The 57671-nt window shown below is 75.1% G+C and carries 53 protein-coding genes (2 of these 53 running past the window's edge); 25 read left to right on the forward strand and 28 right to left on the reverse strand.

The annotated features are described in order from the left end of the window. The 3 genes from HL189_RS16020 to HL189_RS16030 form a co-directional block, all read left to right on the forward strand. On the forward strand, positions 1–822 hold the 3' portion of the coding sequence (locus HL189_RS16020) for a GlxA family transcriptional regulator (RefSeq protein WP_369134709.1). It extends 156 nt beyond the left edge of the window; 822 of the gene's 978 nt are visible here — the last part of the coding sequence; its start codon lies off the left edge, out of view; it ends in the stop codon at positions 820–822. A gap of 219 nt (positions 823–1041) precedes the next feature. Continuing rightward, positions 1042–2769, forward strand: coding sequence for a DEAD/DEAH box helicase (locus tag HL189_RS16025; protein ID WP_369134710.1), 1728 nt, complete (start codon positions 1042–1044; stop codon positions 2767–2769). Positions 2770–2915: 146 nt separating this feature from the next. After that, positions 2916–3542 (forward strand): hypothetical protein, encoded by a 627-nt coding sequence (locus tag HL189_RS16030; RefSeq protein ID WP_369134711.1) that lies wholly within the window; start codon positions 2916–2918, stop codon positions 3540–3542. A 3-nt stretch (positions 3543–3545) separates the two neighbouring features. Here HL189_RS16030 and HL189_RS16035 read toward each other — a convergent pair whose 3' ends face one another. Further along, positions 3546–4217 (reverse strand): alpha/beta fold hydrolase, encoded by a 672-nt coding sequence (locus HL189_RS16035; RefSeq protein WP_369134712.1) that lies wholly within the window; start codon positions 4215–4217, stop codon positions 3546–3548. 108 nt (positions 4218–4325) lie between these two features. On the opposite strand from HL189_RS16035, the gene HL189_RS16040 reads away from it, so the two are divergent. Continuing rightward, positions 4326–5726, forward strand: coding sequence for an NAD(P)/FAD-dependent oxidoreductase (locus HL189_RS16040; RefSeq protein ID WP_369134713.1), 1401 nt, complete (start codon positions 4326–4328; stop codon positions 5724–5726). A 68-nt stretch (positions 5727–5794) separates the two neighbouring features. Here the strand turns inward: HL189_RS16040 and HL189_RS16045 are convergent, their stop codons facing one another. After that, positions 5795–7255, reverse strand: coding sequence for a benzaldehyde dehydrogenase (locus tag HL189_RS16045; RefSeq protein WP_369134714.1), 1461 nt, complete (start codon positions 7253–7255; stop codon positions 5795–5797). Between the two features lie 173 nt (positions 7256–7428). On the opposite strand from HL189_RS16045, the gene HL189_RS16050 reads away from it, so the two are divergent. Beyond that, a complete protein-coding gene (locus HL189_RS16050; RefSeq protein ID WP_369134715.1) occupies positions 7429–8709 on the forward strand; it encodes an MFS transporter in 1281 nt (426 codons plus the stop codon). An 83-nt stretch (positions 8710–8792) separates the two neighbouring features. Further along, positions 8793–9743 (forward strand): GGDEF domain-containing protein, encoded by a 951-nt coding sequence (locus HL189_RS16055; protein ID WP_369134716.1) that lies wholly within the window; start codon positions 8793–8795, stop codon positions 9741–9743. A gap of 3 nt (positions 9744–9746) precedes the next feature. Here HL189_RS16055 and HL189_RS16060 read toward each other — a convergent pair whose 3' ends face one another. Next, positions 9747–10676 carry a hypothetical protein gene (locus HL189_RS16060; protein WP_369134717.1) on the reverse strand — a complete coding sequence of 310 codons (930 nt, stop codon included), beginning with the start codon at positions 10674–10676 and terminating at the stop codon, positions 9747–9749. A gap of 44 nt (positions 10677–10720) precedes the next feature. Between HL189_RS16060 and HL189_RS16065 the strand changes: the two genes are divergently transcribed. After that, positions 10721–11575 (forward strand): arginase family protein, encoded by an 855-nt coding sequence (locus HL189_RS16065; protein ID WP_369134718.1) that lies wholly within the window; start codon positions 10721–10723, stop codon positions 11573–11575. Between the two features lie 3 nt (positions 11576–11578). Here the strand turns inward: HL189_RS16065 and HL189_RS16070 are convergent, their stop codons facing one another. After that, entirely contained in the window at positions 11579–12388 is an 810-nt protein-coding gene (locus HL189_RS16070; protein ID WP_369134719.1) for an SDR family oxidoreductase, read from the reverse strand. Continuing rightward, positions 12385–13371 carry a helix-turn-helix transcriptional regulator gene (locus tag HL189_RS16075; protein WP_369134720.1) on the reverse strand — a complete coding sequence of 329 codons (987 nt, stop codon included), beginning with the start codon at positions 13369–13371 and terminating at the stop codon, positions 12385–12387. Before HL189_RS16075 ends, HL189_RS16070 begins: the two co-directional genes overlap by 4 nt. Before the next feature lie 91 nt (positions 13372–13462). Here HL189_RS16075 and HL189_RS16080 point away from each other — a divergent pair, with 91 nt between their 5' ends. Next, entirely contained in the window at positions 13463–13987 is a 525-nt protein-coding gene (locus HL189_RS16080) for a DinB family protein (protein WP_369134721.1), read from the forward strand. A gap of 99 nt (positions 13988–14086) precedes the next feature. Further along, positions 14087–15037: a S1C family serine protease gene (locus HL189_RS16085; RefSeq protein WP_369134722.1), complete on the forward strand. Its 951-nt coding sequence runs from the start codon at positions 14087–14089 to the stop codon at positions 15035–15037. Between the two features lie 15 nt (positions 15038–15052). Here HL189_RS16085 and HL189_RS16090 read toward each other — a convergent pair whose 3' ends face one another. Next, on the reverse strand, positions 15053–17170 hold the full coding sequence (locus HL189_RS16090; protein ID WP_369134723.1) for a diguanylate cyclase: 2118 nt from the start codon (positions 17168–17170) through the stop codon (positions 15053–15055). Further along, positions 17167–18096, reverse strand: coding sequence for a lysophospholipase (locus HL189_RS16095; RefSeq protein WP_369134724.1), 930 nt, complete (start codon positions 18094–18096; stop codon positions 17167–17169). Before HL189_RS16095 ends, HL189_RS16090 begins: the two co-directional genes overlap by 4 nt. A 160-nt stretch (positions 18097–18256) precedes the next feature. On the opposite strand from HL189_RS16095, the gene HL189_RS16100 reads away from it, so the two are divergent. Together HL189_RS16100 and HL189_RS16105 are read left to right on the forward strand one after the other, a co-directional pair. Continuing rightward, entirely contained in the window at positions 18257–18856 is a 600-nt protein-coding gene (locus HL189_RS16100; RefSeq protein ID WP_369134725.1) for a TetR/AcrR family transcriptional regulator, read from the forward strand. A gap of 5 nt (positions 18857–18861) precedes the next feature. Then, positions 18862–21060 (forward strand): MMPL family transporter, encoded by a 2199-nt coding sequence (locus tag HL189_RS16105; protein WP_369134726.1) that lies wholly within the window; start codon positions 18862–18864, stop codon positions 21058–21060. On the opposite strand, the gene HL189_RS16110 is transcribed toward HL189_RS16105, so the two are convergent. Continuing rightward, positions 20996–22510, reverse strand: a complete 1515-nt coding sequence (locus HL189_RS16110; RefSeq protein ID WP_369134727.1) for a flavin-containing monooxygenase — start codon at positions 22508–22510, stop codon at positions 20996–20998. The two genes, HL189_RS16105 and HL189_RS16110, sit on opposite strands and share 65 nt — an antisense overlap. A 1-nt stretch (position 22511) precedes the next feature. Then, on the reverse strand, positions 22512–24830 hold the full coding sequence (locus tag HL189_RS16115; RefSeq protein WP_369134728.1) for a helix-turn-helix domain-containing protein: 2319 nt from the start codon (positions 24828–24830) through the stop codon (positions 22512–22514). 147 nt (positions 24831–24977) lie between these two features. Here HL189_RS16115 and HL189_RS16120 point away from each other — a divergent pair, with 147 nt between their 5' ends. After that, positions 24978–25484 carry a cupin domain-containing protein gene (locus HL189_RS16120; RefSeq protein WP_369134729.1) on the forward strand — a complete coding sequence of 169 codons (507 nt, stop codon included), beginning with the start codon at positions 24978–24980 and terminating at the stop codon, positions 25482–25484. A gap of 108 nt (positions 25485–25592) precedes the next feature. Here HL189_RS16120 and crcB read toward each other — a convergent pair whose 3' ends face one another. Both crcB and HL189_RS16130 read right to left on the reverse strand, forming a co-directional pair. Next, positions 25593–25958, reverse strand: coding sequence for a fluoride efflux transporter CrcB (crcB, locus tag HL189_RS16125; RefSeq protein ID WP_369134730.1), 366 nt, complete (start codon positions 25956–25958; stop codon positions 25593–25595). Beyond that, positions 25955–26404 (reverse strand): CrcB family protein, encoded by a 450-nt coding sequence (locus tag HL189_RS16130; protein ID WP_369134731.1) that lies wholly within the window; start codon positions 26402–26404, stop codon positions 25955–25957. Before HL189_RS16130 ends, crcB begins: the two co-directional genes overlap by 4 nt. A gap of 171 nt (positions 26405–26575) precedes the next feature. Between HL189_RS16130 and HL189_RS16135 the strand changes: the two genes are divergently transcribed. Further along, entirely contained in the window at positions 26576–27079 is a 504-nt protein-coding gene (locus HL189_RS16135; protein WP_369134732.1) for a VOC family protein, read from the forward strand. A gap of 14 nt (positions 27080–27093) precedes the next feature. Here the strand turns inward: HL189_RS16135 and HL189_RS16140 are convergent, their stop codons facing one another. Next, positions 27094–28170, reverse strand: a complete 1077-nt coding sequence (locus HL189_RS16140; RefSeq protein WP_369134733.1) for a DUF3616 domain-containing protein — start codon at positions 28168–28170, stop codon at positions 27094–27096. 178 nt (positions 28171–28348) lie between these two features. On the opposite strand from HL189_RS16140, the gene HL189_RS16145 reads away from it, so the two are divergent. Next, positions 28349–30037, forward strand: a complete 1689-nt coding sequence (locus HL189_RS16145; protein ID WP_369134734.1) for an alpha/beta hydrolase — start codon at positions 28349–28351, stop codon at positions 30035–30037. Between the two features lie 207 nt (positions 30038–30244). Here the strand turns inward: HL189_RS16145 and HL189_RS16150 are convergent, their stop codons facing one another. After that, entirely contained in the window at positions 30245–31456 is a 1212-nt protein-coding gene (locus HL189_RS16150) for an MFS transporter (protein ID WP_369134735.1), read from the reverse strand. 53 nt (positions 31457–31509) lie between these two features. Here HL189_RS16150 and HL189_RS16155 point away from each other — a divergent pair, with 53 nt between their 5' ends. Then, a complete protein-coding gene (locus HL189_RS16155) occupies positions 31510–32253 on the forward strand; it encodes a helix-turn-helix transcriptional regulator (protein ID WP_369134736.1) in 744 nt (247 codons plus the stop codon). Between the two features lie 238 nt (positions 32254–32491). Here the strand turns inward: HL189_RS16155 and HL189_RS16160 are convergent, their stop codons facing one another. The 3 genes from HL189_RS16160 to HL189_RS16170 all read right to left on the reverse strand — a co-directional run bounded on the left by HL189_RS16160 (position 32492) and on the right by HL189_RS16170 (position 36597). Beyond that, positions 32492–35362, reverse strand: a complete 2871-nt coding sequence (locus tag HL189_RS16160) for a vitamin B12-dependent ribonucleotide reductase (protein WP_369134737.1) — start codon at positions 35360–35362, stop codon at positions 32492–32494. Between the two features lie 92 nt (positions 35363–35454). Continuing rightward, positions 35455–36012 carry a transcriptional regulator NrdR gene (gene nrdR, locus HL189_RS16165; protein ID WP_369134738.1) on the reverse strand — a complete coding sequence of 186 codons (558 nt, stop codon included), beginning with the start codon at positions 36010–36012 and terminating at the stop codon, positions 35455–35457. Positions 36013–36375: 363 nt separating this feature from the next. Continuing rightward, on the reverse strand, positions 36376–36597 hold the full coding sequence (locus HL189_RS16170; protein ID WP_369134739.1) for a LysM peptidoglycan-binding domain-containing protein: 222 nt from the start codon (positions 36595–36597) through the stop codon (positions 36376–36378). 532 nt (positions 36598–37129) lie between these two features. Here HL189_RS16170 and lexA point away from each other — a divergent pair. Continuing rightward, positions 37130–37939, forward strand: a complete 810-nt coding sequence (gene lexA / locus HL189_RS16175) for a transcriptional repressor LexA (RefSeq protein ID WP_369134740.1) — start codon at positions 37130–37132, stop codon at positions 37937–37939. Between the two features lie 27 nt (positions 37940–37966). Here lexA and HL189_RS16180 read toward each other — a convergent pair whose 3' ends face one another. From HL189_RS16180 to HL189_RS16195, 4 genes are all read right to left on the reverse strand, one after another. Further along, positions 37967–39028, reverse strand: coding sequence for a hypothetical protein (locus HL189_RS16180; protein ID WP_369134741.1), 1062 nt, complete (start codon positions 39026–39028; stop codon positions 37967–37969). Continuing rightward, positions 39000–39740 (reverse strand): phosphatase PAP2 family protein, encoded by a 741-nt coding sequence (locus HL189_RS16185; protein ID WP_369134742.1) that lies wholly within the window; start codon positions 39738–39740, stop codon positions 39000–39002. The genes HL189_RS16180 and HL189_RS16185 overlap by 29 nt, the downstream gene beginning before the upstream one ends. An 80-nt stretch (positions 39741–39820) precedes the next feature. After that, positions 39821–41260, reverse strand: a complete 1440-nt coding sequence (gene hflX, locus HL189_RS16190) for a GTPase HflX (protein ID WP_369134743.1) — start codon at positions 41258–41260, stop codon at positions 39821–39823. Between the two features lie 82 nt (positions 41261–41342). After that, positions 41343–41870, reverse strand: a complete 528-nt coding sequence (locus tag HL189_RS16195; RefSeq protein WP_369134744.1) for an ArsR/SmtB family transcription factor — start codon at positions 41868–41870, stop codon at positions 41343–41345. 59 nt (positions 41871–41929) lie between these two features. Between HL189_RS16195 and HL189_RS16200 the strand changes: the two genes are divergently transcribed. Next, positions 41930–43207 (forward strand): MFS transporter, encoded by a 1278-nt coding sequence (locus HL189_RS16200; protein ID WP_369134745.1) that lies wholly within the window; start codon positions 41930–41932, stop codon positions 43205–43207. Between the two features lie 37 nt (positions 43208–43244). Further along, entirely contained in the window at positions 43245–43433 is a 189-nt protein-coding gene (locus HL189_RS16205; RefSeq protein WP_369134746.1) for a hypothetical protein, read from the forward strand. Positions 43434–43438: 5 nt separating this feature from the next. On the opposite strand, the gene dapF is transcribed toward HL189_RS16205, so the two are convergent. From dapF to HL189_RS16220, 3 genes are read right to left on the reverse strand one after another with little or no spacing between them, the layout of a single operon-like run. Then, the gene (dapF, locus tag HL189_RS16210; RefSeq protein ID WP_369134747.1) at positions 43439–44338 is read right to left on the reverse strand and encodes a diaminopimelate epimerase; all 900 of its coding nucleotides are present in this window, start codon (positions 44336–44338) and stop codon (positions 43439–43441) included. Beyond that, the gene (gene miaA, locus HL189_RS16215) at positions 44335–45261 is read right to left on the reverse strand and encodes a tRNA (adenosine(37)-N6)-dimethylallyltransferase MiaA (protein WP_369134748.1); all 927 of its coding nucleotides are present in this window, start codon (positions 45259–45261) and stop codon (positions 44335–44337) included. Before miaA ends, dapF begins: the two co-directional genes overlap by 4 nt. Then, positions 45258–45950, reverse strand: coding sequence for a hypothetical protein (locus HL189_RS16220; protein WP_369134749.1), 693 nt, complete (start codon positions 45948–45950; stop codon positions 45258–45260). Before HL189_RS16220 ends, miaA begins: the two co-directional genes overlap by 4 nt. 41 nt (positions 45951–45991) lie before the next feature. Between HL189_RS16220 and HL189_RS16225 the strand changes: the two genes are divergently transcribed. Continuing rightward, positions 45992–47920: a DUF349 domain-containing protein gene (locus HL189_RS16225; RefSeq protein WP_369134750.1), complete on the forward strand. Its 1929-nt coding sequence runs from the start codon at positions 45992–45994 to the stop codon at positions 47918–47920. 67 nt (positions 47921–47987) lie between these two features. Here HL189_RS16225 and miaB read toward each other — a convergent pair whose 3' ends face one another. Then, on the reverse strand, positions 47988–49454 hold the full coding sequence (gene miaB, locus HL189_RS16230; protein WP_369134751.1) for a tRNA (N6-isopentenyl adenosine(37)-C2)-methylthiotransferase MiaB: 1467 nt from the start codon (positions 49452–49454) through the stop codon (positions 47988–47990). 193 nt (positions 49455–49647) lie between these two features. Between miaB and HL189_RS16235 the strand changes: the two genes are divergently transcribed. The 5 genes from HL189_RS16235 to HL189_RS16255 all read left to right on the forward strand — a co-directional run bounded on the left by HL189_RS16235 (position 49648) and on the right by HL189_RS16255 (position 53541). After that, positions 49648–50367: an amino acid ABC transporter ATP-binding protein gene (locus tag HL189_RS16235; protein WP_369134794.1), complete on the forward strand. Its 720-nt coding sequence runs from the start codon at positions 49648–49650 to the stop codon at positions 50365–50367. Between the two features lie 27 nt (positions 50368–50394). Next, entirely contained in the window at positions 50395–51282 is an 888-nt protein-coding gene (locus tag HL189_RS16240) for a glutamate ABC transporter substrate-binding protein (RefSeq protein WP_369134752.1), read from the forward strand. Between the two features lie 74 nt (positions 51283–51356). Further along, complete coding sequence (locus HL189_RS16245; protein ID WP_369134753.1) at positions 51357–52007, forward strand: amino acid ABC transporter permease; 651 nt, start codon at positions 51357–51359, stop codon at positions 52005–52007. Positions 52008–52035: 28 nt separating this feature from the next. Further along, positions 52036–52929, forward strand: a complete 894-nt coding sequence (locus tag HL189_RS16250; protein ID WP_369134754.1) for an amino acid ABC transporter permease — start codon at positions 52036–52038, stop codon at positions 52927–52929. A gap of 183 nt (positions 52930–53112) precedes the next feature. Further along, on the forward strand, positions 53113–53541 hold the full coding sequence (locus HL189_RS16255) for a hypothetical protein (RefSeq protein ID WP_369134755.1): 429 nt from the start codon (positions 53113–53115) through the stop codon (positions 53539–53541). Positions 53542–53699: 158 nt separating this feature from the next. On the opposite strand, the gene HL189_RS16260 is transcribed toward HL189_RS16255, so the two are convergent. The 4 genes from HL189_RS16260 to HL189_RS16275 all read right to left on the reverse strand — a co-directional run bounded on the left by HL189_RS16260 (position 53700) and on the right by HL189_RS16275 (position 57355). Continuing rightward, positions 53700–54389, reverse strand: a complete 690-nt coding sequence (locus tag HL189_RS16260; protein WP_369134756.1) for a regulatory protein RecX — start codon at positions 54387–54389, stop codon at positions 53700–53702. Positions 54390–54604: 215 nt separating this feature from the next. Continuing rightward, positions 54605–55639: a recombinase RecA gene (recA, locus tag HL189_RS16265; RefSeq protein ID WP_222267939.1), complete on the reverse strand. Its 1035-nt coding sequence runs from the start codon at positions 55637–55639 to the stop codon at positions 54605–54607. 208 nt (positions 55640–55847) lie between these two features. Then, the gene (locus HL189_RS16270; RefSeq protein WP_369134757.1) at positions 55848–56042 is read right to left on the reverse strand and encodes a DUF3046 domain-containing protein; all 195 of its coding nucleotides are present in this window, start codon (positions 56040–56042) and stop codon (positions 55848–55850) included. Positions 56043–56083: 41 nt separating this feature from the next. Continuing rightward, a complete protein-coding gene (locus tag HL189_RS16275; protein ID WP_369134758.1) occupies positions 56084–57355 on the reverse strand; it encodes an MFS transporter in 1272 nt (423 codons plus the stop codon). A gap of 52 nt (positions 57356–57407) precedes the next feature. Between HL189_RS16275 and HL189_RS16280 the strand changes: the two genes are divergently transcribed. Beyond that, on the forward strand, positions 57408–57671 hold the start of the coding sequence (locus HL189_RS16280; RefSeq protein WP_369134759.1) for a glycoside hydrolase family 3 N-terminal domain-containing protein. 903 nt of this gene lie beyond the right edge of the window; the window shows 264 of its 1167 coding nt (coding positions 1–264); it begins with the start codon at positions 57408–57410; its stop codon lies off the right edge, out of view.

The following is a 57671-nucleotide window of genomic DNA, read 5'->3' on the forward strand; positions in this document are numbered from 1 at the left end:
TCGGCGGGCTTCGCGGTCCAGCCCGACCACGGCCTGGAACTGCTGGAGACGGCCGGCACCGTCGTCGTCCCCGGGGTGTACGGCGGGCCGCAGATGGACGACGGCACGCTCCACCCCGGCCTCGCGCAGGCCCTGACCCGGGCCACCGGGCACGCCCGGATGGTCTCCATCTGCACCGGGGCGTTCGTGCTCGCCGCGGCGGGGCTGCTCGACGGGCGCCCGGCGACGACCCACTGGCTGCACGCCCCGGCGTTCACCGCCCTGTTCCCCCGGGTGCGCCTCGACCCCGGAGTGCTCTTCGTCGACGACGGCGACGTGCTCACCTCGGCCGGCAACGCGGCCGGCATCGACCTGCTGCTGCACCTCGTGCGCCGGGACCACGGCAGCGAGGTGGCGACGGCGATCGCCCGCCGCCGGGTCGTCGCCCCGTGGCGGGACGGTGGCCAGTCGCAGTTCATCGAGCGCCCCCTCCCCCAGTCGGGCGACTCCGGGACGGCGGCCACCCGCGCCTGGGCACTGGCCCGGCTCGCCGAGCCGCTGACCCTCGAGGACCTGGCCGGCCACGCGGCGATGAGCGTGCGCACCTTCACCCGCCGGTTCCGCCAGGAGACCGGGGTGAGCCCGGCCCGCTGGCTGGCGCAGCAGCGGGTGTCCCGGGCCCGGGAGCTGCTGGAGTCGACCGACGCACCGGTCGAGCGGGTCGCCGCCGAGGCGGGGTTCGGGACGACGGCGTCCCTCCGGCAGCACCTGCACGACGCGATCGGAGTGGCGCCGCTGGCCTACCGGCGCACCTTCCGGGGAGCCCGACCCACCCCCATGTGATCAGGGACTCCACCCGGTGACGGGATGCATCTGGCAGAGTGAGGGCACCGGCGCCGCCCCCTGCTCATCCGAGAGCGGGTGGACTCGACGTCGGCGCGAGGCAGCGCCACCCTGGCGCGCCGGCGACCCGACGTCCGACCCGGATGCGCGCAGCGGCCCCGACAGGTGGCCCCGCCCCGGTGGATGAACGGTGGCCACCGGAGTGTTGAGGACTTCCAGATGACTTCTCCCAGCTCGTCCACCCCTGCCCACGGCGACGGCGCCGACCGTCCGCGCCGCCGCGCCACCCGCCCGGCCGCCGCCCCCAACGGCGCGGCGTCCGCCCCCGCCTTCCGCTCCGCGCCCTCCGCGCGGCCTGCCGCCCCGGCTCCGGCCGGGCACCAGTCGGCGCCGACCGCACCGGCCGGTGAGGTCGGCGAGGCCCGCAGCCGTCGCCGCCGCGGCGGCCGGGGCCGCGGAGCCGGCCTGCAGGACGACGTGACCCAGCCGGCCGCCGTCGAGGTGACCATGCCCGTCGTGAGCGCGCCCGTCGTCCCGGCCGGTGACCTGGCCACCGTGGTGCCCACCGACACCACCTTCGCCGAGCTCGGCGTGCCCGCCCCGCTGGTCGAGGTGCTCACCGCCAGCGGCATCACCGCGCCCTTCCCGATCCAGGTCGCGACGCTGCCGGACACCCTGGCCGGCCGGGACGTGCTCGGCCGCGGTCGCACCGGCTCGGGCAAGACCATCGCCTTCAGCCTCCCGCTGGTGGCCCGGCTCGCCTCCTCGACGACCAAGCGGCTGCCCAAGCGGCCGCGCTCGCTGATCCTGGTGCCGACCCGTGAGCTGGCCAACCAGGTGTCCGCCGTCGTCGACCCGCTCGCCCGCGCGCTCGGCCTGAAGACCACCGTCGTCTTCGGCGGGGTCGGCCAGAACCCGCAGGTCACGGCGCTCGCCGGCGGCATCGACGTGCTCATCGCCTGCCCCGGCCGGCTCGAGGACCTCATCGGCCAGGGCCACGCCGACCTCGGCGCGGTCGAGGTGACCATCCTCGACGAGGCCGACCACATGGCCGACCTCGGCTTCCTGCCGGGCGTCAAGCGCCTGCTGGACCGCACCCCCAAGGGCGGCCAGCGCCTGCTGTTCTCGGCGACCCTGGACAACGGCGTCGACGTGCTGGTGAAGCGGTACCTGTCGAACCCGGTCACCCACTCGGTCGACCCGGCCGTCGCCCCGGTCTCGACGATGAGCCACCACGTGTTCCGCGTGGACACCCTCGACAAGGCTGCCGTGGTCAAGGAGCTCGCCTCCGGCCTGGGCCGCAGCGTCCTGTTCACCCGCACCAAGCACCAGGCGAAGAAGCTGGCCAAGCAGCTCAGCGCGGCCGGCGTCCCGGCCGTGGACCTGCAGGGCAACCTCAGCCAGAACGCCCGCGAGCGGAACCTCGAGGCGTTCAGCAACGGCTCGATCCGGGTGCTGTGCGCGACCGACATCGCCGCCCGCGGCATCCACGTGGACGACGTCTCCATCGTCGTGCACGTCGACCCGCCGACGGAGCACAAGGCGTACCTGCACCGCTCCGGCCGCACCGCCCGCGCCGGGGCCGGGGGCACGGTCGTCACCATCGCCACCCCCGACCAGACCGGTGAGGTCCGCACGCTGACCCGCCAGGCCGGCATCACCCCGACGGTCGCAGCGGTCCGCCCGGGTGCGGCGGAGATCACCGCGCTCACCGGCCCGGCCGCGCCGTTCGTGGAGCCCGCTCCGGCACCCGAGCCGCAGCCGCAGGGCGCCGGGGGCGGTCGCCGTCGGCGCGGCGGGGCAGCTCCGGCGTCCTCGTCGTCGGCCGGCGGGTCGAACGGCCGCGGGCAGCGCTCCGGGCCGGCGCGCACCCGCGCGGAGCTCGCCGCGCGGGCCGGTCAGGCGCCCGCCGGCGCCGGTCGCGGCCGCGGTCGCTCCGGCCGCTGAGCAGCTGATCCCCTCACGGGGACCTCATGATCACCTCGCGCTGGTGGTTGCTCCCTCGGACGGGAGGCAACCACCGGCGCGAGGTGACCTGCATGTCGGGGGCCGGCGCGCGGTCGCGGGAGCACGCCGGGCCGACCAGGATGAGGTTGAGCACTGGAGCACCCCGCGAGCAGAAGAAGGTCCTCATGCGCCTGCCCATCACCCTCAGCGAGATCGCTCCCCGCGTCGCGACCGGCGCGTTCATCCTCAACTCCGGCCTCGGGAAGCGGGACGTCGACGAGGCGACCGCCGCCGGGCTGCACGGCTTCGCCAGCGGCACGTACCCGTTCCTGGCCAAGGTGCCGCCGGCGACGTTCGCGAAGGCCCTCTCGACCGCGGAGATCGCCGTCGGCGCCGCGCTGCTGACACCGCTCGTCCCGACCGCCGTCGCCGGCGCCGCGCTGACCGCGTTCTCCGCCGGGCTGGTCGGTCTCTACCTGCGCACTCCGGGCATGACCAAGCCGGGCGCCAGCGTCGCCCCCACCCAGGAGGGGCTCACGGTCTCCAAGGACGTGTGGCTGCTCGGCATCGGCATCGGCCTGCTGACCCGGGGACTGGTCGACCGGCCGGACCGGACGGCGACCCGCCCGGCCGGCCGCACGGCCCACAGGGTCTCGGCGAAGGGGGCGCGGAAGGTGGCGGCCGCCGACCGGAAGGCGCACAAGGCCTCGGCGAAGGCGGGCCTCGCGGCCGGCGCGGTCACCGCCCGGGCCCGCGAGCGCTCGCACCGCTGAACGTCAGCCGGCGAGCTCGGCGGCCAGCTCCCGCACGATCCGCGCGACGTCGTCCGGCCGGGTGTGCACCACCATGTGCGCGGCACCCGGCAGCTCCACCAGCCGGCCGTCCGGCGCGCAGCCGGCCAGGCGGAGGGCCCAGTCCCGCGGGACGAGCGCGTCGCGCTCCCCCCGGACGACGACCACCGGGACCCCGACCCGCCGCAGGACCTCGTCCAGCCGCTCCCGCACCGTCTGCCGCCACAGGGCGGCCATGGCCCGCGGGCCGGTGTGCAGCCACTGCCGGAGCACCAGCGGCACCTGCCACCACGGCTCGTGCGCGGCCGTGCGCACCCACCGCGCGGCCAGGACGGCGAACCGGCGCAGCCGCGGGTCGGGGGTGGGGCCGAGCAGCAGCAGACCCACCACCCGCGGGTCCCCGACCGCCGCGGCGGCGACGAGCAGGCAACTCTGCGAGTGACCGACCAGTACCACCGGAGCCACGCCCGGCCGGTCGCGCAGCCGCTGCACCAGCCCCGGGAACGCCGGGACCTGCGTCCGCAGGCCCATCCCCGGCAGGCTGAGCACGCGACCGCCGACGCGCGACCGCACCCGCGCCGACGAGCGTTCGTCCAGGCCCATCCCGGGCACCCACAGGAAATCGGGAACACCGTTCGCCTCGACGCTGCTGATCACGATGCCGACTCTCCCCGGGACGACGGCACCCCGTGTCGCAGGGGTGGCCGCGAGGACCGAGGCACGAGTGGGAGGATGGCAAACATCATGACGACATCAGGAGGCACCGTGACCACCCCAGCCCGCACCAACGGCCAGCGACCGCGGGTCGTCATCGTGGGGTCCGGGTTCGGTGGCCTGTTCGCCGCCCGGCGGCTCGCCAAGGCCCCCGTCGACATCACGCTGGTCGCCAAGACCAGCCACCACCTCTTCCAGCCGCTGCTCTACCAGGTGGCCACCGGCATCCTCTCCGAGGGCGAGATCGCCCCGGCCACCCGCGAGATCCTGCGCAGCCAGGCGAACGCCCGGGTGGTGCTCGGGGAGGTCACGCACATCGACCTCGCCGCGCGCACGGTCACCTCCACCGTGCTCGGCCGCACCACGGTGCACCCCTACGACGAGCTGATCGTCGCCGCCGGTGCCGGCCAGTCGTACTTCGGCAACGACCACTTCGCCGAGTTCGCCCCCGGCATGAAGAGCATCGACGACGCTCTCGAGCTGCGCGGCCGCATCTTCGGCGCCTTCGAGCTCGCCGAGCTCGCCACCGACCCGCACGAGATCGACCGGCTGCTGACCTTCGTCGTCGTCGGCGCCGGCCCCACCGGGGTCGAGATGGCCGGCCAGATCGCCGAGCTCGCCCGGCGCACCCTGCGCCGGGACTTCCGCAGCATCGACCCCACCAGCGCCCGGGTGATCCTGCTCGACGCCGCTCCGCAGGTGCTGCCGCCCTTCGGCGAGCTGGGCAAGAAGGCGCACAAGCGGCTCAACGAGATGGGCGTCGAGGTCCAGCTCGGCGCGATGGTCACCGGCGTCGACGCCGACGGCCTGACCGTCAAGGACGGCGACGGGCACGAGCGGCGCATCCACTCGGCCACCAAGATCTGGGCCGCCGGCGTGCAGGCCAGCGAGCTGGGCAAGCTCCTCGGCGAGCAGTCCGGTGCCGCGGTCGACCGGGCCGGCCGCATCGCGGTCGAGAAGGACCTCACGCTGCCCGGGCACCCCGAGGTGCACGTGGTCGGCGACATGATCTCGCTGGACAAGCTCCCCGGGGTCGCGCAGGTGGCGATCCAGGGTGGCCGCTTCGCCGCCGACGCCATCAAGGCCCGGCTCGCCGGCCGGCCGGTCGCTCCGGAGTTCCACTACCACGACAAGGGCAGCATGGCGACGATCTCGCGGTTCTCCGCGGTCGCCGACATCGGCAAGCTGAAGCTCACCGGCTTCATCGCCTGGGTGCTGTGGCTCGTCGTCCACATCATGTACGTGGTGGGCTTCAAGAGCCGGTTCACCACGGTCTTCCACTGGGCCATCAGCTTCATGGGCCGGGGCCGCTCGCAGCGCGTCGCCACCCAGCAGCAGGTCTACGGCCGGCTGGCCCTGGAGGAGCTGGGCTCGGGCTTCGAGGTCTCCAAGACCGGCGGTCGCCAGCACGTCACCACGCCCGTCGACGTGACCGGCCGCGACTCGGCCTGACCCCCGCACGACACACCGGCCCGGGTCCCGCTGCTGCGGGACCCGGGCCGGTGTCGCGAGCAAGCCGGTCAGAACGGGTAGGCGGGCAGGTCGCCGCGCAGCGTGACCCACTGCGTCTCGGTGAACGCCTCGATGTTCGCCTGCGGACCGCCGTGCCGGGAGCCGGTGCCCGAGGCGCCGACCCCGCCGAACGGGGCGACGGCCTCGTCGTTGACCGTCTGGTCGTTGACGTGCACCAGGCCGGCCGGGATCCGCTCGGCCAGCTGCAGGCCGGCGTACACGTCGCGGGTCAGGATGCCCAGGGACAGGCCGTACTCCGTGCCCGCGGCCAGCGCCGCCACCTCGTCGACCGAGGAGAACGGCGTCACCGGCGCGACCGGGCCGAAGATCTCCTCCTGGTAGGCCGGCGCATCCACCGGGACGTCGCCGAGCACGGTCGGCCGGTAGAACAGCCCCTCGAAGGTGCCCCCGGTGCGCACCGTGGCGCCGGCCTCCACGCTCGCGGTGACCAGCCCGTGCACCCGGTCCCGCTGCCCGGCGTCGATGACCGGGCCGAGCGCGACCTGCTCGCGGAACGGGTCGCCGACCGGCAGGTGCTCGACCTTGCCCGCCAGGATCGACGTGTACTCCTCGGCGATCGACTCGTGCACCAGGTGCCGGCTGGTCGCCATGCAGATCTGCCCGGAGTGGGAGAACGTGCCCCAGGCGCCGACCGACGCCGCGGCGGTCACGTCGACGTCGGGCATCACGATGAGCGCGGAGTTGCCGCCCAGCTCCAGGTGGGCGCGCTTGAGGTGCCGGCCGGCCAGGGCGCCGACCGCGCGGCCGGCCCTCGTCGACCCGGTGAAGGCGATGACCCGCACGGCCGGGTCGACGACGAGCGCCTCCCCGACGTCGGCGCCGCCGGGCAGCACCTGGAACACCCCGGCCGGGACGCCCGCCTCCTCGAAGACGCGGGCGAACACGGCGCCCCCGGAGATCGCGGTGCGCGGGTCGGGCTTGAGGACCACCGCGTTGCCGAGCGCGAGCGCCGGGGCGATCGCCCGGACGGCCAGGATGGTCGGCACGTTGAACGGCGCGATGACGCCGACGACGCCGACCGGCACCCGGCGGGCGAAGGACAGCCGCGGCGCGCCGGTGCGCAGCAGCTCCCCGTACGGGTGGCTGGGCAGGGCGGAGGCCTCGTAGCACTCCTGCGCGCTGGTGTGCACCTGGAAGTCGCCGAACGGCTGGATCGCACCGGACTCCCGGGCCAGCCAGCCCTTGATCTCCGCGGCGTGCTCGGTGAGCAGGTCCCCGGCCCGGCGCAGCACGGCGGCGCGCTGCTCGAACGGCAGGGCCGCCCATGCCCGCTGCGCCTCGGTCGCGCGGGCGCCGGCCTTCTCCACGTCGTCGGGGGTGGCCCGGCCGACCTCACCGAGCTCCGCGCCGGTGGCCGGCTCGACGGCGGGGTAGGTCCCCCCGCTCCCGTCGGTCCAGGACCCGGTCCAGACCTTGCCGTGCCAGGCGCCGTCCTCGAGCAGTGGCATGTGTCCTCGTCTCCTCGCTGCCTCGTGGTCCCCGGCGCCTGCCACGGCGGCGGCCCCGGGTCCGGCCGCCATTGTGGTCAGCGGGGACGACCAGCAGGCGGCGCCCCCCGCAGGCCCCTACCGTCGACCTCCGGACCGGACCGCACCCACGCGCGCCAGGAGGCATCGGACCCGTGGCCACACCCCCCTCCGCCGTCCGCGAGCACGCCACCGGCTGGGTGGCCGCGCTGTGCTGGACGGCCGTGCTGCTCGACGGCTTCGACCTCGTGGTCGTGGGCACCGTCGTCCCGGCGCTGCGCACGCCCGAGGAGTGGGCGCTCAGCGACGGCGGGGCGACGTTCGTCGTCACCATCGGCCTGGTCGGCATGACGATCGGGGCGCTCACCATAGGCGCGCTCACCGACATCGTGGGCCGGCGCAAGGCGCTCATCGGTGCGGTGACGTCGTTCTCGCTGTTCACCCTGCTGTGCGCGCTGGCGCCCAACGCGGGGGTCTTCGGGGTGCTGCGCTTCCTGGCCGGCATCGGGCTGGGTGGCTGCCTGCCGACGGCGATCGCGCTGGTCAACGAGTTCACCCGGCGGGCGGCCGGGCGGGCGACCACGACGATGATGACCGGCTACCACGTGGGGGCCGTGCTCACCGCCGCGCTGGCGATCGTCGTCGTCGAGCCGCTCGGCTGGCGCTGGATGTTCGTGATCGGGGCCGCGCCCGCCCTGGTGGTCGTGCCGCTCATGGTGCGGCACCTGCCGGAGTCCCCGGCCTACCTGGTCTCGCACGGTCGCCGTCCCGAGGCCGAGCGGATCGCCGCCCGGTACGGGCTGGACCTGGAGGCGGCCCCGCCGGCTCCTCGCGGGGCGACGGCGACGCTGCGGTCGCTGTTCACCGACGGCCGGCTGCGGACGACGCTGGCGATCGGGGTGACGTCGTTCATGGGGCTGCTGCTGGTGTACGGCCTCAACAGCTGGCTGCCCACGATCATGCGGGAGGCCGACTACGAGCTCGGCGCCGCGCTGGCGTTCCTGCTGGTCCTCAACCTCGGCGCCATCGCCGGGCTGCTGGTCGCCGGCCGGGTCGCCGAGCGGATCGGGTCGCGCACCGCGGGGATCGCCTGGTTCGCGGCCGGCGCGGTGTTCCTGGCCCTGCTGTCGGTCCGGCTGCCGCTGGCCGGGATCTACCTCATGACCTTCCTGACCGGCTGCTTCGTGTTCAGCGCCCAGGTGCTCGTGTACGCGTTCACCAGCAGCAACCACCCGCCGCACGTCCGCGCCACCGCGCTGGGCTGGGCGGCCGGCGTCGGCCGGGTCGGCGCGATCACCGGCCCGGTGGTCGGCGGCACCCTGCTCGCCGCCGGCCTCGCCTTCCCGTGGGGCTTCTACGTCTTCGCCGTCGTGGGCGCGCTGGGCGCGCTGGCCCTGGCGGTCACCCAGGTCCGGCGGGACCGCGCCGTCGCCTGACCGCCACGGGGCACCCCAACGGGTCACCCCTGCCTCCCCGGTCGTGCAGCAGCCTCCCGGACCGGCCGATCCACCGCTTCGACATGGACGAGACGCAGCTGCCGCGCAGGGTGCCGGCCCGGGTCGCGCTGCTGGCGTGGCTGTACGGGCTCAGTGGCGCGTTCTCCCTGCTCGGCGCCCTGGCACCGCTGGCCGCAGACACCCCGGTGGGGCTGCTCGCCGGGCTGGCGGGAACCGGGCTGACCGTCGGCGCCGCGTTGTGGGTGGCCGGCCCGCGGGTCCCGGGCGTCCTGCTGCACGGCGCGCAGCTGCTGGTCGCCGTCCTGGTGGCCCTGCTCGCCTCCCGGTCGGTCACCGCCGCCGGCGTCGTGGGGCTCGGGCCGGTGCTGATCGCGCTCGGGCTCTACGCCGCGCACTTCTGCTCCGCGGCCGCGGCCCGCGCGCACACGGCGGGCGCGATCGTGCTGGTCACCGCCGGTGTCGCCGCCGCCCCGCCGGACCGGGTGCTGCTGCCCTGGTCGGTCGCGGCGGTGACGGCGGCCGTGCTCACCGAGGCGCAGGTCCGGCTCAGCGCCCGGCTGCGGGCCGACGCCTCCACCGATCCGTTGACCGGGCTGGCGAACCGGCGTGCCTGGGAGGCCGAGGCGCGGCGCAGCCTGGCCCGGGCGCGGCGCAGCGGGGAGCCGCTGAGCGTCGCCGTCCTGGACCTCGACGACTTCAAGGTCGTCAACGACCGCGACGGGCACGGCGCCGGCGACCGGGTGCTGCAGGACCTCGCCGCGCACTGGACCCGGCGGTTGCGCACCTCGGACCTGCTGGGCCGGCACGGGGGCGACGAGTTCGTGGTCTGCCTGCCCGGCACCGACCTCGCCGGCGCCCGAGAGGTGCTGAGCCGGCTGGACCCGGCCACCGCGCCGATCGGCTGGTCGGTGGGTGCGGCTACCGCCGGCCCCGGCGACACGCTCACCACGCTGCTGCAGCGGGCCGACGAGGAGCTCTACTCCTCAAAGCGGGACCGACGGGCCAGCCGGTGAGGGTCAGCCGTCGTCGGCCAGCCGCTCCGCGCGGGCGGCGGCCCGTTCGCTGATCGCTGCCGCCGTGGCCGAGCGCCGGGCGGCGGCGTCCCGGCGCTTCTCGGCCGCGTGCACGTCCCCGGACGCCGCGCCGGCCTGCCGCTCGGCCCGCTGCAGCTCCTCGGTCAGCTCCTCGACCCGGGCACGCAACCGGTCGCGCTTCTCGGCGGCCGCGGCCAGCTGCTGCTCGGCCGCCTCGGCCGCCGCGGCGGCGTCCCGGGCGCGGGCGGCGGCCTCCTCGGCGTCCCGTCGCGCCTGCTCGGCCTCGCGACGGCGGCGTTCGGCCTCCTCCCGGCGCCGCCGCTCCTCCGCCTCCTGGCGGGCCGCGGCGTCGTCCTGCCCGCCCTGCTTCCTCGGGCGCACCGGCGCCGCGGGTGCGGCGGCGGGGCGCAGCAGCGGAGCCACCGCGCCCTCGATGTCGACCGGCCCGATCCCGGTGTAGCTCAACGACGAGGTGAGCCGCCCCTCCCGCAGGGCGGCACCGGCGTCCGGATCGGCGATCGCCGCGCGCAGGGTCTCCTCGACCTGCTCGGCGACCGCGCTGCTGACGTCGTGCCCCTCCTGGTGGGCCAGCGCCCGGGCCTGCCGGGTGAGGGCGGCGACCACCTGGTTCCGCTGCCGGCCCAGCTCACGCAGCTGCTCCCCGGACAGGTTCGCCGTGGCCTGGCGCAGCAGCTCCCCGAGCTCCACCAGCTGGCCGACCTCCTCGGGCTTCCGGCGGGCGAGCAGGTTGCCGACCCAGGCCGCGGTGGTGGGCTTGGGGAGCGCCGCGATGGCCTTGGACAGTTCCTTGTCACCCTCGGCCTTCGCCCGGTCCCGGGCCTCCGAGCGGGCGGCGACGAACTCGTCCGGCGGCACCGCGTAGAGCTCGTCGGCGACGTCGGAGAGGTCCACGGCCGCCATGGTGCCCGACACCGGCCCCGGCACACTGCTCTCCCGTGGCCACCGCCGTGCGACTGCTGCAGGTCCCCTACGACTCGGGCGTTCGGGATGCGCGGATGGGCGCCGGTCCGACGGCCCTGGCGCGGGCGGGTGCCGCCGGGCGGCTGCGCGCCCGCGGCCACGCCGTGCGCGAGCAGGTGCTGCACCCGGCACCGGGCTGGCAGGCGGAGCTCCGGACGGCGTTCGAGCTGCAGCGCGCGGTGGCCGGGGCCGCCGCGGAGGCGCACGCCGGCGGGGAGCTGCCGCTGCTGCTGTCGGGCAACTGCAACCCCACGGTCGGGATGCTCGCGGCCCTCGGCGGCCCCCGGACCGGGCTGGTCTGGCTGGACGCGCACGGCGACCTCAACACCCCCGGCGGCGACGCGGGCGGCTTCCTGGACGGGCACGGACTGGCGATGGCCGTGGGCTGGTGCTGGCGCGCGGCGACCGCGACGGTGCCCGGGTTCGTCCCGCTGCCGGAGGAGCACGTGGTGCTGGCCGGCGCCCGCGACCTCGACCCGCCGGAGCTCGAGGCGCTGCCCCGCTCGGCCATCCGCTGGCTGCCGCCCGCGGAGGCCCGGGATCCCGCCGCCACCGCGGTGGCCCTGGACGAGCTCGCGGCGCGGGTGGACGTCGTCCACCTGCACGTGGACCTCGACGTCCACGACCCCTCGATCGCCCCCGCCAACGGCTACGCCGCGCCGGACGGCCTCACCGCCGGCGAGGTGCAGCGGATCGCCCGCTCGGTGGCCGTGCGGGTGCGGCTGGGATCGGCGACGCTGGCCGCCTACGACCCCTCCTACGACCCGGCCGGCCGGATGCGGGGGACCGCCCTGGACCTGCTCGAGGTGCTGGCCGAGGTGGCCGGCTGAGGATCAGGGACGGCGCCAGTCGGACGACTCCAGGTGCGAGCCGGCCTGCGGGCCCATGGTGAGCATCCCGCCGTCCACGGCCCAGGAGGCACCGGTGACGTACGCGGCCGCGGGGGAGGCCAGGAAGGCCACGACGGCGGCGACCTCGTGGGCGTCGCCCGGGCGCGGGATCGGGATGCCGGGGCGCTCGTGGCCGGGTGCGGTCGGGTCCTCGTCCTCCTGGCCGGTCATCGCGGTGGCGATCTCCCCCGGCGCCACCGCGTTGACGGTGATCCCGTGCTCGCCGAGCTCCAGGGCGGCGACCTTCGTGAGCAGCCCGAGCCCGCCCTTCGCGGCGCAGTAGGCGGCGGTGCCGACCCGGGGCTGGTGCTCGTGCACGCTGGTGATGTTGATGATCCGGCCGCCGCGGCCGGCGGCGACCATGCGCCGCGCGGCCCGCTGCAGGCACAGGAACGCGCCGTCCAGGTCGGTGGCCAGCACCTCGCGCCAGGTCGCGTAGTCGGTGTCCAGGACGCTCGACGCGTGCCCGGTCCCGGCGTCGTTGACCAGGACGTCGATGCCCCCGAGCGCGTCGGCCAGCTCGTCGACGACGTCCTCGGCGCCGGGCAGCCGGGTGAGGTCCAGGTGCCGCAGCTCGGCGCGACGGCCCGCGCGGCGCACCAGCTCGGCGGTCTCCTCCCCCATCGCCTGGTCCCGGTACCAGGTGACGCCGACGTCGTGCCCCTGCTCGGCGAGGGCGACCGCGACGGCCCGGCCGATGCCGGACTCCGACCCGGTGACGACGGCGACGCGCTGCCGGCTGCTGGAGGTCATGGCCGCGGACTACCCGGCCGTCCCCCCGTGGACGCGCGGCCGAAGCGCTGGGACCACTCCGCCAGCAGCTCGCGCAGCTCGACCGGCGCGGTCACGGTGAACTCCGCCCGCGTGGCGCCCAGCACCAGCGCGGCCCAGTCCAGGGCGTCGGTCTCCAGCCGGACCCGGCAGCTGCCCGCTCCGGCGTCATCCACCTGGGCCCACCGGCCGACCCGGTCGCGCACCACCTCGGCCGGGGCCTGGACCAGGGCCTCGACGGCGGTGGCGACCCGGAACCGGTCGATGCCGCCCCGGACGAAGGCGGCCGCGTCCTCGGCCGGCAACCGGCGGGGCGCGAAGCGGGCGCCGGTGGTGGTGGCCCCGCTCATCCGGTCGAGCCGGAAGCTGCGCCAGTCGCCGCGCGCCGGGTCGTAGGCGACCAGGTACCAGCGCCGTCCCAGGGGCACGAGCCGGTGCGGCTCGACCAGCCGCTCGGCGGGGCCGCCCGCGGCCGCGGTGTAGGTGAACGCGAGCCGGTCGGTCTCCCGGCACGCCTGCGCGACGGTGATCAGCAGGGCGGGATCGACCGCCGGCCCGCCGTCGGACCACGCCGGAGCCGGCACCGTGACCGCCCGCAGCGCGTCGACCCTGCGGCGCAGCCGGGCGGGCAGCACCGGCACCACCTTGGTCAGCGCCCGCACCGACGCCTCGGCCATCCCGGCGACGGCGCTGGAGGCGGCGGTCTGCAGGCCGACGGTCAGCGCGACCGCCTCGTCGTCGTCCAGCACCAGCGGGGGCAGCGAGGCCCCGGCGGCCAGCCGGTACCCCCCGTCCACCCCGGGCCGGGCCTCCACCGGGTACCCCAGCTCGCGCAGCCGCTCCACGTCCCTGCGCAGGGTGCGCACCGAGATCCCCAGCCGGCGGGCGAGGTCGGCGCCGGACCAGTCGCGGCGGCCCTGCAGGAGCGACAGCAGCCGGAGGGTGCGCCCGGTCGGATCGGTCATGCACCGAAGACTGCCGCACATCGCGGACAGGATCTGGCACCGATCGCCCCTAGCGTCGTCCTCGTCAGGACCCACGACGAAAGGCGAGACGATGCCCACCTCCGCGGAGACCACCGTGACCGGCGAGCGCGCCGACCTGCTCGAGTCCCTCGGCCGGCACCGCTGGTTCCTCACCTACACGGTGCAGGGGCTCACCGACGAGCAGGCCGCGCAGCGCCCCACCGCCAGCGAGCTCACCCTCGGCGGGCTGATCAAGCACGTGGCCGTCACCGAGCGGCGGTGGATCGAGTTCCTGCTGCACGGCCCGTCGGCGATGGGCGGCACCGACGAGGCGAGCATGGCCGACTGGGCCGACGCCTTCCGGATGACCGACGGCGAGACCCTGGCCGGGCTGCTGGACCGGTACCGGGAGGTCGCCGAGCGCACCGACGAGCTGGTGCGGACCCTGCCCGACCTGGACGCCTCGCAGCCGCTGCCCGAGGCGCCGTGGTTCCCGCCCGGTGCCCGCTGGTCGGCGCGGCGGGTGCTGCTGCACGTCATTGCGGAGACCGCCCAGCACGCGGGGCACGCCGACATCCTGCGGGAGACGATCGACGGGCAGAAGACCATGGGCTGACCGCCGGCCGTTCGCCGAGGGCGGACGGCATCCCCTCCCACCCGGGCGGGGCCGGGCGTTCACTGGAGCCGTAACTCCGTAATCAAGGAGGTGGCGCCGATGAGCCCGGCCGACGAGCGGGACACCGGGTCCGCGCTGGACGCCTACTCGCGGGTGGTGACCACGGTGGCCGCCGAGCTGGCCCCGCACGTGGCCGCCCTGGAGGTCAGCGGCCCCGGCGGCCGCGGCGGCGCCGGGTCGGGCGTCGTGGTGAGCGACGACGGCCTGCTGCTCACCAACGCGCACGTCGTCGCGCGGGCCACGGGCGGGCGGGCGGTGTTCAGCGACGGCTCGAGCGCGCCGGTCGTCGTGGTCGGCGCCGATCCGTTGTCCGACCTCGCGGTGGTGCGGGCCCGCGGCGCCACCCCGCCGCCGGCCACGCTCGGCGACGCGGCCACGCTGCGGGTCGGTCAGCTGGTGGTCGCCGTCGGCAACCCGTTCGGGCTGGCCGGCTCGGTGACCGCCGGGGTGGTCAGCGCGCTGGGTCGCTCGCTGCCGACCCGCGACGGGCGGACGGCGCGGGTGGTGGAGGACGTCATCCAGACCGACGCGGCGCTGAACCCGGGCAACTCCGGCGGGGCGCTGGCCGACGCGCAGAGCCGGGTGGTCGGCATCAACACCGCCGTCGCCGGGTGGGGGCTGGGGCTCGCCGTGCCGGTGAACGCCACCAGCCGGCGGATCGTGGAGACGCTGGTCCGCGACGGCCGGGTGCGGCGCGCGTACCTCGGGCTGGTGAGCAGCCCGGTGCCGCTGCCCGCCGACCTCCTCGCCCGGACCGGGCAGCGCCGGGGCCTGCAGGTGCTGGACGTCATCGCCGGCTCACCTGCGGACCGGGCCGGGCTCAAGGCGGGGGACCTGGTGCTGGAGGCCGGGCGGGCGCCGGTGGCCTCGGCGCAGAGCCTGCAGCGGCTGCTGTTCGCCGAGGCGATCGGGGAGCCGCTGCCGGTGACCGTCGTCCGCAACGGCGCGATGGTCGACGTGATCACCGTGCCCAGCGAGCTCACCGGCTGACGTCAGGCTGCAGTGTCAGGCCGTGCCCGCGGGCACGACCTCCTCGGCACGGGTCGACCGCCGGGTGCGCTTCACCCGGTACATCTCGTCGTCCGCGGACCGCAGCAGCTGCTCGGCGGTGCCCCGGTCGCCGGTCCGCAGGCTCACGCCCACGCTGCAGTCGACGCGCACGTCCCGGCCCTCCAGCCGGAAGGGCAGCTCGAAGGTGCCGGCGACCCGGGCCGCGAGCTCTGCGGCGGCCCCGGGCCCGGTCAGCCCGGGCAGCACGATGGCGAACTCGTCGCCGCTGAGCCGGCCGACGGTGTCCTCGGGGCGGACCACGCCGCGCAGCCGATCGGCCACCCGGCGCAGCAGCTCGTCGCCGGCGGCGTGCCCGAGCGTGTCGTTGACCTGCTTGAACCGGTCGAGGTCGCAGAACAGGACGGCGACCTGCCCCGTCCCGCCGGAGGCGTCGAGGGCCGCCGCCAGCCGCTCGCCGAACAGCGCCCGGTTGGGCAGCCCGGTGAGGGGGTCGTGCAGCGCCTGGTGGCGCACCGCCTCCAGCAGGCCGGCCTTCTGAAGCGCGGTGGCCGCCTGGTCGCCGACACCGCGCAGCCGCTCGACGACCTCGCCCCCCGGCGGGAGGACCTGGCCGGTGGCCCAGCTCGCGGTGGCCACGCCGACGAACGCATCCCCCACCATCAGGGGCACGACCGCAACGTCGTCGATCTCGAGCACCCCCAGCAGCCGGCGCAGCGCGGGGCTCGTGCTCCCGGGGTTCAGCACCAGCGGAGCCCGGTCGCCGGTCATGCTGAGCACCTCGGGGACCTCGTCGGGCTGCAGCCGGGCCGCGGCGAAGTAGGCCGCCCGGGCCGGGTCCAGGCCGGCCGAGGCGCGGGCCTGGAGGACGCCCTCGACCGGGTCCCACAGCATCACCGAGGCGCTGCTGGACCCGACGACCCGGGTCAGCGCCTCCGCGACCACCTCGCACACCGCCGTGGCGTCGGTCGCTCCCGCGAGCTGGTGGGACAGGTCCAGCAGGGCGCGGGCCCGGGCGGCCTCCCGGCGGCTCGCGTCCAGGGCCGTCAGCAGGTCGAGCGCGGCGGCGGCGTGCCCGGCGTAGGCGGCCAGCATCGACCGCTCGTCCACCATCCCCCGCGCCCCCGGCTCGTACAGCGTCGCCAGGTGCCCGTGCAGGCGGCGGGCCGAGGCCACCGGGACGACGACGGCGTGCTCACCGATGTCCTGCCCGGCCAGCAGAGCGGCAGCCAACGCCGGGACCCGGTCGGCCGGCACGCCCGCGCTGTGCACCAGCGGCGCTCCCCCGTCGGGCGCGTGCACGGCGAGCAGGTAGCTCGGGGCCAGGACCGCCCGCGCGGCGCGCTCCACCAGTCGCCGGACGGCGGTGCCCGCGTCCTCGCTGCTGGCCAGGTCGGTCGCCGCCCGCTGCAGCTCCTGCAGCTGACCGCGCAGGGCGGCGAGCTCCAGCTCCACGGTGGCCGCGCCGCGTGCCCTGCGGCGGAGCCGGGACCGCCGGTCCCAGGTCAGGTGGTACACGCACGCGGCCGCGCCGTCGGACTCGCACTCGTCGTGCAGGACGCGGGCCGGTGCCAGGCCGAAGACGGCGGGGACGACGCCGATGAGCCCGCGGGCGTAGTCGCAGTCCAACCTCGAGTGCGGATAGCCCGGGCGCAGTCGGTACACGATGGTGGCGTGCGTCGCGCCCAGCTCCTCGACCGCCATCACCGAGGTCGTGGTGAACTTCGCAACCGCCCGCGGCAGGTGCCGATAGACCGCGCGGGGGGACCCCAGCGAGCGCAGGAGCAGCACGATCGTGTCGCTCATGCCGTGCCGCAGTGACTGCGAGCCGACCCTCGACATCGCGGCCGGGTCGCCGAGCACCTCGGTCGCGGCCTCGAACAGCCTGATCCGGGTGTCGTAGCTGCACCAGTGGGAGGGGTCGGCGAGCAGCACGGCGGACGTGGCCACCCCGGACCGGCGGACCACCTCCGCGACGGCGGCCTCGCCGGCGGTGTCGCGCACGTAGTTCAGGAGCAGGCTGGTGGTCGCGCCCGAGGTCTCGCGCGGCTCTCCGGCGCCGGCGGCCGGGGCCGGGCGCTCGACGGCCTGCGGGCCTCCTCCTGGGTACGTCACACCGAGGACGTCGGCAGGCGGGAGCCGGACCCGCAGGCCCCGGCGTCCCGGCGTCCCTCCTTGGGGGTGCCCTGTCCGCGGTGCCCGTCCAGCCAGGCGACGACGTCGTCCAGCACCCGCTCCTGCTCGGGCTCGTTGTGCGGCTCGTGGAACAGCCCGTCGTAGACCTGCCGGGTCACCTCGGCGGAGGTCGCGCGCGCGGGGACGACCTCGCTGGCGGCCGGGGGCACCAGCCGGTCGGCGCCGCCGTGCAGCACGAGCAGCGGCATCCGCAGCGAGGGCAGGCGGTCGGGCAGCACGGTGGCGGCCCGCGTCATCTCCGCCCCGGTGCGGGCCCGCACCTGGCCGGTGTGGTTCAGCGGGTCGCTGCGGTAGGCACGCACGACCGCCGGGTCCCGGCTGATCGCCTCGGCGTCCAGGGTGAGGACGCCGAGGTCCGGCAGCAGCCGGGACACCAGCGGCAGCAGCCTCCCCCGCAGGCCGGCCGCCGCGCTGGTGTCCAGGGCCGGCGCGGAGACGACCGCGCCCCGGACCCGCGGCTCGGGGCTGCCGGTGAGGTATGTCAGGGCGATCAGCCCGCCCATGCTGTGCCCGTAGACGAACAGCGGCACGCCGGGGTGCCGCTCCCCGGCGAGGCGGACCATCCGGTCGACGCCGTCCACCGCGCCGGCCATGCTCGCGATGTCGCCCCGCGTACCGGGCGACCGGCCGTGACCGGGGTGGTCGACGACGTAGGTGGCGTACCCGGCGCGGGCCAGCCGCTCGGCCACGTGCCCGTACCGGCCACCGTGCTCGTGCAGCCCGTGCACCAGCACCACGACGCCTCCCGGGGACGGCGCCGCCCAGGCCTGCCAGTACTGCCCGGAGGCCAGGGTCCCCTCGGTGTGCGCGGCCGTCGCGTCCTCGCCGGGACGGGGTCCGGTCATCGAGCTCTCCTTCGTGCCGGGTGCGGGTCGGGAGCATCCTGACCGGTCGCGGCGACGCGGCGACCGGGAACCCCCGGCCGCGGCGCCTGTGATCGAGACCATCTACCACTCTGGTCGGTCGACCGACCGGATCGGTCGGTGCTGACGTACCGTCGCGGCTGTGGTCCGACCGTTCCGGCAGCAGATCGACGAGAGCATCCTCGACCGGGCCGCCACCCTGTTCGCCCAACGCGGCTTCGCGAAGACGTCGGTGCAGGACATCGCCGACGCGGTCGGCCTGTCCAAGGCCGGCCTGCTGCACCACTTCCCGAGCAAGGACGCGCTGCACGACGCGGTGCGCGCGCAGGCGGCCGCCCTCGGGCAGCGGGTGCTCGACCAGGTGGACGACCTGCCGCCCGGCCCGGCCCGCGACCGGCGCGCGATCGAGGTGCTGGTCGACGTCGCCGTGGCTCACCCCGGGCTGGTCGCCCTGCTGCTCACCCCGGTCCTGCGGGGCGGCACCGACGCCGGCGCGCCCGAGCTGGACGCCGCGAGCGCCGCGGCGCTGCAGGCGTTCGGCGTCGACCCGGAGGCGGCGGCCTCGGAGCGCACCGTCCGGGTCGTCGGGGCGCTCGCCGCGCTCGCGGTCCTGACGTTGGCGGCGCACCACTCCGACCAGACCACCGCGTGGCGGCCGCACGTCGTCGCCACCTGCTTCGACGCGCTCGGCCACCGCGGCCCGGGCACCTCCTCGTCCCGTCCCCACCAGGTGGAGGCCTGATCCGCATGGCTGTCCTGCTGTCCCGACTCGGGGCCTTCTCCCACCGCCACCGACTGGGCGTCGTCCTCGTCTGGCTGGTCGTCCTGGTGGCCGGTGGGGCCGGCGCGGCCACCCTGGCCGGCGAGACGTCGTCGTCCTTCTCGATCCCCGGGCAGGAGTCCACCACCGCGCTCGAGCGGATCGGCGAGGAGTTCGGCACCGGCGGCGGCGCCACCGCCTCGGTCGTGCTGCAGGCCCCCGACGGCGCGACGCTCACCACCCCGGAGAACGCCACGACCGTCGCGACCGTGGTCGCCGGCCTGACCGAGCTGCCCGGGGTCGTGTCGGCCACCAACCCGCTGGACCCCGCGGCCCCCACGGTGAACGCCGACCAGGACACCGCCTACAGCACGGTGACCTACACGGCGCTGCCCGGCGAGGTCACCCCCGCCCAGCAGGACGCCCTGTTCGCCGCCGCCGAGGACGCCCGGAGCACCGGGCTCACCGTCGAGGTCACCGGTGAGGCCACCCAGGTGCCGCCGCACGTCGGCGGTCCCGCCGAGGCGATCGGCGTCGTGATCGCCCTGGTGGTGCTCGCCGTCACCTACGGCTCGCTGGCCGCCGCCGGGATGAACCTGGTGACCGCCCTCGTCGGGGTGGGCATCGGGGTCCTGGGCATCACCATCGCGACCGGCTTCACCGAGCTGTCCTCGACCACCCCGACCCTGGCCGCGATGCTCGGCCTGGCGGTCGGCATCGACTACACCCTCTTCATCGTGACCCGGTACCGGCAGGAGCTGCGGCGCGGCGCGGACGTCCGGACCGCGGTGGCGCTGGCCGCGGGCACCGCCGGCTCGGCAGTGGTCACCGCCGGCCTGACCGTCGTCATCGCGCTGGCCGGGCTCGCCGTCGTCGGCATCCCGTTCCTGACCCAGATGGGCGTCGCAGCGGCCGCGACCATCGTCTTCTCCGTCCTCATCGCGCTGACCCTGGTGCCGGCCGTGCTCGGGTACCTCGGGCACCGGGCGCTGCCGCGCACGCAGCGCTCCACCGGGGCGCACGGGCCCCGGCACGCGGCGCACGCCGCCGGCCGGCGCAGCTTCCTGGTCGGCTGGGCCACCACGGTCACCCGCCGGCGCGTCCTGTCGCTGCTGCTGGCGGTGGTCGCGCTCGGGACGGTCGCCGTCCCGTTCTTCTCGATGCAGACCACCCTCGTGCAGACCCAGCCCGAGGACTCCACCCAGGCCCGGGCCGACCATCTGCTCGCCGACGGGTTCGGCGCCGGGTTCAACGGGCCGATCGTCGTGCTGTTCGAGGGCAGCGGCGCCGCGGAGAGCGCCGCGCAGGTCAGCGGCGCGGTCCTGGGCCTGGACGACGTCGCCCTCGTGACCCCGCCGACCCCGAACGCCGACGGCACCGCCGCGCTGCTCACCGTCATCCCCGCCTCGGGCCCCACCGACCCGGCCACCGAGCAGCTGGTGTCCGACCTGCGGGAGCTGCTCGCCGGCACCGACGGGGTGGACGCCGCCGTCACCGGCGCGACGGCGGTCAGCGTGGACGTCGCCCAGAGCCTCGACGAGGCGATGCCGGTGTACCTGACCCTGGTGGTCGGCCTGGCGCTGGTGCTGCTGGTCCTCGTCTTCCGCTCGCTGCTGGTGCCGCTGGTGGGCGTGCTGGGCTTCCTGCTGACCATCGGCGCCTCGCTCGGCGCCACGGTGGCCGTCTTCCAGTGGGGCTGGCTGGCCGACGTGGTGAACCTCGACGGCACCGGGCCGCTGATCAGCCTCACGCCGATCCTGGTGATCGGCATCCTGTTCGGGCTGGCGATGGACTACCAGATCTTCCTGGTGTCGCGCATGCACGAGGCGCACAGCCACGGCGAGGGACCCCTGGACGCGATCCGCACCGGCTTCCGGCAGGCGGCTCCGGTCGTCGTCGCCGCCGCGCTGATCATGTTCTCGGTGTTCGCCGGGTTCGTGCCCGCCGGGGACGCCACCATCAAGTCGATCGCGTTCGCGCTGGCCGCCGGCATCCTCTTCGACGCCTTCGCCGTCCGGATGGTGCTGGTGCCGGCGGCGCTGGCGCTGCTCGGTGGGCGGGCCTGGTGGCTCCCCCGCTGGCTGGGCTGGCTGCCCACCCTCGACGTCGAGGGCGCCGGGCTCACCGAGCACCGCGCGCACCACCGGGCCGAGGAGCGGCAGCCGGTGGGGGTCGCCGGGCACTGAGCCGGCGGGTGAAGGTCAGCTCGGGGTCGGGAACGCGGCGCAGCAGCGCCGCGTCGGACCGGGGGTCGGACGCCGTCCGCCAGGGCATCCGGTCCCCCTGGCGGGGCAGCTCGCCGGCACCGCGCCGGACGTAGCCCGCGGTGAGGTCCAGCAGCGGGGAGGTCGGCATCGGCGGACCGCTCACCTCCGGCCGGCAGGCGTCGTACCCGTGCGCGTCCAGATGGGCGAGCAGCCGGCCGAGGTGCTCGGCGACCAGCCCGACCTTGAGCGTCCAGGACGCGTGGGTGTAGCCGATCGCGTAGGCGAAGTTCGGGACGCCGGAGAGCATCAGGCCCTTGTAGGTGAGCGTGTCCGGCGGGTGCACGGGGACGTCGTCCACGGTCAGCGCGATGCCGCCGAACGCCTGCAGGGACAGGCCGGTGGCGGTGACGACCAGGTCGGCCTCCAGCTCCCGGCCGGACTCCAGCAGGACCCCGCGCTCGGTGAAGGTGGCGACCCGGTCGGTCACCACCGTGGCGCTGCCGGCCCGGATGGCCCGGAACAGGTCCCCGTCGGGGGCGACGCACAGCCGCTGGCGCCACGGGTCGTACGGCGGGTCGAAGTGCACGTCGACCGGGTAGCCCGCCGGCAGCTGCGCGGCAGTGATCCGGCGGATGAGCCGGCGGGCGGCCTGCGGGTACCGCCGGCAGAACGCCCAGACCGCCCGCTGCACCGCGACGTTCTTGCGCCGGATCAGCGGGTACGCGCGCTCCTCGCCGAGCAGCGACCGCAGCCGCCGGGCCACCGGGTCCGCCCGGCGCACCGGCAGCACGTAGGTCGGCGTGCGCTGGAGCATGGTCACGTGCGCGGCGGTGGCCGCCAGCGCGGGCACCAGCGTGACCGCCGTGGCGCCGCTGCCGATCACCAGCACCCGCCGGCCCGCGGGGTCGAGACCCGCGGGCCAGGACTGCGGGTGGACGACCTGGCCGCGGTACCGCTCCCGGCCGGCGAACCGCGGGGTGAAGCCCTCGTCGTAGCGGTAGTAGCCGGCGGCGCTGAACAACCAGTCGCAGGTCAGCGTCGTCCGCTCGCCGGTGTCGGTGCGCCGGACGTCGACGGTCCAGCGGGCCTCCGCCGAGGACCAGGACGCGCCCACCACCCGGGAGTGGAAGCGCACCTGGCGGTCGACGCCGTGCTCGGCGGCGGTCGTCCGCAGGTAGGCGAGGACCCGGTCGCCGTCGGCGATCGACTGGTCGTCGTGCCAGGGCGCGAACGCGTACCCGAGCGTGTGCAGGTCCGAGTCGGACCGGACGCCGGGGTACCGGAACAGGTCCCAGGTGCCACCGAGGGCGCCGCGGGCCTCCAGCAGCGCGACGGACCGCTGAGGGTGGTCGCGCTGCAGCTGGCACGCCACGCCGATGCCGGAGATCCCGGCGCCCACGATGACGACGTCGAGGTGCTCGGCGGTCACGTCACACCGCCAGCGCCCGGTGCACCGCGACGTCGGCCGGGAGCGCCCGCCCCAGGTCGAGCGCCTCGTCGAACCGCGGCCCCAGTGCCGCGCGCCCGTCGCGGAGGGTCCGCTCCTTGAGCGCGGCGTCGGGGAGGTAGTAGTTGTACCCGCTGCCGAAGGAGCTGCTGAGCATCGCCTCCGCGGCGCCCATGAGCACCGCCGCTCGTTCCCACCGCCCGGCGGCGCCCTCGACGACGGCGAGCGCATCGAGGAAGTACGCGGTGTTCGCCCGGTCGCCGGTCTCCTGGGAGAGGGCGACCCCCTCGCGGAGCATCTCCCCGGCCCGGTCGAACAGCGCCTCGGCGGTGGCGGCCTGGGCGAGGTTGTAGAGGGCGACGTAGGTGACCAGCCGGTCGCCGCGCCGCCGGGCCGACGCGAGCCCGCGCTCGAGCAGGCCGGTGGCGGTACCGGCGTCCCCGCTGACCAGCCGCACCGTGCCCTGCCACACGAGCGTCAGCGACCCGAGCCAGTCCTCCCCCGCCTGCTCGGCCAGCTCCTGCGCCGCGCGGAAGCGTTCTTCCGCCGTCGCCGGGTCGCCGGTGGCCAGCGGCCCGAGCCCGAGCCCGGCCACCGCGTTGGCCTGCAAGCCGACGTCCCCGGTGCGCCGAGCGCACTCCAGTGCCTCGCCCCACCGGGCGGCGGCCACCTCGAAGTCGCTCTGCACGTAGGCCAGGCAGGCCGCGGCCAGCGCCGCGCCGGTGCGGACGGCGTCGTCCAGGTCCGCCCGCAGCGCCGCCTCGGCCCACTCCCGGCCCTGCCGGTCCCCGCCGCGCAGCCACCAGGCCAGCCACATCCACCACACCATCCGGGCGGCGGTCGCCGCGTCCCCGGTGCGCAGCGACCCGGCGATCGCGTGCCGGACGTTGCCGTCCTCGCGTTCCAGCCGGCGCAGCCACGCGACCTGCGCGCCGGTCTGCAGCGCCGGACCCGCTTCCTCGACCAGCCGCAGGTACCGCTCGGCGTGAGCGGCGGTGACCTGCCGCCGGTCCTCCTCGGCCAGCAGCGAGTCGGCGTACTGGCGGATCGGCTCCAGCAGGTCGTAGCGGACCCCGCCGTCGTCCTGGTGGACGGCGACGACGAGGGAGTGCTCGACCAGGTTGCCCAGCGCGGGCAGCACCTCCGCCGGCGCCAGCGCGGGCGCCGCCACCGCCTCCACGCCGGCGAGGTCGAAGCCCCCGGCGAAGACGGTCAGCCGCGGGAACAGCGTGCGCGCGGCCGGGTGCAGCAGGTCTCGGGACCAGTCGAGGGTGGTCCGCAGCCCGCGCTGCCGCACCGGCAGGTCCAGCGTCCACCCGGTGGCCAGCGCCTGGTCCAGCCGGCCCAGCAGGTCGGCCGGGGACAGCAGCCGCACGTGCGTGGCGGCGAGCTCCAGCGCCAGCGGCAGGCCGGACAGCCGCCAGCAGATCGCCGCGACGTCTGCCGCGGTGGCCGCGGAGACCTCGAAGGACGGCAGCACCGAGCGGGCCCGGACGACGAACAGCTCGCCGGCCGCCGATCCGGTCACCGCGGCGGGGTCGGGGTCCTGCGTCGAGCCGGGCAGCGCCAGCGGCCGCACCACGTGCTCCTGCTCGCCGCGGACCCGCAGCGGCGCGCGGCTGGTCACCAGCACGGTGAGCCCGGGGCAGCCGGCGAGGACGTCGGCGACGGCAGGAGCGGCCGCGGCGAGGTGCTCGAAGTTGTCGAGGACGAGCAGCAGCTCCAGCGGTCGCAGCCGGTCGACCAGGGCCGCCACCGGGTCGCCGGAGCCGGGGGCGAGCTCCCGCAGCCCGAGCTCGCGGGCCACGGCGGCGGGCACGGCGTCCGGATCGGCGACCGGCGCCAGCGGGACGAAGGCGACGCCGTCCTGGAAGCCGGGGGTGGCGAGCCGCGCGGCCTCGACGGCGAGCCTCGTCTTGCCGACGCCCCCGGGGCCGGTCAGCGTGAGCAGCCGGGGAAGCGGCGCGGCCAGCAGCCGGACCACCTCGGTCACGTCGGCATCCCGCCCGACCAGCGACGTCGTCGGCGCCGGGAGGGACTGGGGGTGGGCGGGTGGACCCGCGGCTTCCTGGTCGGGTCGCACGCCGGCGAACAGCCACTCCCGGTCGGCGTCGGAGGCCGCCAGCGCGGCGGCGAGTGCGCGCACCGTGTGCGGGTGGGGACGGCGCCGCACCCGGCGCTCGAGGGCGCTCACCCCGTTGGTGCTCAGGCCCGCCCGCTCGGCGAGCTCGGACTGGGTCAGGTGCGCCGCCTCGCGGAGGGTCCGGAGGCGCTCCCCGAAGGGCTCCGCGGGATCCGGCACGCCCCGATGCTAGGTGGCGGCACCCGTCCGGCCGTGGACCTGCTCGTTCGCGGTGTGTGTGCATCGTGTGGGTGCTGCCCGTTCCCCGTCCGCCCGTCCGGCCACCAGGGTGGACGTCGTCCGACGCCGAACGGGGAGGAGCCGACGGTGACCCCGACTGCCCGACGACCCGTCCACGTCGCCGCCGCGTCCGTGCGGACGGCGATCCGCACGCCCTGGGGCGACCGGATCTCCGAGGTGGTCCCGGCGAGCCTGACGGCCGGGGCGTTCGCCTCCTTCCACGTCTTCGCCTCGGCCTCGGCCGCGCGCCCGGCCTACGTCCACCACGCGGCGGACGAGGCGATCGTCGTCGTCAGCGGGACCGTGACGGTCGAGGTGGCCGGCCAGGGACCGCCAGCCGACCTCACCGCGGGAGCCGCGGTGTACGTGCCCCGGGGCGCGCTCCGGTCGTTCCGGACCGGCGCCTCGGGTGCCTGGCTGCTCGTGACGCAGACCCCCGGCCAGGAGCTCGGCGACGTACCGGAGCACCTGGCGAACGCGTCGGCCGACCCGGCCGCCGAGTCGTACCGGCACCTCACCCGCGCGCTGGCGGAGTGCGGCGTCGAGCTGGTCCCGGTGCGACGAGACCTCAGCCGGGGATCAGCGCCCGGCTGACCGTCACCCCCACCTCGGCCCCGTGACCCCGGGCGGCGGTGCGACGGACACCTCGTGCCATCGGCCGCGAACGAGGGGGCGGCCGATGGCGCGAGGGCCATCCCGATGTCAGGCGAGCCAGGTGCCGAGGGTCCAGCCGAGGGCGACGGCGCCCAGCCCGCCCAGCAGGCTCACGACGACGTCGGCCAGCGCGTGGCGCCGCGCGCCGGCCTCCAGCAGACGGAGCACGTCGGAGCTGAAGGTGCTGTACGTGGTGAGGGCGCCGCAGAAGCCGATGCCCACCGCAGCGGCCACCGCGGGAGGGAGCCGGGCGCTGAGCGCGGTCAGCAGGCCGAGGAGGAAGGACCCGGCCACGTTCACCGTCAGCGTGCCCCACGGGAAGATGCCGTCGTGCCGGCGCTGCACCGCCCGGTCGGTGAGGTAGCGGGCCGGGGCGCCGATCGCCGCACCCAGCGCCACCCAGAGGACGGTCACCGCGGCTCCGTCCCGGGAAACCGGGCACGCCGGCCCAGCGAGCGGGCGAGCGTCGCCCCGGCGTACGTGGCGAGGACGGCGGCGGCCAGGGTCCCGAGCAGGTAGCCCAGCGCCGCGCCCGCCCGCCCGGCCAGCGCCAGCTGCTGCACGTCCACCATGGCCGTGGAGAAGGTGGTGTAGCCGCCCAGCACGCCGACCCCGAGGAAGGGGCGGACCAGGCGGTGCGGGGAGGTGAGCTCGGTGACGACGACCATGAGGACGCCGATGAGGAAGCAGCCGCTGATGTTGACCAGCCAGGTCGCCCACGGCCACTGCCCGGCGGGGTGCGGCACGAGCAGCGACAGGCCGTAGCGGGCCTCGGCCCCGAGCACCCCACCGGTGGCGACCGCGGCGAGCACGTCCCAGGACCGCTGCCGGCCCGGCGCGGGCTGGTCCTGCGTCTTCACCGGCTGCGGCTCCGCGGGAGAGGGGGGCGCCGCCGACCACGGCGGTCGACGGGCGGTCGTCCCGGCGGCCGAGGGTACTGCCGCGTTGCCGCTCCCCGATCCGCCCCACGGCGAGGCCGCTCGGGGCATGGTTCGGGCGACGGCCCGCCGCCGACCGAGAGGACGCCTCCGATGACGACCACGACCCCCGACCCGGCCGCGCTGGAGGCCGAGCGCGCCCGCATCCGCGAGGCCCACCTCCAGCCCGCCGGGCAGCGGCCCGCCTCCACCGCACGGGGCCTGCACCACACCGCGCTGATCAGCAGCGACGTCGAACGGACCATCCGCTTCTACCAGGACGTGCTGGGCTTCCCGCTCACCGAGCTCATCGAGAACCGCGACTACCCCGGCTCCTCGCACTTCTTCTTCGACATCGGCCACGGCAACCTGCTCGCGTTCTTCGACTTCCCCGGGCTGGACGTCGGCCCCTACGCCGAGGTGCTCGGCGGGCTGCACCACCTGGCCATCAGCGTGGAGCCGCAGCGGTGGGAGGCGCTGGTGCAGCGGCTCACCGACGCGGGTGTCCCGCACGAGGTGCACAGCGGCGTCTCGGTCTACTTCCGCGACCCCGACGGCGCCCGCATCGAGCTGATCGCCGACCCGCTCGGCGAGATGTACGGCTCTCACGTGCTGTGAGGGGCCGCGGGTGCTCATCCCAGCCGGAGCACGTCGGCGAGCACGCCGTGGTCGGCGGTCAGCCGGGCCGGGGACGGGCTGTCGTAGACGACCAGCAGCCGCGGGGGGACGGTCGGACCGAGCAGCCCGATGCCCTCCGCGTGGTCGCACCCCTCGCCGTGGGGGACGTCGAGCTCGCGGGTGAGCAGGTCGCCGCGCACCACCTGCGGCTGGTCGGCCCGCAGGGCGCCCTGCCAGCGGACGACGCGCACCGGACCGTCGAGGTCCATGGTCGGCCCGGCGAGCACGAGCAGGTCGTCCTGGTGCGGGCAGAGGTCGCGCACACCGAGGCCTTGCAGGTCCAGCACGTGCTTGCGGTAGGGCCGGCCGTCGTCGAAGGGCGCCAGCCGCAGGCGTTCCGGCGCGTCGGGGTCGGCCTGGGGGCGCAGCTCCAGGACCACCGCCCAGCCGCGCAGCACCGGCCCCCGCAGGCCCAGGTACACCCGCGACCCGGCGACGGCGATGCCCTCGACGTCCAGCCCGTTGTCCTTGCCGGGCAGCGGCAGGAACGGGCCGAGGTGCTCGTCGCCGGCCAGGAGCTGGCGCAGATCGCTGCCGTGCGCGCCGAACGACGCGGCCCGGTGGCGGACGCCGTCCAGCTCGATCTCGGGCACGACGGTGGGCAGGCCGTCGACGACGGCGACCGGCAGCCGCACCAGGACCTGGCGGTTGGGCTGACCGGTGACCCTGGCCAGGCGGCGCAGGGCCTTCTCGCCGTCCTGCCGGGGCTTGATCCGCTTCCGGCGCAGGCTGTGCGACCCGACCGCCCACAGGAAGGCGCCGTGCCGGGCCAGACCCTCGACGTCCGCCTCCTCCTCATCGCCCCCGGCCCCGGGCAGGTCCACGAGGTCGGCCAGCCGGACGCTCGTCCGGTGCGCGTAGCGGCGCGGGTTCTCGGGGTCGTCGGCGATGAGCCGCTCGATCGTCGCGGTCTCGTCGCCGGCGACCCAGAGGACGGGGCCATCGCTCCGGACGGCCGAGAGGTTGGTGTGGGTGCCGGCGGCCCGGGCCGACTCATCGAAGTGCAGCTCGACCGTCCGCTCCACCGTCACGACGCCACCCTGGCACGGCTCCCCCGGTGTTCCCCCGGTTTCCCCGCCACCGGGGGCGTGGGAGGTGACCGGCGGTGATGCTGCCCTTTCGCGCATGGCCTTCGGCGACCACCGCCGGTAGCTTCAGGCAGCGCCGCCGACGTCACGTACCGGCTGCCTGACCACCACGGGGGTCCGCATGCTCCACCCAGTGCTGTCGCGCGGCCGCAGCCGCGTCGTGTCCTCCGCCGTCGCCGTGGCGGCGCTGAGCGGGGCCCTGCTCGCGCCGCCCGCGGCCGCCGCGCCGTCGGCCGGCCTCGCTGCCGTCCCCGACGTGTCCTGGACGGAGTGCCGGGACGGCTTCCAGTGCGCCGCGGTGCCGGTCCCGCTGGACCACGGCGACCCGGAGGGCGCGCAGATCGACATCGAGGTGGTCCGGCTGCCGGCCGGTGACCCGGCTCAGCGCATCGGCTCGCTGCTGCTCAACCCGGGCGGCCCGGGGGGCTCCGGCGTCCAGTTCGCCCGCGCCGTCGCCGACGTCCTGCCGCTGGAGCTGCGGGCCCGGTTCGACATCGTCGGGTTCGACCCGCGCGGGATCAACCTCAGCACGCCGCTGCGCTGCTTCGAGAACCTGGACCAGGTCTTCGCGATCCTGCCGACGTTCGCGTTCCCGGACACCCCGGCCGAGGAGGAGGCCCAGCGGCTGTTCGACGACCAGCTGTCCGCTGCCTGCGGCCGCAACGGCGGCGCGATCCTCGACCACATGTCCACCGCCGACGTGGCGCGCGACATGGACGTGCTGCGGGAGGCGTTCGGCGACGAGGAGCTGAACTACCTCGGCTTCTCCTACGGCTCGGTGCTCGGTCAGAACTACGCCAACCTGTTCCCCGACCGGGTCGGCGCCTTCGTGATCGACGCCGTCGTCGACCCGATCGCCTGGAGCACCGGCTACGGCCAGGACGGCGAGACCACCCCGTTCGGCACCCGCATCCAGAGCGCCGACGGGGCCCGACGCACCCTCGAGGAGTTCTTCCGGCTGTGCGACGAGGCCGGTCCGGACTGCGTCCTCTCCGGGGACGCGGGCGGGCGGTTCACGGCGCTGGCCGAGCGGCTGCGCGCGCAGCCGATGACGACGGTCGACCCGGTCACCGGCGAGACGTTCGCGCTCACCTACCAGGACCTGATCGCCGTGACGCTCGGCGCGCTGTACGCGCCGTTCACCTGGCCCGACCTCGCGGTGTTCGTCGCCGACCTGGAGCAGCAGGTCGGGCCGGAGGTGCTCGGGCAGCGCCTGGCCGCCATCCGGACCGGCCTGGGGCTGGAGGCGGCGTTGCAGGAGGAGTACCCGAACGTCATCGAGGGCCCGACCGGGGTCGGGTGCTCCGACAGCGTCAACCCGACCTCGCTCGAGGCGTGGCAGGCGGCCGCGGACAGCGCCGAGGAGGCGTACGGCCACTTCGGCCGGCTGTGGAACTGGACCTTCAGTGCCTGCGCCTCGTGGCCGGCCACCGCGGGGCAGGACCGCTACCTCGGTCCGTGGACGGCCGAGACGTCCTCACCGGTGCTGGTCGTCGGCAACGAGTTCGACCCGGCCACCCCGTACCAGGGCGCGGTGGCTGCGTCGGAGCTGCTGCCCAACTCGCGGCTGCTGACCTACGGCGGGTGGGGGCACGCCGCCTTCTTCGCCGCCGGCAACTTCTGCGTGGACGCCCACGTCACCCGGTACCTGGTGAGCGGTGAGCTGCCCGAGGCGGGCACCGTGTGCGCACCCGAGGGAACGCCGTTCGGACCGACGTCGGCGCTCACCGCGAGCGACGCCGCGGCCGCGGCCGCCCTGCACGCGGGCGCCGTCCCGCCGTCTGTGCGCCGCGCCCTGCACGCCCGCTGACGCGGTGGCGGGGCCCCGCCCACGGGAGCGGCCCCGGCCGGTCAGGCGGGCCGGACCCGCTCGCGTTCCGCGGTGAGCACACCGGTGCGCGTGAGGCACTCGGCGACCTCGTGCGGTTCTTGTCCGGGCCGGCCCGTGCCAGCAGGTCGAACGCCTGATCCGCGGTGTTCTTGTACCGCTCCACGAGCAGCTGGTGGTGCAGGCCGGTCAGCGGCGGTCGGGTCCGGCGGGGAGGGCGGTGTCGGCACCGCCCCGCTCCGGATGCGCAGCACCCACGAACCGCGGGGCGGCCGGTTCGGGAAGGGAGCGGAAGAGCAGCCAGCTCAGCACCGGCATCAGGATCAGCGGAGCCAGGGCGGTCTGCAGGGAGGTGGCCTCGGCGACGCGGCCGATGAGCGGGCTCACCAGGCCGCCGATGCTGACGGTCAGGCCGAGGGTGATCCCGCTGGCGGTCCCGATCCGTGAGGGCAGGTAGTCCTGCCCGAGGGTGACCTGCAGCGAGAACGGGACGTACAGGCCTGCCGAGGTCAGCGCCAGGAACGGGTACATGGCGGGTCCCGGCACGAACACAGCGCCGGCGACCGCGCCGACCGTGAGCAGGTACGACCATCGGCAGACCGCGACCCGGCCCCAGCGATCGGCCAGCGCGCCGCCCAGGACGGCCCCGACGGCGCCGCCGAGGTAGAGCACGAACAGAGCCGCGGTGCCCGCTGCCGTGCTGCCGCCCATGTTCTGCGTGGCGTACAGCGAGATGAAGGTGCTGAGCCCGACGAAGACGATCGAGCGGCAGATCACCGCCAGCGACAGCTTCACGAACGACGCCCTGTCGTCGGGCCTGGCCGGTGCTCCCGTGCCGGTCCCGCCGACCTGCCGCCGGCCCAGCGCGTGCAGCACCGGCAGGCACACCGCGACGCCGACCAGCGCCGGCAGCACCAGCAGCGGTGTCATGCGCAACCCGCCTGAGCCCACGACGACGGCGACCAGGAGCGGCGACGTCGCGAAACCGAAGTTGCCGCCCACCGAGAACCAGGCCATCGCGCTGTGGCTGCCCCCGCTGGCGAGCCGGGCCACCCGAGCGGACTCAGGATGGTAGGCGGCCACCCCGACGCCGGACACCGCGATGAAGACGAGGGTGAGCCCATAGGAGCCGCTCAGACCGCACAGGGCGATGCCCACACCGCCGAGCAGCGTGCTCACCGGCAGGAGCCACGGCATGGCCCAGCGGTCGGTGAGGAGACCGAACAGCGGCTGGGCCACCGAGGACAGCACGGAGGCGGCCAGGACGAGCCCCGCGGCGGCGGCGTAGCCGTACGCGCGTTCGGCGACGAAGTACGGGACGAGGGCCGCCACGGCGCCCTGGTAGACGTCGACGCAGGCGTGCCCGAGGGACAGCAGGGTGATCGACGACTTCCTCAGCACACCCTTATGCTCCGAGCCGGCGGCCTGTCCCGCTTCCGATAACCTGCCCGGTGATGTCGCCGATCCGCCACACTCCGGTCGCCCCCACCCGAACGCAGCGGCTGGCGTCCGGCGGCGAGATCAACGCCCATCGGCACGATGACCACCAGATCGTCTACGCCGGGCGCGGTGTGTTGACGATCACGACCAGCGCGGGCTCCTGGGTCGCGCCGTCCACCCGTGCCATCTGGGTGCCGGCCGGTACCGTGCACGCCCACCAGGCCCGCGGCGAGCTCGACCTGCACCTGGTGGGGCTCCCCGCCACCGAGAACCCGCTCGGGCTGACCGCGCCGACCGTGCTGGCCGTCAGCCCGCTGCTGCGCGAGCTGATCGTCACGTACACCCACACGCCGGACGACGACAGCCCCGAACGCACCCGCCTGCGCGCGGTCCTGCTCGACCAGCTGCGGGCCTCACCGCAACAGCCGCTGCACCTGCCGACGCCGGCCTCGCCGCTGCTGTCCAGCCTCTGCGGCATCCTGCTGGCCGATCCGGCCGACGGCCGCACCCTCGCCGAGCTGGGGCGGGAGGTCGGAGCGAGCGATCGCACCTTGTCCCGGCTGTTCCGCAGCGACCTCGGCATGACCTTCACGCAGTGGCGCACCCAGCTGCGGCTCCATGCCGCACTGGTCCTGCTCGCCGACGGGATGCCGGTGACCGCCGTGGCGCACCGGTGTGGCTGGGCGTCGACCAGCGCGTTCATCGACGTCTTCCGCCGCACCTTCGGCCACACACCGGGATCGCATCCGACGTCCTGACGTGCCTGCCGACGCCCGCTCCACGCCGGTTGCGTCCTCGTAAGGCCGTCGCTGGGCCGGAGCTGCCGGCCAGCCGGCGCCGGGTCCATCGCCTGATCCGGCTGCCGGCCCTCCGGCGGCACCCAGCCCTCGGGCGCGGCGCCTGACGAGGAACGTCAGTGTCGATCCCGCCGACATGGCGCCGAGCTTGCCGGGACATCAGGCGAGGATCGCACTGACATCCCGGCAAGCCTCGCCATCAGCTGCAGCCGCTGGTGGAGCCGCAGCCCTCGCAGACGTAGCAGCTGCCGGCCGGGCGCATCTTCGTGCCGCAGGTCATGCACAGCGGCGCGTCGGTCGCGGTGCCGGTGACCAGCTCCAGCAGCTCAGCCGAGGAGTGGGCCTCCTTGACGGCCTTCGTGGGCGACTCCAGCTCGGCCTTCTCCTCGACGTGGGTCTCGGTCGGGGCGGAGCTGCGCAGCGCCTCCAGGTCGACCTCCTCCTCGGTGACCGCGGAGGTCGCGGCCGAGGAGCCGTAGCCGGCCACCTGGGCGGCCCGCTCCTCGGCGCTGAAGATGCCGAGGTTGGCCCGCTTGTCCACCGGCAGGTGGTCCAGCGCCAGGCGACGGAAGATGTAGTCCATCACCGACTGCGCGATGCGGATGTCCGGGTCGTCGGTCATGCCGGCCGGCTCGAACCGCATGTTGGTGAACTTCTGGATGTAGGTCTCCAGCGGCACACCGTGCTGCAGCGCGATCGAGATTCCGATCGAGAAGGCGTCCATGACTCCGGCCAGCGTCGAGCCCTGCTTGCCGAGCTTGAGGAAGACCTCGCCCAGGCTGCCGTCCTCGTACATGCCGGCGGTCATGTAGCCCTCGGCGCCGGCCACGCTGAAGGACGTGGTCATGCTCGTCCGCTTCTTCGGCAGCCGCTTGCGCACCGGGTGCGACAGCGCGGTGGCCGACGCCGCGACCTCCTCGACCTTCACCTCCACCTTCTTGGCCTTGGCGTCGGAGAGCGGCTGACCCACCTTGCAGTTGTCCCGGTAGATGGCCAGCGCCTTGATGCCCAGCTTCCAGCCCTGGAAGTAGATGTCCTCGACGTCCTCGACGGTCGCCGTCTCGGGCATGTTGACCGTCTTGCTGATGGCGCCGGAGATGAACGGCTGGACGGCCGCCATCATCCGGACGTGGCCCATCGGGGAGATGGCCCGCTCGCCCATCGCGCAGTCGAACACCTCGTAGTGCTCGGGACGCAGGCTCGGGGCGTCGACGACGTGCCCGTGCTCGGCGATGTACTCGACGATCGCCTCGATCTGCTCGTCCTGGTAGCCCAGGCTCTTCAGCGCCCGCGGCACCGTCTGGTTGACGATCTGCATGGAGCCGCCGCCGACCAGCTTCTTGAACTTGACCAGCGAGAAGTCCGGCTCGATGCCGGTCGTGTCGCAGTCCATCATGAAGCCGATGGTCCCGGTGGGGGCCAGCACCGACGCCTGCGCGTTCCGCCAGCCGTGCTCGGCGCCGATCGCCAGGCACTCCTGCCACTGCGCCGTGGCGGCCTTGAGGACGTCGGCGTCGTCGGCGCCGACCGGACGCACCGCGTCGTTGGCCGCGGCGTGCTTGCGCATGACCCGGGCGTGCGCGTCGGCGTTGCGGGCGTAGCCGTCGTAGGCGCCGACGATGCCGGCCAGCTCGGCGGAGCGGCGGTAGGCGGTGCCGGTCATCAGCGAGGTGATCGCCGCAGCCAGGGTCTGGCCGCCCCGCGAGTCGTACGCGTGGCCGGTGGCCATCAGCAGCGCGCCGAGGTTGGCGTAGCCGATGCCCAGCTGTCGGTAGGCGCGGGTGGTCTCACCGATCGGCTCGGTCGGGAAGTCGGCGAAGCAGATCGAGATGTCCATCGCGGTGATGACCAGCTCGACGGCCTTCACGAAGTTCCTGGAGTCGAAGGTGCCGTCGGCGGCGAGGAACTTCATGAGGTTCAGCGACGCCAGGTTGCACGAGCTGTTGTCCAGGCTCATGTACTCCGAGCACGGGTTCGAGGCGTTGATCCGCCCGGTCTCGGGGTTGGTGTGCCAGTCGTTGATCGTGTCGTCGTACTGGATGCCCGGGTCGGCGCACTCCCAGGCCGCCTTGGTGACCTTGCGGAAGAGCTCACGGGCGTCGACGGTCTCGAGGACCGAGCCGTCGGACCGGGCCCGCAGGCCGAAGTCGGCGCCCTCGTCGACCGCGCGCATGAACTCGTCGCTGACCCGGACCGAGTTGTTGGCGTTCTGGTACTGGACGCTGGTGATGTCCCGGCCGCCGAGGTCCATGTCGTACCCGGCGTCCCGCAGCGCGCGGATCTTGTCCTCCTCGCGCGCCTTGGTCTCGATGAACTCCTCGATGTCGGGGTGGTCGATGTCGAGGACGACCATCTTCGCCGCCCGCCGGGTCGCCCCGCCGGACTTGATGGTGCCCGCGGAGGCGTCGGCGCCGCGCATGAAGGAGACCGGGCCGGAGGCCGTGCCGCCGGAGGAGAGCAGCTCCTTGGAGGAGCGGATGCGGGAGAGGTTGAGACCCGCGCCGGAGCCGCCCTTGAAGATCAACCCCTCCTCGCGGTACCAGTTGAGGATCGAGTCCATCGTGTCGTCGACGGCGAGGATGAAGCAGGCGCTGACCTGCTGCGGGGCGCTCGTGCCGACGTTGAACCAGACCGGGCTGTTGAAGCTGAAGTACTGGTGCAGGAGCATCCAGGTCAGCTCCTGCTCGAAGACCTCCGCGTCGCCCTCGGTGGCGAAGTAGCCGTGCTCGCGGCCGGCCTCGCCGTAGGTCAGCACGACCCGGTCGATCAGCTGCCGCAGGCTCGTCTCCCGCTGCGGGGTGCCGACCGCGCCCCGGAAGTACTTGGTGGTGACGATGTTGGTGGCGTTGATGCTCCACTCGGACGGGAACTCGACACCGCGCTGCTCGAAGTTGATCGAGCCGTCCCGCCAGTTGGTCATGACCACGTCGCGGCGCTCCCAGGCGACCGCGTCGTACGGGTGCACGCCCGCGGTCGTGAAGACCCGCTTGACCTTCAGGCCCTTCCCCCGGGCTGGCGCCTTCCCGCCGCGACGAGCACGGGTGGACAGGCGGTCTTCGGTCTCGGTCATGGTGTTCGAGCTCTCCCTGTGGTGGGGCTGCGGCGGGGGAAGCGCCGCGATGGGTGCTGCCTGACGTGTGTAGCGGTTGGTACTGACAGTTCTCAGGGGCCGGCGGCGTCGCCGGACGTGGTGGTCTGACCCCGGCCGCCGCCCTTCCGGCGCGGGGCCGGGAGGTCCGGCTGCATGCCGGGCAGCGGTGGAGTGCCGCCCGGCAGGTGCCGGGCGCGCAGCTCGGTGATCTCCTTCTCGAAGTCCTCGAGGGAGTCGAAGGCGTGGTAGACGCTGGCGAAGCGGAGGTAGGCGACCTGGTCCAGCTCGCGCAGCGGGCGCAGGATGGCCAGCCCCACCTCGTGGCTGGGCACCTCGGCCGCGCCGGTGGCGCGGACGGCGTCCTCCACCTGCTGCGCCAGCAGCTGCAGCTGGTCCTCGCCGACCGGTCGCCCCTGACAGGCCCGGCGCACCCCGGCCATCACCTTGGTGCGGTTGAACGGCTCGGTCACGCCGCTGCGCTTCACGACGGCCAGCACCGCCTCCTCGACGGTGGTGAACCGCCGGCCACAGCCGGGGCAGGACCGGCGGCGGCGGGTGGTGACGCCCTCGTCGGTCTCCCGGGAGTCGACGACACGACTGTCCGGGTTGTGGCAGAAGGGGCAACGCACGTCGACTCATCTCCTCTCGCGGGTGTCACGCCGGCTGGCGGGCGAGCTTCTGGCACTGTCTGCGAACGGGCCGGTGGACCCGTCCTGTGGACCCACCCGGGGACATCCGGTGGACGCCGCGGGGAGAACGTGTGGAGCGGTTGTGGACGAACTTCGTCCGTGTAACCACAACATGTTGTGTTGGAACCGTATGCCCGGCCCCACGGGTACGCAAGCTCGGACGAGGCGTGTCGCGCAGCCGTCCCATCGGACCCATCGGGCGACGCCCGTCCCAACCGCCGCACACGGCGCGGCAGGCGCCGTCCACCGCTCCATGCCGTCCACCGCTCCACCCGGCCCTGCCGAGGCCGGCCGGGGCCACGCTCAGGGGAGGTGCAGGACCTGCCCCGGCTCGAGCGCGACCCCGCCGAGCCCGTTGAGGTCACGGATCGCGTCGACCACCGCCCGCGGGTCCTGCTCCGGCTCCACGACCACGGCGATGGCCCAGAGGGTGTCCCCGGGTTCCACGACCACCGTGTGCCCGCCGGCCAGCCGCAGCGCGGGACCCGGCTCGGCGGCGACGACCGTCGCCGTCGCCACGGCCACGGCCAGCCCGATCGCGATGGAGAGCCCCGCGACGACCCGCCGCCCGCGCCGGGTCAGCCGCAGGGGCGGGCGGTCCCACGACTCAGGGCCGGCGCCACGCGGTGCCGGACGACCGGCGGCACAGCCTCCGCAGCGGACGCCCCGCCCTCCGGCCGCACCGGCGGGACGCACGGCGCGACCGGCGGGACGCACGGCGCGGCGCCCGGGCCCCGGCGCACCGGCGGAGGGCTGCCTGGCGTACGCCTGCACGGGCGACGGCGGGACGACACTGCGCTGCACGGTGACCATTAGCCAACTCCTCGGTCGGGGCGAGCGTGATCGAACGGGTGTTCGAATCGAACGCTGGCGGATGTCTACCGCACGGCACCGACGGGAACGCGCCGACACGGCGCTCCTTCGAACACGTGTTTGAACACGACCGCCGATGGCGCTACCGTTCGGGTGCGATCGAGACGACGCAGCCCGCCCGCGCACCGAGCGGCCGGGCCGTCGCCGGGGAGCTGCGCGGGCCGCAGCCGGACGAGGAGGGGTCATGGCGGTCGACAACCGCTCGACGGACGGCAGAGCCGGTCCCGCACGCCGCAAGCGGGCCGCCGGGCCGGCGAACGGTGCCGCGGCCGGGTCCGCGGAGCCCGGCGGCGCCGTCCGCGCGTTCCCCGACCGGGCCGAGGCCGGCGACGGGCTCACCCAGCGCCAGCGCCGCGTCCTGGAGGTCATCCGCGACTCGATCGAGCGGCGCGGCTACCCGCCCTCGGTCCGTGAGATCGGTGAGGCGGTGGGGCTGTCCTCCGCCTCCTCGGTCGCCCACCAGCTGTCGGTGCTGCAGCGCAAGGGCTGGCTGCGCCGCGACCCGAACCGGCCGCGCGCGCTCGACGTCCGCCTCCCCGGCGACAACGCCGCCGCGCTGGGCGCCGACGGACCGGGCGCCGCGGCGGGCACGTCCGGCGGCGACGAGGCGGCTCCGCCGGCCGCCACCTACGTGCCCCTGGTCGGGCGCATCGCCGCCGGTGGTCCGGTGCTGGCCGAGCAGGCGGTCGAGGACGTCTTCCCGCTGCCCCGCGAGCTGGTCGGGGAGGGCACCCTGTTCATGCTCAAGGTGGCCGGCGACTCGATGGTCGACGCGGCGATCTGCGACGGGGACTGGGTCGTCGTGCGCCAGCAGCCCACCGCCGAGAACGGCGAGATCGTGGCCGCGATGATCGACGGCGAGGCGACGGTCAAGACCTACAAGCGCCGCGACGGCCACGTCTGGCTGCTGCCGCACAACGCGGCGTACGAGCCCATCCCCGGCGACGACGCGACCGTGCTCGGCCGCGTGGTCAGCGTCCTGCGCCGCATCTGATCGCCAGGAGGAGCGCGCCGCCGCGGGTCACTCCCTGCGGCGGCGCAGCTTCCCCCCGAGCCAGACGAGCACGGTCGCGACCACCGCGGCGATGACGCCGGCCGTCCACGGCGACACGTCGCGCACCAGGCCCGCCACGGGAGCGGCCGACGACCGGGGGCCGGCCGCCGTCGGAGCAGTATCCGCGCCGGCCGGGACCAGGGTCACCGGGGACGGCAGCCCCTCCCCCGCGAGGAGGAGGTCCCGGTTGTTCGCGGCGAAGGCGATCGCCTCCCCCTGCGGCGAGTCCGGCAGTGCCACGCGCACGGGCTCCCCCGCGAGCGCGCCGGCGACGTCGGAGCCGGACAACGGCCAGACGTAGGCGTCGGTGTAGGTGCGCAGGGCGACCCGCTGCCCGTCCGCGGACACCGCTCCCCCGGTCACCATCAGCTGGCCCGCCCGGCCGACCGGGCCGCCCGGGGTCCCGGTGAGGGTCAGCCCGAGCTGCAGCACCTTCGTCATCCCCAGCGTGGCCCCGTCGGTGAGCGGCCCGTCCGGCCGGTAGACCCCGCTGGCACCGAGGACCTCCTTGGTGACCAGGTAGGGCGTGCCGTCGGGGGCCAGGAGCAGCGCCTCGGCGTCGTGCGGCCCGTCGGGGTAGGTCAGCCGGGTCAGGGTGCTCGAGCCGTCGGTGCGCAGGCTGATGAGCGCGACCGTCTCCCGGTTCTGCGCGTTGTCACCGGTGTCGGCCACCCAGAGCGTGCCGTCCGCACCCAGCGCCAGGTCCTCGGGGTCGTACGGGTCGACCGCACCCGAGCGCACGTCACCGACGGCGCACGCGCCGTCGAGCACGAACACCTGCGCCCGCTCCCCGCCGTCGTTCATGGCCAGCATCGACTCGCCGGCGCCGGCGAGGCCGGACAGCTCCGGCAGTCGCGGATCGGTGATCTCGCAGCGGGTGACAGCTGCACCGAAGGGAGCGGACGCCGTGGTGTCCGCGAGCGCCGGCGCCGGGCTCAGCAGCAGGACGAACGGCACGGCGAACGCCGCGCCGCCGGACCGCAGCCGGCGCGCGGCGCGGTCAGGCGGGGGCTCGGCCGGCGCGGGCACGAACCCAGCGTGACAGCAGGGTTGCGTCCAGTGCGTGAACCACGCCCAAGAGCAGCAGCCCCACGGTCAGCCCCACCACCGCGTCGGTGACCCAGTGGAAGTCCAGCGCGACCATCGCCACCCCGGTCGCGAGCGGCCCGAAGACGCTCAGCGCCCAGAAGACCCGCTGCACCCAGGGGGCCAGGGCGAACTCGACGGCCTGCCAGCGGGCCACGCCCCACATGAGCACCGCGTTCGCGACGTGCCCCGAGGGGTAGCTGGCGCCGTCCCGGTGGAAGAACGACCCCGGGAACGCCGGCGCGGTGCGCCCGGTCCCCCACTTGAAGGCGTAGACCACCGCGGTGAGCAGGGCCAACGCGAGCAGGACCCGCACCAGCGGCACCACCGTGCGCTCCCGGACCAGGAGGGAGCCGACCAGGACCGTCAGGACGATCAGGATGAACCCACGGCCACCGGCCTGCGTGAACGCCCAGACCAGCCAGTAGGCGTCGCCGTTGCGCAGGTCCCAGTCGCTGACGACCTCGGAGACCCGCAGGTCCATGCGCTCCAGCCAGCCCCGGCTGAGCAGCTCCGCGGTGATGCCCACGGTGGCGAGCGCGGAGAGGAGGAGGACCCACCACGCCGGCCGGCCGATGCCGATCACCCGGGTGCCCGCCGGTACGGACGGGCTCCCGGCGGGGTCCGCCGTCTGCCGTACCGCACCGGGGTTCACGGCCTCACGGTACCGGGGCCGTGACCTCCCCGTGATCCTCCCGGTGTCCCGCCACGCGGGCGGGACACCGGGAGGACCCGTCACACACCTGCGACAGGGGCGGTGAAGTCGTCCAGCAGAGCGGCCAGCGCCGGCTCGACCCGCGCGACCAGGCGCGTGCCGTCGGCCTCGTGCAGCTCCTCCAGCACCTCGCCGTCCCGGTGCACGCGGGCCACCAGGTCACCGCGGGAGTACGGCAGGAGCACCTCGACGTCGACCTGCGGGTGCGGCAGCCGCGCGGCGACCACGTCCCGCAGCGCCTCGATCCCCTGGCCGGTGCGGGCGGAGACCCACACGGCGTTGGGCAGCGCCTGGCGCAGCAGGAGGACGTCCTCCTCGCTCATCGCGTCGACCTTGTTGACCACGATGAGCTCGGGGACCGCGCTCGCGTCGATCTCGCCGAGCACGGTGTGCACCGCGTTGATCTGCCCGATCGGGTCGGGGTCGGAGCCGTCGACGACGTGCAGCAGCAGGTCGGCCTCGGCCACCTCCTCCAGCGTCGACCGGAACGCGTCGACGAGCTGGTGCGGGAGGTGCCGCACGAAGCCGACCGTGTCGGTGAGCGTGTACTCCAGCCCGTCCGGGGTCTCCGCCCGGCGGACCGTCGGGTCCAGGGTCGCGAACAGCGCGTCCTGGACCAGCACACCGGCGTCGGTGAGCCGGTTGAGCAGGCTGGACTTGCCGGCGTTGGTGTAGCCGGCGATCGCCACGCTGGGGACGGCGTTGCGCGACCGGCCGGACCGCTGGGTGGCGCGGGCCGTGGCCATGCCGGCGATCTCCCGGCGTAGCTTCGACACCCGGGCCCGGATGCGGCGCCGGTCGGTCTCGATCTTCGTCTCACCGGGACCGCGGGTACCGATGCCGCCACCGCCGGCGACCCGACCACCGGCCTGCCGGCTCATCGACTCACCCCAGCCGCGCAACCGCGGGAGCATGTACTGCATCTGGGCCAGCTCGACCTGGGCCTTGCCCTCCCGGCTGGTGGCGTGCTGGGCGAAGATGTCCAGGATCAACGCGGTCCGGTCGACCACCTTGACCTTGAGCACCTTCTCCAGCTGGTTGAGCTGACCGGGGGTCAGCTCACCGTCGCAGATCACGGTGTCCGCGCCGGTGGCGGCGACGATGTCGCGGATCTCGTTGGCCTTGCCCGAGCCCACGTAGGTCGCGGCGTCGGGCTTGTCGCGGCGCTGGATCAGCGCGTCCAGCACCTGGGAACCGGCGGTCTCGGCCAGGGCGGCCAGCTCGGCGAGCGAGCGCTGCGCGGCGGCCGCCGTCCCCTCGGTCCAGACGCCGACCAGCACGACCCGCTCGAGGCGCAGCTGGCGGTACTCGACCTCGGTGATGTCGGCGAGCTCGGTGGACAGCCCCGCCACGCGGCGGAGCGCGCCGCGCTCCTCCAGGGCGTAGGAGCCGGTGGTGTCGTCGGGGCCGTCCCACCCGCCGGCGGGGGTGGGGAGGGCGCTCTCAGGGGCGGTCGTCATCGTCTCCAGCGTGGCACGCCCCTCGGAACGGGGCGAGTGAGTTGTCGTCATCGACTCTGTTGTCATCGCCGGGTACAACGCATCAGGGCTCCGGGTGCATCCCGAGGTACAGCGACCACTTCTCCCCGTCCGGATCGGCGGGTCGGCAGGCGTACTCGTCCAGCAGCCCGTACAGCCGGCCGCGGAGCTCGTCCATCGCCGCGGGCGCCAGCTGCACCCCCAGGCGGGTGCTCTCCAGGCGCTCCTCCCCCGCGGCGGCTGCCTCCTGCAGGAACGCCGCGAGGACGACGTCCGACCCCGGCCCCGGACCGCCGGCGCCGTCCATCAGCCAGCTCTTGCCGGTGGCCCGGTAGGGCACCTCCCGGGCGCCGCGGGCCCCCCGGCGCTCCTCTTCGGCGACGAGGAACCCCGTCTCGACCAGGGTGCGGACGTGGTGCAGGACGGTGGCGGGGTTGCGGCCCAGCCGGGCGGCGATCTCCTTGTTGGTCAGCGCCTGGTGGAGGCACAGCCGCAGGATCCGCAGCCGGACGGCGGAGGCGAGCGCGCGCGCCTCGGCGTCCGTGGCCGGACGGCGTTCCCCCTCGAGCCGCGGTGCCGGGTCCCCACTCACGCCGGACAGCCTAGGCCCAATGATTGACACTTCCCAATCAGTGGTCGAGGCTGCCGGTCGTGAGCTCGCTCTGGCACCACCGCGACTTCCGGCAGCTGTGGGCGGCGGAGACTGTCAGCCAGGTCGGCACGCAGATCACCCTGCTGGCGCTGCCGGTGCTGGCGGTGGGCGTGCTCGCCGCGACCCCGCTGGAGATGGGGGTGCTCACCGCCCTGGAGACCCTCGCCTTCCTGGTGATCGGGCTGCCGGCCGGCGCGTGGGTGGACCGCTGGCGGCGCAAGCGGGTGCTGGTGGCAGCCGACCTGGTCCGCGCGGTCGCGCTGGGCACGTTGCCGCTGGCGTACGCCTTCGACGTGCTGACCCTCGCCCAGCTGTTCGTCGTCGCCGCGGTCACCGGTACGGCCACCGTCTTCTTCGACGTCGCCTACCAGAGCTACCTGCCCACGCTGGTCGCGCGGGACCAGATCGTCGACGGCAACGGGAAGCTGGAGGCCAGCCGCGCGGTCGCGCAGGTGGCCGGCCCCGGGATCACCGGCGTCCTGCTCCGCGTGCTGGGCGCTCCGCTGCTGCTGCTGGCCGACGCCCTGTCCTTCCTGCTGTCCGCGTGGTTCATCGGCCGGATCCGGCACGTCGACGTGGTGCCGGACCGGGCCGCCCGGCGGCCCCTGCGGGTGGAGATCGCCGAGGGGCTGTCGTTCGTCGTCCGCCACCCGCTGCTGCGCCGGATGGTCGCCTGCACCGGCCTGGCGAACCTGGCCGGCTCCGCCACGTCCGCGCTGCTGGTCCTCTTCGCGCTGCGTGAGCTGGGGCTGTCCGAGACGACCGTCGGGCTGGTCTTCTCCGCCGGCGCGGTGGGCGGCGTGGTCGGCGCGGTCGTCGCGAGCCGCGTCGCCCGGTCGTTCGGCGAGGGCCGGACCATCCCGGCGTCGGCCCTGCTGTTCGCCGCCGCCGGGGCCGCGGTCCCGGCGGCCGACCTGGTGGCACCCGTGCCGCTGCTTGTCGGCGGCTGGTTCGTGAGCAGCTTCGCGGTGATCGTCTACAACGTCACCCAGGTGAGCTTCCGGCAGCGGCTGTGCCCGCCCCCGCTGCTCGGGCGGATGAACGCCTCGGTGCGGTTCCTGGTGTTCGGCACGATGCCGATTGGCGGGTTGCTCGGCGGCGTCCTCGCGACCTGGCTGGGCGTCGTCCCTGCGCTCTGGATCGCCGTCGCGGGCCAGTTCGTGGCCGCGCTGCCGGTGCTGCTGTCGCCGCTGGTGCGGATGCGGGAGCTGCCCGACGAGCTCGACGCGACGCTCCCCGCCCCGGTCCCGCAGGTTGGACCGCCGGCGGCCGGGTAGGCGTCGGGATCCGATCGACCGCACGAGGAGGACGACGATGACCCAGCCGGAGCGCAATGCCGACGGCGAGCTCGAAGACCCGGGCCGTGACCCGATCGGCCTGGACCCGCCGCGGAACCCCCTGGGCGGCGCGGACCAGGACACCGGCCGCGGCACCCCGCGGGGGGACGACGCCGACGCCGCCGCGGGCGACGACGTGGGGGCGGGCGGCGCGGCGGAGCCCTGAGCGGCTCAGGCGCCGAGCCACTCCGCGGTGAGGACGCCGGTCGCGACGACGACGGCGGGGCCGCTGAGCACCGTCGTCGTCCCGTCGAACTGCACCGAGAGCCGGCCGCCGGGGACGTCGACCACGACGGTCCCGGTGCTGCGGCCGCCGGCGTCCAGCGCGGCCCACGCTGCCGCGCAGGCGCCGGTCCCGCAGGAGCGGGTCTCCCCCACGCCGCGCTCGTGGACCCGCAGCCGGACGTGCGCGCTCGCCCCGGCGGCGGCGTCCTCGGCGGCGAGCACGTTGACCAGCTCGACGTTGACGCCGTCCGGGAACAGCGCCGGGTCGACCGCGGGGAGCACGGTCAGGTCCAGGGTGTCGACGGAGACGTCGGTGAGGCACGCCAGGTGCGGGTTGCCCATCGACACCCCCACGCCCGGGAAGTCGACGCCGGAGATGCGCGCACGGCTGGGCCGCAGCGGCCGGGCCGGACCCATGTCCACCCAGTAGCCGCCGTCCGGCCGGGCGCCGACCCGCCGGGGGCCGCCGCGGGTGCCGACCAGGACGCCGGCCTCGGCGGTCTCCCGGTCGAGCAGGCCCTCGGCGAGCAGCACGTGCAGGAACAGCCGGATCCCGTTGCCGCACATCTCCGCGGTCGACCCGTCGGCGTTGCGGTGGTCCATGAACCAGGGGCACTGCGGCAGCGCCTCGCCGAGCACGGCGGGGGCGTCGGGCACGCATCGGCTGGGGACGACCCGCAGCACGCCGTCCCCGCCGAGGCCGGCGCGGCGGTCGCACAGCCGGCGCACCAGCTCGGCGTCCAGCACGGACTCCGGCCAGGCGGTGCCCTCGGGGTCGGGCAGGACGACGAAGTCGTTCTCGGTGCCGTGACCGAGGAGGACCCGGGGACCGGAACTGGCGCTCACCGCTCGATCGTACGGCCGGTGATCTCGGCGACCGCCGCGTCGACCAGGTCGGGGCGGGCCGCGTCGAACCACGTGGTCGCCGCGTCCCGGCGGAACCAGGACCGCTGCCGCCGGACGAACCGGCGCGTGGTGGTGACGGTGCGCTCCCGGGCCTCCTCCGGTGTCAGCACGCCGTCGAGCTGCTGGAGGACCTGCGCGTAGCCCAGCGCCCGGGACGCCGTCGGGCCCTCCCGCAGACCGTCCGCGGCGAGGACGGCCACCTCGTCGACGAAGCCCGCCGCCCACATCGCGTCGACCCGCCGGGCCACCCGCTCGTCGAGCTCCGCGGGCTCCCGGTCCAGCGCCACGACGACCGCGGGGTAGTGCGGCCGCGGATCGGGCATCCGGGCGGTGAACGGCGCGCCGGTCAGCTCGATCACCTCCAGTGCCCGCACCACGCGCCGCCCGTTGCTGGCCAGGATCGCCGCGGCGGCCGCCGGGTCGACCGTGGCCAGCCGGGCGTGCAGCGCGGCGGCGCCCTCGGCCTCCAGCTCGGCGGTCAGCCGGGCCCGGACGTCGGGGGCGGTGCCGGGGAAGTCCAGCTCGTCGAGCACCGCCCGCACGTACAGCCCGGAGCCGCCGACCAGGAGCGGGACGACACCGGCCGCGCGGAGCCGGTCGACCTCCGCGCGGGCGCGCTGCCGGTACTCGGCCACCGACGCCGGCTCCCGCACGTGCCAGAGGTCCATGAGGTGGTGCGGCACGCCCTCGCGCTCGGCCGGGGTGGGCTTGGCCGTGCCGATGTCCATGCCGCGGTAGAGCTGCATGGAGTCGGCGTTGACGACCTCCCCGCCGAGCCGGTGGGCCAGCGCGACGGCGAGGGCGGTCTTGCCGGTGGCCGTCGGGCCGACGACGGCGACGACGGGTGGCGCCTGACCGCTCATCGGAGCCGCCAGTCGGCGACCAGGTAGCCGACGCCGAACGGCGCCCCGTCGAAGCGCAGCTCCGCGGAGACCTGCGCCCCGGCGAGCGCGGTCCCGACCGCGCGCCACACCGGCACGCCGGCGGCGAGCAGCCGCGCGCCCTCGGCCGGGTCGAGGGCGGCCAGCGCGGCGGCGTCCCCGGCGGCGAGCGCCCGCGCCACGGCGGCGTCGAACGGCGCCGCGACGGGATCGAGGTGCCCGGGCGCCTTCTCGCTGCGCCGCGCGGACCCGTCGCCCATGGCCAGCACGCCGACCGGGCCCGGGACGTCGTCGAGCGCCGTCCCCAGGTCGCCGGGAGCCACGCCCAGCCGGGGCCCGCCGTGGCCCGCCCGATCCAGCAGCCAGGCCCCCAGCAGGTGCGGCAGCGGGGTCCGCCGTCCGCCCGGACGCACCCGGCCGGCGAACGGCACCTCCAGGTCGACGCCGAACCCGCGCAGGTCCCCGACGTCCCCGGGGCCGAACCGGACGCCGTCCACGCCGTCGCCCACCACGATCACGACCTCCGGCCGGTCGGCCAGCAGGGTGTGCACGGCCGCGTCCACCGCGGCCCGCACGGCGGCCAGCTCGGGGCTCGGCGCACCGGCCACGGCGGGCAGCAGGAGGGGTGGCTGCGGGCAGAAGGCCACCGTGACCGGACGAGGAGGTCTCACGCCAGGGAGTGTCGCGGATGCATCGTGGGAGACTTCCTGCCGTGTCGAGCACGGAGAACACCGGAGACCGGACGCAGCAGCCCGCCGCCGCCCCCGACGAGCGCCCCGACCTGACGGTCCCGGAGGTCGCGCCGGTGGACGAGGGGCCCCTGTCGGCGACCCCGGACGGCGCCACGGGCGACGTCCCGGCCACGAGTGGGCCGGCCCCCGCGGAGAGCGGGGCCGAGGCCCCGGCCGACGACGAGGTGACCGCGGTGGCCCCCGTGGACGAGGGCCCACTGGCGGCGACCCCGGACGCCGCCGTCCCGCAGGACGCTCCCGCGGGAACGCCCGACACCCCCGGGACCCCGGACGCCGCCGAGTCCCCGGACGCCGCCGTCCCGCAGGACGCTCCCGCGGGAACGCCCGACACCCCCGGGACCCCGGACGCCGCCGAGTCCCCGGACGCCGCCGTCCCGCAGGACGCTCCCGCGGGAACGCCCGACACCCCCGGGACCCCGGACGCCGCCGAGTCCCCGGACGCCGCCGAGACCCCCACCACCGAGACCCCCACCACCGAGACCCCCACCACCGAGACCCCGGCCACCACCGAGACCCCGGCCGACGAGGCCTCCACCGGGCGGCACACCGCCGAGGCCGTGACCGCGGCCGGCGGCACGCCCGCTGCCCCGACCCCGGCCGACGCCGCGCTGAGCGACGCCGCCCACCACTCGCACGCCGCGGGCGGCGAGATGCCGACCGTGATCCCGTCCGTGCCGGTGTCCGACCCGACGCAGTGGGGCCGGGTCGACGACGAGGGCACGGTCTACGTCACCACCGAGGCCGGCGAGCGCGCGGTCGGCTCCTGGCAGGCCGGCGACCCGGCGGAGGGCCTGGCCCACTACGGCCGCCGCTACGACGACCTCGCCACCGAGGTGGCCCTGCTCGAGGCCCGGTTGGCCGCCCACACCGGCAACCCCGCCGAGATCCGCACCAAGGCCGAGGCCCTGGCGGAGACGATCCTCACCGCCTCCGTGGTGGGCGACCTGGACCACCTGGCGATGCGCGCCCGGGCGATGGTCAGCATGGCCGACACCGCCGTGGCGGCGAACCGTCGGGAAAAGGCGGCCCAGCGGGCCGCGCAGATCGCCCGCAAGGAGGCGCTCGCCGCCGAGGCGGAGCAGATCGCCGCGGAGTCCACGCAGTGGAAGGCCGCCGGTGACCGGCTCAAGGCGATCGTCGAGGAGTGGAAGACGATCAAGGGCATCGACCGCAAGACCGACGAGGCGCTGTGGCAGCGCTTCGCGGCCGCGCGGGACGCCTTCGGCCGTCGCCGCGGCGCGCACTTCGCCGAGCTCGACAAGCAGCGCGGGGAGGCCCGCGCCGCCAAGCAGGAGCTCATCACCGAGGCCGAGAAGCTGTCGACCTCGACCGACTGGGGTCCGACCAGCGCGGCCATGCGCTCGCTGATGGACCGCTGGAAGGCCGTGCCGCGCACCGGGCGGGACACCGACGACGACCTGTGGAAGAAGTTCCGCGCCGCGCAGGACGTCTTCTTCGCCGCCCGCTCCGCGCACGACCAGCAGCGCAGCAGCCAGGAGGTGGCCAACCAGCAGCAGAAGGAGGAGCTGCTGGCCGAGGCCGAGCGGATCGACCCGACCAAGGACCTGCGCAGCGCCCAGGCCCAGCTGCGCAAGATCCAGGACCGGTACGACGCCATCGGCCACGTGCCCCGCGGCGCGATGCGCCAGCTGGAGGACCGGATGCGGGCCGTGGAGCAGCGGATCCGCGGCGCGGTCGACTCGGTCCGCCCGCGGGTGGAGCCGGAGAACCCGCTGCTCACCTCGATGCGCCAGGCGGTGACCAAGGCCGAGGACCAGCTCGCCAAGGCGCAGGCCGCCGGAAACGCCCGGCGGATCAGCGAGGCCGAGGCCAACCTGGCGACCCGCCGGGAGTGGCTGGCCGAGGCGGAGAAGTCCTCCCGCCGCTGAGGCAGGACCGCGCAGGGTCCCGTCCGGTTCGACCGGACGGGGCCCTGTCGTGTCCGACGGGCGGCCGCTAACCGCAGGCAGGCACCGCTGCGGGGAGCGGCGCGGGGATGCCGACGCCCGGCATGCCGAGCGAGACGCCCGGTGTGCTCGGCCGGGTGCCGCCCTCGGCGGCGTCGCCGGCCCGGGTGCGGCGGTGCGACAGCAACGCGCCCTCCGCGATCAGGTGGTGCGGCGCTGCCCGGGTCACGACGGTCTCGACGACGTCCCCGGGACGGAGGCCGTCCGCCGAGGTGAAGTGCACCAGCCGCCCGTCGCGGGCCCGGCCGGACAGCCGGCCGCGCTCGGCGTCCTTGCTGCCCTCCCCCGCGGCCACCAGCAGCTCCACCGGGGTGCCGATCAGCGCCCGGTTCTCCGCCCAGCTGATCTCGTCCTGCAGCGCGGTCAGCCGCAGGAACCGCTCCTGGACGACCTGCTTGGGCAGCTGCCCGCCCATCTCCGCCGCCGGGGTGCCCGGCCGCTTGGAGTACTGGAACGTGAAGGCGCTGGCGAACCGGGCCTCCCGGACCACGTGGAGGGTCTGCTCGAAGTCCTCCTCGGTCTCGCCGGGGAAGCCCACGATGATGTCCGTGGTGATCGCCGCGTCGGGCATCGCGGCCCGCACCCGGTCGATGATCCCCAGGTAGCGCTCCTGCCGGTAACCGCGGCGCATCCGGCGCAGGACGTCGTCCGAGCCGGACTGCAACGGCATGTGCAGCTGGTGGCAGACCGCCGGGGTCTCGGCCATGGCCTCGATGACGTCGTCGGTGAACTCGCGCGGGTGGGGGCTGGTGAACCGCACCCGCTCCAGGCCCTCGATCCGGCCGGTGGCCCGCAGCAGGCCGGCGAAGGCGCCCCGGTCGCGGAACTCCACGCCGTAGGCGTTCACGTTCTGACCCAGCAGCGTCACCTCGAGCACGCCCTGGTCGACCAGCGCCTGCACCTCGGCGAGGACCTCGCCGGGCCGGCGGTCCTTCTCCTTGCCGCGCAGGGCCGGGACGATGCAGAACGTGCAGGTGTTGTTGCACCCCACGCTGATGGAGACCCAGCCGGAGTGGGCGGAGTCCCGCTTGGCCGGCAGGGTGGACGGGAAGACCTCGAGGGCCTCCTTGATCTCGACCTGCGCCTCGGCGTTGTGCCGGGCGCGCTCGAGCAGGGCGGGCAGCGAGCCGACGTTGTGGGTGCCGAAGACGACGTCGACCCACGGGGCGCGCCGGACGATCTCGCCGCGGTCCTTCTGCGCCAGGCAGCCCCCGACGGCGATCTGCATGCCCGGGTGGGCGTCCTTCACCGGGCGCAGGTGGCCGAGGTTGCCGTACAGCCGGTTGTCGGCGTTCTCCCGGACCGCGCACGTGTTGAGCACGACGACGTCGGGGTCCTGGTCCTCGCCGGCGGCGGTGTAGCCGGCTCGCTCCAGGAGGCCAGACAGGCGCTCGGAGTCGTGCACGTTCATCTGGCAGCCGTACGTGCGGACCCGGTAGGTCTTGCCGTTCACCACCTGATCGTACGGAGCCCGTCGCCGCGGCCCGCCGCAGCCGGGTCCGACGGCGACCGAGCCGACCGGGCAGTCGGGAGCCCTTGCCCCGACTCAGCTTCGTTACAGCTTCGTGATGGACCGGCGACGTCCTCGGGATCACGGGCACCTAGGGTCCGTGACCGTGACCAGCGCGACCGCAGAGCCTCTCGTCCGGATGTCCGGCGTCAACAAGTGGTTCGGCGAACTGCACGTCCTGCAGGACATCGACCTGACCGTCGCCCGCGGCGAGGTGGTCGTCGTCATCGGCCCCTCTGGCTCGGGGAAGTCGACGCTGTGCCGGACGATCAACCGGCTCGAGTCGATCGAGAAGGGCGAGATCAGCATCGACGGCCAGCGGCTGCCGGAGGAGGGCAAGGACCTCGCCCGGCTGCGCAGCGACGTCGGCATGGTGTTCCAGAGCTTCAACCTGTTCGCGCACAAGACCGTGCTGGAGAACGTGACGCTCGGCCCGGTCAAGGTGCGCCGGCAGTCCAAGGCCGACGCCGAGAAGCGGGCCCGCGAGCTGCTGGACCGGGTCGGCGTCCTGCACCAGGCCGACAAGGTGCCCGCCCAGCTCTCCGGTGGGCAGCAGCAGCGGGTGGCGATCGCCCGGGCGCTGGCCATGGACCCGAAGGTCATCCTCTTCGACGAGCCCACCTCGGCGCTGGACCCGGAGATGATCAACGAGGTCCTCGACGTGATGATCGCGCTGGCGCGCGACGGCATGACGATGGTCGTCGTCACCCACGAGATGGGCTTCGCCCGACGGGCGGCCGACCGGGTGGTCTTCATGGACGGCGGCCGGATCGTCGAGTCCGCGGACCCGGAGACCTTCTTCACCAAGCCGAAGTCCGACCGGGCCAAGGACTTCCTCTCCAAGATCCTCAACCACTGACCCGTCGCACAACCGAGAGGACCCTTCATGCGCATCACCCGCTATGCCGCCGCGCTCGCGGCCGGCGTCGTGCTGGCCGGCTGCAGCAGCTCCGCCGGCGACCAGGCCGCCGACCAGGCGGAGAACACCGTCGCGGTGGAGACCGAGGCGTCCTTCGCCGCGGGCACCTCGATGGCCGAGCTGAACGAGGCCGGCAGCATCACCATCGGCACCAAGTTCGACCAGCCCGGGTTCGGCCTGCTCAACCCGTCGGGGACCCCCGAGGGCTTCGACGTCGAGATGGGCAAGATCATCGCGGCGAAGCTCGGCATCCCCGAGGACGGCGTCGAGTTCGTCGAGACCGTCTCGGCCAACCGCGAGGCGTTCATCCAGAACGGCACGGTCGACCTGGTGATCGCCACCTACACGATCAACGACGCCCGCAAGCAGGTCGTCGACTTCGCCGGCCCGTACTACACCGCAGGCCAGGACATCATGGTGGCGGCGGGCAACCCCGAGGGCATCGCGGGTCCGGACGACCTGGCCGGCAAGAACGTCTGCTCGGTGGAGGGGTCGACCCCGGCGGAGAACATCCGCACCAACTACCCGCAGGCCCAGCTGACGCTGTTCGACGTGTACTCCAAGTGCGCCGACGCGCTGGCCAACGGCCAGGTCGACGCGGTGACCACCGACAACGTGATCCTCACCGGCCTGGTGGCCAACGGCGGCGAGGCCTTCGAGCTGGTCGGCAACCCGTTCACCGAGGAGCCGTACGGCATCGGCCTGACCAAGGACGACACGGAGTTCCGGAACTTCATCAACGACGTCCTCGAGGAGTCCTTCGAGGACGGCTCGTGGGAGGCCGCCTGGGACGCCACCGCCGGCGCGATCACCGGCACCCCGGCGCCCGAGCCGCCGGCCGTCGACCGGTACTGACCTGATCCGGAGCCGGGTGACGCTGCGGCGTCACCCGGCTCCGTCCTGACCACCGAGCCACAGGAGGAGCGGTCGTGTCCGTCCTGATCGACAACCTGCCGCTCCTGCTGCGCGGCTTCTGGATGACCCTCGTGCTGTCCGTGCTCGCGTGGATCGGCGCGATGGTCCTGGGCACGGTGCTGGCGGGTCTGCGCGTCTCGCCGTCCGCGCCGCTGCGGGGACTCGGCTACACCTACGTCGAGCTGGTGCGCAACACCCCGCTGACCGTCGTCTTCTTCTTCATGGCCTTCGGCCTGCCGCAGCTGGACCTCGCGCTCCCCAGCTTCTTCTGGTCCGCACTGCTCGCCCTGGTGCTGTACACCGCGGCCTTCGTCTGCGAGGCGATCCGCTCGGGCATCAACGCCGTCCCCCCGGGACAGGCCGAGGCCGCCCGCGCGCTGGGCATGCCCTTCGGCCAGGTGCTGGGTCAGGTGGTGCTCCCGCAGGCCATCCGCACGGTGATCCCGCCGCTGGGCAACGTGTGGATCGCGCTGGTCAAGAACAGCTCGATCGCGTCGGCGTTCGCGGTCACCGAGCTGACCGCCGTGCTCAGCCGGCTGTCCAACGCGACCGCCGGGGCGCTGGTGTGGATCGGCCTGGGTGTCGCGCTCGGCTACCTGGTGATCACGCTGCCGTCCGGCTGGGCCGTCAGCCGGTTCGAGCGACGACTGGCCGTGCTCCGGTGACCGCCCCTCTCGACCTCCGGAGGCCCCGGTGAGCTCCCTCCTCTACGACATCCCGGGCCCGAAGGCCCGCGCCCGCAACCGCATGCTGACCGCGGTCGGGGCGCTCGTCGTCGCCGGGCTCGTCGCGCTGGCCGTCTGGCGCCTGGCGGTCAACGACCAGCTGGACCCCGACCGGTGGGCGGTCCTGTTCGACGCGCGCACCGAGGTCCCCCAGGCGCTGCTGCGGGCGCTGGGGCGCACCCTGCAGGTGGCGGTCATCGGCATGGTGCTGGCCACCGTGCTGGGGGCGCTGCTGGCCATCGGCCGGCTCTCCGACCGCCGGTGGATCAGCCGGCCCGTCACGGTGGTCGTCGAGTTCTTCCGCGCGGTCCCGCTGCTGCTGCTGATCCTGTTCTCGTTCATCTTCATCCCGGCGATCGGCACCCCGATCAGCCCGTTTGCGGCGCTGCTGCTCGGGCTGGTGCTCTACAACATGTCGGTGCTCGCGGAGATCTTCCGGTCGGGCATCCTGTCCGTCGACCGCGGCCAGTGGGAGGCCGGCTACGCGCTGGGGCTGCGCAAGTCCCAGCTGATGGCGACGGTCCTGCTGCCCCAGGCGGTGCGCCGGATGCTGCCGGTGCTCATCGCCCAGCTCGTCGTGCTGCTCAAGGACACGTCGCTGGGCTACATCGTCACCTACTCCGAGCTGCTGCGGACCGCCCGCGGTCTGGTCGAGTTCTTCGGCAACACCTACTCCTTCCAGTTCTACGTCGCCGCCGCGGTCATCTACATCGTGGTGAACCTGCTCATCTCCTCCATCGCCCGGCTGGTGGAGCGGCGCACCCGCAAGGACGGCAAGGCTCGCGCCGCCGGCCCGATCGGGCTGCCGGACGAGACGACGCCGGTGGTCGTCCCGGGCGGGGGCCCCGACCGCGGCCTCTGAGCCCCACTCACGACGGCCCGCACGCACCGCGTGCGGGCCGTCGTGCTGTCCGGGGGCGGCTGCGGCTGGGCGCGGGAGCAGCCGGGAGCCCGCGCCGACAGGCCAGCAACCGCTCGATCGCGGACCTCGGCTTGTCAGGTTCAGCCGATCCCGCAGCGACGGGGTGCTGCCGAGAACTGATTCGTGACCATCGCCGCCCCCGCCGCGCACTTCGAGTTGGACGTCGACATGGCCGACACCTCTCAGCTCTTCGTCAGCCGCCTGCGCTCGTCCGCTGCCAGCTTCGCCCGTGCCGCCGGCGCGGAGGAGGCGATCGTCCGTGAGGCGGTGCCGCCGGCCCGGCACCGGCGGGCGCGCTGCCGGGTGGTGCTCCGCTACCCCGGCGGGGAGGAGCGCGACGTGACCTTCCTCGGCCCGGTCGTCTCCCCGGACCTGGGCAAGTACCTGTCGATGTCGGAGTTCGACGCGCTCATCCAGCGCTGGCTCCGGTCCGGTCAGGAGCGCAGCCGTCGCTGGCTCGTGCCGGACGACGAGGCGGCCGACGGCGTAGCCGTGGACGTCAGCGCCTGGCTCGACCGCACCGGGGGGACGAGCCGCACGACGCCGCGCTGACCTCCGTCGGGGCCGGGACGGGACTCCCCCACTCCCCGGCGCCCGCCGGGGCAGGTGCGGGCACGACAGAGCCGGTGCGACCACGGGGTCGCACCGGCTCTGCCGTGTTGCGGCACCGGCGGCAGGAGCTGGGGCAGGGCACCTGCGCCGGAGGGCTGTCAGGGCAGGTCGTCGACCCACGTGCCGGGCGGCACCCGGCCCGGCCGGCCGAGGGAGCGGGCCCGCCCCCCCTCCCCCACCTCGAGGCCGTCGCCGACGCCGTCGATGCGCTCGGGGAGGGACGCACCGCGGCGCCTGGCCCCGGCGTGCTCGGCCGGTCGCTCCTCGGAGATCCCGTCCTCGGCCAGGTCAGCGGCTTCGTCGGCGGCCAGGTCGCCCTGGTCGCGGGCGTCGAGGGCCTCGCGCACCACCCAGCCGGCCAGACCGCCGCCGTAGCCCTTGCGGGCGAGCATGCCGACCAGACGGCGCTCCGCCGTGGCCCGATCGAGGCGACGCATCGAGGGGAGCTTGCGCTCGACGAGACGCCGGGCGGCGTCCCACTCGTCCTGCGGGTCGACCTCGGCCACTGCGGCCGCTGCGACCTCCCCGTCGACCCCCTTGGCGCGCAGCTCGGCGGTGAGGGCCCGGCGGGCCAGGCCGCGCCCGGACTGCCGGGAGGACACCCATGCGGCGGCGAAGGCTGCGTCGTCGATGAGCCCCACCTCGGTGAACCGGTCGAGCACCCGGGTCGCGGCGTCCTCGGGAACGCCGCGCTTGGCCAGCAGGTCGGCCAGCTGCTTGCGGGTCTTCGACGCCCCGGTGAGGGCCCGCAGACACACGCCGCGAGCCACCGCCTCCGGGTCGCCCATGTCGTCCTCGGTGCTCCCGGGGACCGCGGCATCGGCGTCGTCCGCCGTCGGCGGACGGCCGCGCGCAGCCCGGCGACCCCCGGGGCGCTCTCCGTCCCGCCCGCGGGAGCGGCCGGTCTGCCGGCGACCTCGCCGGTCGCCGGCAGACCCGCCCTCGTCAGCGGGCGCCCCGCCATCCGGGACGCCGTCGGAGAACAGCGTGTCGGACACCGGGCTCAGAAGTCGGTCGGCTCAGCCGCCGGCGCGTCCAGCGTCGGGCCGATGCCGAGCTTCTCCTTGATCTTCTTGTCGATCTCGTCGGCCAGGTCCGGGTTGTCGCGCAGGAAGCCGCGGACGTTCTCCTTGCCCTGGCCGAGCTGGTCGCCCTCGTACGTGTACCAGGCACCGGACTTGCGGATGATGCCCTGGTCGACGCCGATGTCGATGAGGCTGCCCTCGCGGCTGAACCCGGTCCCCCACAGCAGGTCGAGCTCGGCCTGCTTGAACGGGGCGGCGACCTTGTTCTTCACGACCTTCACCCGCACCCGGCTGCCGACCGCCTCGGTGCCCTGCTTGAGGGTCTCGATGCGGCGCACGTCGAGGCGGACCGACGCGTAGAACTTCAGCGCGCGACCACCGGTGGTGACCTCGGGCGAGCCGTAGACGACGCCCACCTTCTCGCGCAGCTGGTTGATGAAGATCGCGGTGGTGCCGGAGTTGCTCAGCGCGCCGGTGATCTTGCGCAGCGCCTGGCTCATCAGCCGCGCCTGCAGACCGACGTGGCTGTCGCCCATCTCGCCCTCGATCTCGGCGCGGGGCACCAGGGCGGCGACCGAGTCGATGACGATGACGTCGAGCGCGCCGGAGCGGATCAGCATGTCGGCGATCTCGAGCGCCTGCTCACCGGTGTCGGGCTGGCTGACCAGCAGCGCGTCGGTGTCGACGCCGATCGCCCGGGCGTACTCGGGGTCGAGGGCGTGCTCGGCGTCGATGAACGCCGCGATGCCGCCGAGCGCCTGGGCGTTGGCCACGGCGTGCAGGGCGACGGTCGTCTTGCCGGAGGCCTCGGGGCCGTACACCTCGATGACCCGGCCGCGCGGGAGACCGCCGATGCCGAGGGCTATGTCGAGGGCGACCGAGCCGGTGGGGATGACCTTCATGGCCACCTCGGGCGAGTCACCCAGCCGCATCACCGAGCCCTTGCCGAACTGCTTGTCGATCTGGGCGAGGGCCATGTCGAGGGCCTTGTCGCGGTCGAGCGTTGCTGCCATGGTGGCCACCTTCGGATGTCGCTGTGTGCGGGTCGTCGCCGACGCTAGGACGTGGGTCTGACAGTTCCACCCGGCCGCGCTCATCTGTGGACGAGCACCGGGCCTGTGGACGCCACGGTAGACCGAACACACGTTCGATTCCAGTGACACGCCGCACCCGTCACAGCAGCCACGGCCGCGGCGTCGGAGCGCCGCTCCGCCGGCGGGCTCAGCGGTCCTTCGGCGGGACGTCGTACTCCTGGCAGATCTCCAGCCACACGCGGCGCACCGGCAGCCCGGCCTCGATCGCCTGCACCGGCGTCCGCTCGCCGAGCGCGCCGAACACGTGGTCGCGCGCGACGGTCTGCGCCCGCATCGAGCCGAACTGGCTCTCCATCCGGGACCAGAACTCCTGCAGGCGCACGCCGTCGACCGTACCCACTGCGCCGGCCGGGCCGGCGGGGGTCAGGAGGCGACCGGTCGCCGGGCGCCGATCCACACCACCACCAGCGGGACGACGAGCGCGGTGGCCACCACGGCCACGAGCCCGAACCCGCCCACGGCCAGGAGCGGGCCCCCCACGGCACCGGCCAGGGCCGCCCCCAGCCCCATGAGCAGGTCGGTCGCCCCCTGCGCGGCGGGTCGCAGCTCCGCCGGGACCGCCTCGGTGACCAGCGTGGAGCCGGCGACCAGGCAGCACGACCAGCCCAGGCCCAGGCAGAACAGCCCCACGCCGAGCTGCAGGGCCGCCCCCGGCGGCGCGGTCCCGGCCACCACCCCGGCGAGCAGGAGCAGCAGCCCGCCGCAGGCGACGGTGACCGACCGGCCGGCCCGGTCGGCGAGCCAGCCGACCACCGGGGAGAAGAGGTACATGCCGGCCACGTGCACGCTGATCACCAGGCCGATGACCCGCAGCGTCGTCCCGTCGGCGTGGCCGCCGTGCCCGCCGCCCATGTGCACCGGCGTCATGACCATCAGGCCGACCATCACCGAGTGCCCGACCACGACGGCGGTCACGCCGAGCCGCCCACCGGGCCCGGCCCACACGGCGCGCAGCGCCGCGACCGACCCGGTGCGGGCCGGCGGTGTCCCGACCGGGCGGTCGCCGGCGGCCAGCCGCCGGGCGAGCAGCAGCGGATCGGGGCGCAGCAGGAGGAGGACGGCCAGCAGGACGACGGCGAACGCCGCGATCGGCAGCACGTAGGCCCCGCCCAGGGGCGGCAGCCCGAGCGACCGCCCGAGCCCGTCGCCGACCCCGGCCAGGTTCGGCCCGAGCACCGAGCCGACCGTGGTCGCCCACACCACGAGCGAGAGGGCGCGCCCGCGGTGCTCCGGCTCGGCCAGGTCGGCGGCGGCGAAGCGCGCCTGCAGCCCGCTGGTGGTGGCCGCGCCGAACAGGAACAGCCCGACGACCAGCAGTGCCAGCGAGGAGAGCGCCGCGGCGGCCACCACCAGGACCGCGCCGCCGCCGGCGATCGCGTACCCGAGGGACAGCCCGGCCCGCCGGCCCCACCGGTCGCTCGCCCGGGCCAGCGGCACGGCGACCAGCGCCGCCCCGAGCACGCTGGACGTGCTGCCCAGCCCGGCGGCGGTGTCGGTGCCGGCGACCTCGGCGGCGAGCAGCCCGCCGACGGTGATCCCGACGGTCACGCCCAGGCCGCCGAGGGCCACCCCGCCGGAGAGCACCGCGAGGGTCCGCCGCTGGACCGCGGCGCGTTCGGCCGTCGAGAGGGTCACGGTCCTGCAGTCTGCCGCAGGTGCGCCGGGTGGAGCGGGTAGACAGGAGGCGATGACCGGACGACGTCGTGCCCTCCTCTCCGTCGCCGTGCTGCTCGCCGCGGTCGGCTGCGGCGACGGCGGCCCGGCCCGTGGGCGAACGGCCTCGTCGAGCACTGCGGGCGGCCCGTCGACCAGCCCGGAGCCACCTCCGCCCTCGTGCGCCGAGCGGACGCTGGCCGGCCTGGACCCGGCCGCCCGGGCCGGGCAGCTGCTGATGGTGGGCGTGCCCGCCGAGGACCCCGGCAGCGGGCTGGCCGGCGCCGCGGGCGTCCCG

This window comes from Modestobacter sp. I12A-02662 (genome assembly GCF_041028325.1).
Classification (GTDB): domain Bacteria; phylum Actinomycetota; class Actinomycetes; order Mycobacteriales; family Geodermatophilaceae; genus Modestobacter.

Coding starts and splice junctions, on each gene's coding strand:
- HL189_RS16070 (WP_369134719.1), bottom strand. CDS start 12,388: ATGACCTCCAGCAGCCGGCAGCGCGTCGCCGTCGTCACCGGGTCGGAG.
- HL189_RS16085 (WP_369134722.1), top strand. CDS start 14,087: ATGAGCCCGGCCGACGAGCGGGACACCGGGTCCGCGCTGGACGCCTAC.
- HL189_RS16080 (WP_369134721.1), top strand. CDS start 13,463: ATGCCCACCTCCGCGGAGACCACCGTGACCGGCGAGCGCGCCGACCTG.
- HL189_RS16240 (WP_369134752.1), top strand. CDS start 50,395: ATGCGCATCACCCGCTATGCCGCCGCGCTCGCGGCCGGCGTCGTGCTG.
- hflX (WP_369134743.1), bottom strand. CDS start 41,260: ATGACGACCGCCCCTGAGAGCGCCCTCCCCACCCCCGCCGGCGGGTGG.
- HL189_RS16105 (WP_369134726.1), top strand. CDS start 18,862: ATGGCTGTCCTGCTGTCCCGACTCGGGGCCTTCTCCCACCGCCACCGA.
- HL189_RS16145 (WP_369134734.1), top strand. CDS start 28,349: ATGCTCCACCCAGTGCTGTCGCGCGGCCGCAGCCGCGTCGTGTCCTCC.
- HL189_RS16205 (WP_369134746.1), top strand. CDS start 43,245: ATGACCCAGCCGGAGCGCAATGCCGACGGCGAGCTCGAAGACCCGGGC.
- HL189_RS16045 (WP_369134714.1), bottom strand. CDS start 7,255: ATGCCACTGCTCGAGGACGGCGCCTGGCACGGCAAGGTCTGGACCGGG.
- HL189_RS16160 (WP_369134737.1), bottom strand. CDS start 35,362: ATGACCGAGACCGAAGACCGCCTGTCCACCCGTGCTCGTCGCGGCGGG.
- miaA (WP_369134748.1), bottom strand. CDS start 45,261: ATGAGCGGTCAGGCGCCACCCGTCGTCGCCGTCGTCGGCCCGACGGCC.
- HL189_RS16155 (WP_369134736.1), top strand. CDS start 31,510: ATGTCGCCGATCCGCCACACTCCGGTCGCCCCCACCCGAACGCAGCGG.
- HL189_RS16135 (WP_369134732.1), top strand. CDS start 26,576: ATGACGACCACGACCCCCGACCCGGCCGCGCTGGAGGCCGAGCGCGCC.
- HL189_RS16095 (WP_369134724.1), bottom strand. CDS start 18,096: ATGACCGGACCCCGTCCCGGCGAGGACGCGACGGCCGCGCACACCGAG.
- recA (WP_222267939.1), bottom strand. CDS start 55,639: ATGGCAGCAACGCTCGACCGCGACAAGGCCCTCGACATGGCCCTCGCC.
- HL189_RS16260 (WP_369134756.1), bottom strand. CDS start 54,389: ATGGGCGACCCGGAGGCGGTGGCTCGCGGCGTGTGTCTGCGGGCCCTC.
- HL189_RS16055 (WP_369134716.1), top strand. CDS start 8,793: ATGGACGAGACGCAGCTGCCGCGCAGGGTGCCGGCCCGGGTCGCGCTG.
- lexA (WP_369134740.1), top strand. CDS start 37,130: ATGGCGGTCGACAACCGCTCGACGGACGGCAGAGCCGGTCCCGCACGC.
- HL189_RS16235 (WP_369134794.1), top strand. CDS start 49,648: ATGTCCGGCGTCAACAAGTGGTTCGGCGAACTGCACGTCCTGCAGGAC.
- HL189_RS16025 (WP_369134710.1), top strand. CDS start 1,042: ATGACTTCTCCCAGCTCGTCCACCCCTGCCCACGGCGACGGCGCCGAC.
- HL189_RS16075 (WP_369134720.1), bottom strand. CDS start 13,371: ATGACCGATCCGACCGGGCGCACCCTCCGGCTGCTGTCGCTCCTGCAG.